Genomic DNA, 54,765 nt, shown 5'->3' with positions numbered 1-54,765 from the left:
TTCGCTTCGGAGCGTTGTGTCGTCAGCAGCAGAGAAGCGAGATTATGCAGGTCTTTTCGACTTGCGTCAAGCCCCCTCCAATTCACCGGCCTGAAACAGGCCGGCGTACTTCAAGCCGAAGAAGAAGATAAACGCATAGCAGGCCGCCGGCACGAGGAAAGAAATCTGCAGTCCGGCATGGTCGGCCATGAAGCCTTGTACGAAAGGCACGATGGCCCCGCCAACAATGGCCATGCACAGCACACCCGAGGCCTGGCCCGTGCGCGCGCCCAGGCCATGCAGGGCCATGCTGAAGATCGTCGGGAACATGATCGAGTTGAACAGGCCCACTGCCAGCAGTGCCCACATGGCCGCCGGCCCGCTGCCGAACACGGCGGCCGACACCAGCACCATCACACACAGGGCATTGAAGGCCAAAATCAGGCCGGGGCTCACGCGCCGCATGACGGCAAAGCCGACAAAGCGGCCGACCATCGCCCCACCCCAGTAGTAGCTGACGTAGTGGGCGGCGTCGGCCGGCGCCAGACCGGCAATGCGCGCGTCGCCCATATAGTTGACCAGGAAGCTGCCAATACTCACCTCCCCACCCACATACAGGAAGATGCCGAGCGCGCCCAGCACCAGGTGCCCGTGGCTGAGTAGCGGCTTGTCGGCCGCACCGGCCGCCGCGTCGGCGTGCACGATGGCCGGCAGACGCGCGGCGGCAAACAGCAGGGCCAGCACGAGCAGCGCCGCCGCCAGCATCAGATACGGTCCCTGCACCGCAGCCGCCTCGCTGGCCCGATCACCATCGCCGAGCGCAGCACCGGACAGGATCAGCAGGCCGCCGAGCGCGGGGCCGACCGTGGTGCCGAGCGAGTTGAAGGCCTGGGTCAGGGTCAGGCGGCTAGAAGCCGTGGCCGCATCGCCCAACACCGTCACATACGGATTGGCTGCCACCTGCAACACGGTGATTCCGGCCGCCAGCACGAAGAAGGCGAACAGAAACAAGCCATACCCGGTCTGGGCCGCCGGATAGAACAGTGCGCAGCCGCCGGCCGCCATCAGCAGCCCCGTCACGGCGCCGCGCTGATAACCGATGCGGCGAATCAGCGCGCCAGCCGGCAGCGACACCACGAAGTAGGCGCCAAAGAAGCAGAACTGCACGAGCATCGCCTGCACATAGCTGAGCGTGTAGACGGCCTTCAGATGGGGAATCAGCACATCGTTCAGCGAAGTCAGCAAGCCCCACATGAAGAACAGGATGGTGACAATCAACAGCGCCGAGCGCTGATTGGCGGGCGCTAGCGCCAGCGGCTGGGACGGCGAGGTCATGGAGTCTCCTTGGTGAAATCAGATGCGGCCCGGCGCCGCCAGCTGGTCGGCCAGCAGGGCCGACACGCCGAGAAAGGCCGGGAAGGGATGAATAATCAGATAGGTCGGAATCCGCGCCATATACGGGCGCAGGCGCCCCTTGCTTTCAAAGCGCGCGCGGAACGGCGAATGGAAGAACAGCTGTCCCAGACGCGGCACGATGCCGCCGCCGATATACATGCCGCCGGTGGCGCCCAGGGTCAGCGCCACATTCCCGGCCACGGTGCCGAGCATCGCGCAGAACACGTCGACACTGTGGACACAGGTGCTGTCGGTCCCGGCAATGGCGGCGCTGGTGATTTCGGCCGCCGGGCGGCGCATCCCGCTCAGGCAGCGGTGCAGGCTTTCCAGTCCGGCGCCGGACAGCAGCCGCTCGGCCGACACATGCCCGTATTCGGCTTCGAGCATGCGCACGACGCGCGCCTCGTCCTCTCCCACCGCGGAAAAGGTTGCGTGCCCGCCTTCGCTGGCCAGGGCGACCCAGCGATCACCGGCCGCCACCAGCCCGGCCACGCCGAGACCGGTGCCAGGCCCGATCAGACCAATCGGGCGGCCCGGCAGGCGGTTGCCCGGACCGACCTGGCAGCGGTCGGCATCGGCCAGGTGCGGCAGCGCCAGGGCCAGCGCGGCGAAGTCATTCACCACCAGCAGCGACTCGAGCCCGAGCGACTGCTTGAGCGCCGAGACCGAAAAGCTCCAGTGGTGATTGGTCATATTCACCTCGTCGCCGTCGATCGGGTTGGCGATCGCCAGCGCCGCATGGCGCACCACGCCGGCGTCGAGCCGTTGCACCGCTTCGCTGCCCAGATAACTGCGGATCGCTTCGCCGAGCGTGGCGTGGGCGGCGCAGGACAGCACGGCAATGGCCACGAACTGGCGCGGCGCCACCTCGAGCGCAAAGCGCGCATTGGTGCCGCCGATATCGGCCAGCAGGCGCGGATAGTCGGCCAGCGCGCTCATTGCAGATCCTTGCAGGCCAGCGCATCGACATCGCGCGCGGCACCGCCGACGATGGCGATATCGGCAAAGGCGGCGGCAAACGGCGCATCGGCGCTGACGGCGAACGGCACCAGCACCTGCCCGGTCTTCGCGCCCTGGGCGGCAAAGCAGGCCAGCGGCAGCTTGATCGTGCGCTTTTCGCGCAGCGGCAGGCGGCGGAACAGCGCGCTGGCGTCCAGCGTCGCAGCACAGCCCTTGCCACACTCCCAGTGCAGACTGACGGCGCCACGCGGCGCGGCCTGCACCACCACATCCAACAACAGCGCCGCATCAGCGCCGACCTGGGCCGGCAGCGGGCGCGGGCTGGCGGCGCGCGCTTCAATGCGGGCCGGACCATTCCAGGTGACCAGCTTGGCGTCCTGCTGACGATTGACCTGCGCCGTCTCCACTTTCACAGTCGGCAGCTGGATTACAGCGTTCAGGTCGTCGCCCAGCACCACGCGCCCGGCCTCGGCGGCGACGGCCAACGGGAAGCTGGCGCGGTCGGCCTGGCTGAACACCGGCAGCGCACGCGAGCTGCCGCAGGTCTGCTGATCGGCGTATTCGGGCAGGCGCGCCAGCCGGCCCTGGCTGTGCACGCTCAGACCGAAGCCGAGCGCGAACAGCGGATCGTAGCCCGGGTCGCCCGCATTGAGCGGCGTCTGGCAGGGGCTTTTCGGCCAGGAGAAGGACAAGCGCCCGCTGAAATCATAGGCCGGTTTGCCGTCGGCGCCACGGAACAGCAGATCCGCCACGCCGCCGCCCTCACTGCCGGGCAGCCAGGCGGCGACAAAAGCGTCCGACAGATTCAGCAGATCGTTGACAAACACCGGCCGGCCCGACAGGAAGACGGTGACCACCGGCTTGCCCTTCCCTGCCACGGCCTTGAGAACGGCCAGGTCTTCTGGATAGCGCGTGCTGTGGCGCAGCGAAGCGCCGGGGCCGATATCGCCATGGCCCTCGGCATACGGGGTTTCACCAATGACGGCGATCACCGCGTCAGCCTGCTTGAGGTCGGCCGCGCTCGGATGGGCGCGATAGCTGACCTGGGCCGCGCCCAATGTGGCCTGAATACCGGCCAGGATGGTATCGGCATTGGCAAAGTCGCTGTTGCGGTTGTCGGTGCCCTGCCAGGTCAGGGTCCAGCCGCCGGTCTGGTTGGCCAGACTGTCCGCGCTCTTGCCGACCACCAGCACCTTGCTCGTGCGCGCCAGCGGCAGCACCTGGCCCTGGTTCTTCAGCAGCACCAGCGAGGCGCGCACGGCTTCGCGCGCCAGCGCGCGCGCCTGCAGGGCCTCGGACTTGCCGGCATAGGGATTGTCGGAGGGCTTGGCGCCGAACAGGCCGGCGCGCAGCTTGACGCGCAGGATGCGAGTGACGGCATCATCGATGCGCGCCAGCGGAATCTCCCCGCGCTCGACCTGAGCCATGGTATTGGCAATGAAGGCCTTCCAGTCGTCCGGCACCATCACCATGTCGACGCCGGCATTGATGGCCAGCGCGCAGCTGTCGTTGCGGCAGCCGGGCAGCTGGCCGATCGCGTTCCAGTCCGAAATCACGAAGCCGTCAAAGCCCATTTTCTGCTTGAGCACACCGGTCAGCAGGACCTGGCTGCCGTGCATCTTGCCGTAGTCGATGCCGGCGGCGCGGTCATGCCAGCTATTGTAGGAAGCCATCACCGTCTGGGCGCCCGCGCGCAGGCCGTGGATGTAGCCGAGCCCGTGGATATTCAGCATCTGGGCGGCCGTGGCGCTGGTCACGCCCTGGTCCTTGCCCTGATCGGTGCCGCCGTCGCCCATGAAGTGCTTGATGCTGGCGACGACATTGCCCGCCTCCTGGAATTTGCCCTGGAAGCCCTCGACATAGGCGGCCGCATAGCTGGCCACCACTTGCGGGTCCTCGGAGAAGCCCTCGTAGGTGCGGCCCCAGCGGTCGTCACGCACGACCGCCACGGTCGGCGCAAACACCCAGCTGATACCGGTGGCGCGCACGGCGCGCGCGGTGGCGGCCGCGATGCGGCGCGCCAGGGCCGGATCATGCGCCGCACCGAGGCCGATATTGTGGGGGAACAGGGTGGCGCCGTAGACATTGCTATTGCCGTGAATCGCATCGATGCCCCAGATGACCGGCACCTTATGCGTCATGTCGGTCGCCATCGAGGCCGTGTAGAAGGCGTCGGCCAGGGCTGTCCATTCGGCCGCCGAGGCCTGCTTGTTCCCGTGCGGCCAGCTGCCGCCGCCATTGAGCACGGAGCCAATGTAGTAGCGCCGCACTTCCTCCGGGGTGATGCTCTTGATTTCGGCCTGGGTCATCTGGCCGATTTTCTGCGCCAGGCTCATCGAGGCGAGGATCTGGGCCACGCGCGCCTCCAGGGCGGCGTCGGTGACGATGGCGCTGCTCACGCGCGGCCAGTCGGTCAGCGGAGAAGCCGGGGCGGCGCAGGCGACACCGCTCGCGCACAGCAGGGCCAGTGCGAGGGACTTGAGTTTCATATTCATGTTGTTCAGGCAGGGGAAAAAAGCGCCGCCTTGCGGCGGCGCGAGCCACCCCGCCGACGCGGGGTGCGGGACCGGGGAAGTCCGAACCGTCAGAACTTGTAGTTCACGCCCAGCATGACCTGACGGCCATAGGTCGTGTAGCGCTCCGGTGCATAGGCGCCGCCCGAGAACGGATCGCCCTGGCGCGTCTGGTAGGGCGCGTCGTTCAGGTTGTTCACCTGGAGCAGCACCGACATATTCTTCAGCGCGCCGCTGTCGAAGGCGTAGCCGAGCTGGAGGTCGATCTGGTGCTCGGGCAGGATCTCGCTGAACGAACGGTCGGTGAACAGGCCGGTCACCTCGCCGCGGAAGGCCGAGCGGTAACGCTGGCTGACCCGCGCCGACACGCCGTACTTCTCGTAGTAGACGCTGACGTTCGACACCACCCCCGACAGGCCCGGCAGCGCCTGCGTGGTGCCCGGGCCATTCGGATGGATCGAGCTCTTGGTGTTGGAGATGCTGCCGCTGATGCCAAAGCCGTCGATGGCCGACCACAGCAGGCCCAGATTCAGGGCGCCCGAGAATTCCACGCCCTTGACGATACCGCCTTCGCCGTTGGCCGGCATATTCATCGTGCCGATGTTCGACAGCGGCTTGATCGCGCTATTGTTCGGGAAGCCCGAGAAGTCGAAGGCGAACTGCTTGTTGTAGATGTAGCTCTGCAGGTTCTTGTAGAACGCCGCCAGCGCCACGTAGCTGCCCTTGTCGATGTACTTCTCGAACGACAGGTCGAAGGCATTTGCGCGCCAGGGCTTGAGCTCGGGATTGCCGCCCTGCCCGTTCCACAGCAGCTTGGTGCCGTCCACGCCCGCCGAGGCGCCGGCCTTCAGGTCGTCCATGCGCGGCCGGGCGATCTGGCGGCCCGCGCCGAAGCGCAGGTAGCCGTCCTTGAACAGTTCGGCCGCCAGGTTCAGGCTCGGCAGCAGATCATTGTAGGACGTGCCGCGCTTGGCGTCGCCACTGCTGCTGCCGTTGTTGTTCAGGCCGACCGAGGACTGGTCCGAGTGCACATACTGCAGGCCCAGATTGCCGCGCACGGGCAGCGTGGCCACGGCGGTGTCGATCCCCAACTTGCCGTACAGGGTAGTGATCTTCTCCGTGATCGTGTAGTTGCGCTTCCACAGATTGTTATTCGGGTCCGGCTTCATCTCGTAGAAGCGGTTCAGCGTGCCCATGATGTCGTAGGCCAGCACCGAGGGAATGCCACCGAAGGACAGCGACGTCGGGCTCAGCAGCAACTCGGCCGGCACCGTCACCGGGGCGCGGTTGTTCTTCAGATTCCATTCGTTCTCGATACCGGTGCGGCGCTTTTCACGCTCGCTCAGGTTCAGGCCGGTTTCGACATGGGAGAACAGGCTGCTGTCGAGTTCGCGCTTGGCGCTCAGGCGCACCGCCTTGAGCGAGTCCTTGATCACCGGGCGCTGCATCAGGCCGTCATGGCCCCAGCCTTCCGGGTCGGTCAGCTTGACGATCTTGGCGTCGGCGTAGTTCAGGCCCGGCGTGAAGCTCGGCAGGCCGGCCCCGGTCGGAATGCTGAACTTGAAGGTGTCGAGCACCGAGCCATTGTTCGACAGGCCCGCATAGGTTTCCAGAATCTGCTCTTCGCGGTCGGCCTTGGAATAGGACAGATCGCCGACCAGGGTCCAGCCCTCGGTACGCAGGCGGTTGTTCCAGCCCATGGCGAACAGGCTGTCCTTGCGCGTATTGAAGTCGTTGCGCACGATCGGCTTCAGATTGTGCAGCACGCCGCCGGTCAGCAGGCGCGTGCCATTGATGGTCTCGATGCGCGGGTCGGTATAGAAGATGTCGCTCCACTGGTGCGAGTTCCACATCATGCCGCGCATCGTGCGCTCCTTGTCGAACTCCGAGTAGTAGAGGTCGACGGTGGAACGGAACTGCTTGTCCGGGCGGTATTCAAACACGGCCATCAGGCCATCGCGCTTCTGGCTGCTCGAGGTCGCGGTGACTTCCGCGCCCTTGAGGCCGACAACGTCCTTGTTGGCGTCGCCGAGCTTGTTGTCATTGCCCCACCACCAGCTCTTGTACTCGAGCTGCTGGCCCGGCGAATCGAGGTGGGCGAAGCCGACCGCCACGCCAACCGTATTATTGGCAAACTGGTCGATATACGACAGCGAGAAGCGCTTGCCGTTGCCCGACAGGCCGGCATTCAGGGCGCCATTCGAATTGTGCTCGGCCCGCGCATTGACGGCGATCGTGCGGCCGCGCAGATCGAGCGGCTTGACCGTCAGCAGGTCGACGGTACCGGCCAGGCCCTGGCCAACCAGGCCGGCCTCGGCGGTTTTGTAGACGGTCACGCCGCTGATCAGTTCAGACGGGTACTGGTCGTATTCGACGCTGCGGTTTTCGCCGGTGGAGACGACTTCGCGTCCATTCATCAAGGTGGTCGAGAAATCGGGCGGCAGGCCGCGGATCGAGATCACCTGGGCGCGCCCTTCGACGCGCTGGGCCGTCAGACCGGGCAGACGGGCAATCGATTCGGCGATCGAGACATCGGGCAGCTTGCCAATGTCCTCGGCCGTGATGGCCTCGACGATGGCGTCGGCGCCGCGCTTGAGCGCGATGGCGCTCTCGATACTGCCGCGGATGCCGGTCACGATCACCTTGGCCGGCTCCTCGTCGGCGCGCGCGGCCGGGGCCTGCTGGGCCTGGGCCTGGGCGCCAGCACTCAGCAGCAGAGCGGCGCAGGCGGCCGCGATCGGGGTGCTACGAAAGGCCGGGGGCGTGCTGGTCCGGCGCTGCTTGCATTGGGTACTCATTGCTGTCTCCATCTCTCCGTGGATTGTAAGGAATCCGCCATGCTCGCCATGACGGGCGTCCATTCAGGAATTTGGTAACGTTTCCATTTTTGGTTTCAATAGTGCGATGCTGGCTCCTTTTTGTCAATCGGTTGCGGCGACTCGTGGTAGAAAACGCACAGCTCAGCGGCCGTGCAGGAATTGCGCGTACCACTGGCCGCTCGCCTTGAGCACGCGCTGCTGGGTCTGAAAATCGACGTAGGCCAGCCCGAAGCGGCGCACATAGCCCTGGGCCCACTCGAAGTTGTCGAGCAGGCTCCAGGCGAAGAAGCCGCGCACATCGCAGCCGGCCGCGCGCGCGCGCAGCAGGGCCGCCAGATGACGCGCCAGATAGGCCTGGCGCTGCGGATCGTCGACCCGCCCATCGGGGCCGAGCCGGTCCTCGAAACTGGCGCCGTTTTCGGTAATGTAGATCGGGCCGGTCGGGTAGTCGCGCTGCAAACGCTGCAGCAGATCGACCATGCCGTCGGGCGAGACCTCCCAGCCGAAGGCGGTGCGCTCGACGCCCGCCTGTTCAACAATGCGCAGACCGAGCACGCCCTGGCCGGGCGCATCGGCCACCACTTCGGGGAAGTAGTAGTTCACGCCGAGGAAATCGGTCGGCGCGGCGATCAGATCGAGGTCGCCAGCGCGCACCTCGGGCGCGGCGGCGCCGACGGCCTGCCAGATGTCCTGCGGGTAGCCGCGCCCGTACAGCGGGTCGAGGAACCAGCGGTTGCGCAGGCCGTCGTGGCGCTGCGTGGCCGCCTGGTCGGCCGCGCTGTCCGTGGCGGCGCGCAGCGGGTGCAGGCTCAGGGCCAGGCCGACGCGCGCCTGCGGCACATTGCGGCGCAGCGCCTGCAGCGCCAGGCCATGCGACAGCAGCACATGGTGGCCCACCTGCAGGGCCAGGCGGAAGTCGCGCAGACCGGGTGCATGGATGCCTTCGTAGTGGCCGTGGATGACCGTGCACCAGGGCTCGTTGTGGGTGATCCAGTGCTGGACGCGGTCGCCCAGGCGGCGGCTGACGGCATCGGCGAATTCGGCAAACGCGGTGGCGGTGCTGCGCGCGCCCCAGCCGCCCTGCTCCTGCAGGAACTGCGGCAGATCCCAGTGGTAGAGCGTGGCCCAGGGCCTCATCCCGCGCGCCAGCATGCCGTCGACCAGGCGCTCATAGAAGTCCAGACCGGCCGTATTCAGGCGCCCGCGCGCGCTGAACACGCGCGGCCAGGCAATCGAAAAGCGGTAGGCGTTGACACCCAGCTGGCGCGCCAGATCGAGATCCTCGGGCCAGCGGTGGTAATGGTCGCAGGCCACGGCGCCGCTGCTGCCATCGCGGATGGTCCCCGGCTGGGCCGCGAACACATCCCAGATCGAGGGCACGCGCCCATCGGCCGTGACAGCCCCTTCGATCTGGTAGGACGAGGTCGCGCAGCCCCAGATGAAGTCGGCGGGGAAGTCGGCGCGGCGCGGCGTGGATGGGCTTGGCATGGGTCTCCTATCAGGCGATTCCACTCTGCGATGGAAAGGTTTCCAAATCATAGCCTAAAAAAAGCGTGCTGTGCACGCCTTTTTCAGCTGCTGCTGCGTTTTGTGCTGTGCGGGCGTGGCGCTTTTGCCACCGACGAGCGCCAGGTGACGCTGACGGGGAAGCTGCGCTCGACCGGGCGCTCGATGCCGTAGCAGAGCTTGAGCAGCACATTCAGGCCATTGCGCGTCATCTCGCGCCAGGGAATATGGACCGTGGTCAGGCGCGGCGCTGAAAACTCGGCCGAGGGCGTATCGTCGTAGCCGAGCACCGAGGCCTGCTCCGGCACCTGAATGCCGACCTCCTGAAAATACGACAGCGCGCCAACCGCCATTTCATCGTTGGCGCAGAACACGGCGCTGAAGCTGTAGCCGGAACCGACCAGGGCGCGCGCCGCCTTCCAGCCGCCTTCGGGCGAGAAGTCGCTTTCGGCCAGCCACAGCTTGCCGGTATCGATGCCCGAACGCGCCAGCTCCTCGAGAAAGCCGTTCAGACGTTCGACGTTGTCGGGCGCACTGGCCGGGCCGCCGATCACGGCGATGCGGCGGTGCCCTTCGCCCAGCAGCACGCGCGCGGCCTGGCGCCCGCCCTCGGCATGGTCGGCGATCAGGCACTGCTCGGGGATCACGGCATAGCGGTGATTGAGCACCACCAGGCGCGCCTTGGCCGCCAGCGCCGCCACTTCCGGTTCGCTCAGCGCGTTCGACAGCACCACCAGACCATCGCAGCCACGCTCGATCAGAAAGTCGATGCCTTCCAGCGCCTGGCTGCGCGCATCGCCCTCGCCCACGCCGAAGGCCACCACCATGTGCAGGCCGGCGTTGCGCAGCTCGGTGTCGATCACCTGCAGAATCGGGGTGTAGAAGGTCCCCTTCAGCATCGGGATGTACACGCCGATCATCTTGGTGCTGCCGGTCAGCAGGGAACGCGCGGCGTGCGAGGGCCGAAAGCCAAGCTGCTCGATGGCTTTGCGCACCTTCTCCTCGGTCGCCGGCGACACCGAGCCTTTGCCGCTGATGACACGCGAAGCGGTGCCAAGGCCCACGCCCGCCAGACGGGCCACATCCTTAATAGTCGTCACGAAATCCCCATTCAAATACTTGCCGACGCCGCGCCAGCATACTGCAAGCCGCCCTTCCCTTCCAGCCGTTCAGGGCAAGCGCACGCGCGCCACCACGGGCAGATGGTCGGACGGATAGCGCCCGCTGCGCTGATCGGTCAGGGCCGCATAGCTGAGCACCGCAATGCCGGCGCTGGCGAAAATATAGTCGATCCGCTCACGCAGCGGGTCGTCGATGTGAAATCCCTGGAAGGTGCCCTCGGGGCCATAGGGCGGGCTGGCCGACTGCAGGCGCGCGTCCTGCAGGGCGGCCTGCAGCAGGCGTACCTGGGGCGTGTCCGGGGTCGAGTTCAGGTCGCCCACGAACAGCACCGGCAGCTTGCCGGCGATGGCGCCGATCTTGCGCAGCATGAGCTGGGCCGACTCGTACTGGGCGACCCGGCCCTCATGATCGAAATGGGCATTGAATACGTAAAAGCGCTTGCCGCTGCGGCGGTCGCGCAGACGCGCCCAGCTCGCGATGCGGTTGCAGCAGCGCCCGTCCCAGCCGCGCGAGGGCCGCTCGGGCGTCTCGCTCAGCCAGAAATCGCCATGCTGCTCGAGCGCGAAACGGGCCAGGCGAAAGAAGATCGCCGCATGCTCGCCCTTGAACTGGCCGTCGTCGCGGCCGACACCCACGCGCCCGAAACCGCCCATGGCTTCCAGATCGCTGACCTGCTGCGGCAGCGCCTCCTGGGTGCCGAACACGTCGAAGCCATGGTAGCGCACCAGTTCGAGCACGGCCTCACGCCGCTGCGGCCAGGCGTTGGCGCCATCGGCCGCCGTGTCGAGGCGCAGATTATAGGTGGCGACGACAAAGCTGTCGCCCGCCTGCGCGGCAGCACTTAGCAGCCAGAGTGCCAGCAGCAGCAGGCGCTTCACGGTGCTTCCTGCCAGCGCAGGGTGGCCACGCTGCGCGCCGGCACGGTGAAGCCGAAGTCGCGCCCGCCCTCGCGCACGGCCAAGGCCTGGGCGCGGCTATCCACATTGACGACCACCAGCACCAGGCTGCCGTCCGGGTTGCGGAAGGCGACGCTGGCCTGTTCGAACGGTCCGCCGCTGCTGGCCACGCGGCGCGCGCCGGCCTGCAGGAAGCGGCTGGCGTGCGCCAGCGCATAGTATTCGGCATTGCGGGTGACGGCGCCGCTGCTGCTGTTGATCGTGACCACACCGCGGCAGTCGCCGCAGCCGCCCAGGTGGGGGCCATATTTTTCGTCGAGCGCCAGGTTCCACATCAGCACGCCGCGCGCCCAGTTGCGGCTGGCGCCGACCACCAGCTGGCGCGTATTCCACAGCAGCGCATCGGCCCAGTCGGGCGCCCATTCGCCACCCGAGCACTCGGTAAACAGCACCTCCTTGTCCGGATAGGCGTCGCGCACGCGCGCCTGCGCCTCGACCGCGCCCGCATAGCAGTGCCAGGCCACGCCCGTCACATAGCGCGCGGCGCGCGCATCGGCCAGCACGGTCAGCGGCGACTCGGGCTCGTTCCAGTTATGGTCCCAGTCGTAGATGCGCACGGCGGGCGAACGGGCCGCCAGCAGCGGACCGATATGCTCGCCGATCAGACGCGCGCGGTCGGGCGCATTGATGCGCATGCCCGGATAGTCCTGCGGCTCGAAGTGCGGCTCGTTCTGCACCGTGATGGCGCTAATCGGCACCCCTTCGGCGGCAAACGCATCGAGGTAGCGCACCAGGTAGCGCGCAAAGCTGTCGTAGTGCTCGGGCTTCAGGCTGCCCTTGATCAGGCTGTCGCTGGTCTTCATCCAGCCGGGCGCGCTCCAGGGCGAGGCCATCACCGTCAGACCGGGCTGAATGGCCAGGGCCTGCTTCATCACGGGCAGCACGTCGGCGCGGTTGGCGTCGATCGAGAAGCGGCTCAGCGTCGGATCACTGGCGCCGGCCGGCATATCGTCATAGCTGTAGTGCTGACGCGAGAAGTCGGAAGCGCCGATGGTCAGGCGCGTGAAGCGGAAGTTGGCGCCGTCCGGGCCGAACAGGTCGCGCAGCAGGGCCTCGCGCGCGGCTGGGGTCAGGCGATTCGTCATCAGCCAGGCGCTGGCATCGGTCAGGGCCGCGCCAAAGCCAATCATCTCCTGATAGCGCGTAGCCGGAGTGATCACCAGCGGCACCGTGCCCGGGCTCGGGCTCCCCGCGGCAGCCGGCGCCAGCAGCTGGCTGCGGTCGCCGCTGGTGACCCAGGCGGCCACCGTTGGCGGCGACGACGCCGCCGGCGGCGGCACATTGGTCGAAGCAGCGCAGCCGGCCAACAGGGCCAGCGCGGCAATCACGGCAGGTTTCATGCACTCTCCTTGGGAGCCGCGCAGCAGGCGGCGATGAATTCTTCGTGGCGCGGCATCACGTCGACGCACTTGCGGATCACGCCGGCCACATTGGCCAGCATGGCGCGGATCTCGTCCGGGCTGCGCTGATCGACCAGCGGGTGGCAGGCCTGCGGGCGCAGGCCCTGGCCGTGCATCACCTGCAGCCACGAGACCTCGGTGAACAGTTCCTCGCCGTCGCGCACGATGCGCCCGTGGCTGCGATACAGCGCGAGTTTGCGGCGCAGGCTGTCCGGCACCTCCATGCGGCGGCAGTAAGCCCAGAAGGGGCTGTCGCTGCGCTCGGTCTGGTGGTAATGCAGGATGATGAAGTCGCGGATGCGCTCATACTCGAACGCCGTCTGCGCATTGAAGGCATCGATGTCGACCTGGTCGAAGGCGCGCGTGGGGAAGAAGTGGAGCAGGCGCGTGATGCCACTCTGGATCAGGTGAATGCTGGTCGATTCAAGCGGCTCGAGGAAGCCGGCCGACAGGCCGATGGCCACGCAATTGCCCTGCCAGACGCGCGCGCGCCGGCCCGGACGGAAGCGGATCAGGCGCGGCGCGGCCAGGGCCTCGCCATCCAGATGGCGCAGCAGCACGGCGCGCGCTTCGTCCTCGTCCATGAAGCGGCTGGCAAACACATGGCCATTGCCGACCCGGTGCTGCAGCGGAATGCGCCACTGCCAGCCGGCCGTGTGCGCGGTCGAACGCGTGTAGGGCAGCAGCGGGCCGCTCGGCGCGCTGGGCACGGCCAGGGCGCTGTCGCACGGCAGCCAGTGGCTCCAGTCCTCAAACGGCACGTGCTGGGCCGCGCCCAGCAGCAGAGCGGCCATGCCGGAGCAGTCGATATACAGGTCGGCGGCCAGCGCGCGCCCGTCGTCCAGATCGACCCCGGCGATATGGCCGTCGGCATCGCGCACGCGTACCCGCGTGATGCGGCCTTCGATGCGCTCGACGCCGCGCGCATCGCTGAAGCTGCGCAGGAAGCGCGCATACAGGCTGGCATCGAAGTGGAAGGCGTAGGCGATATCGGCCAGCGGCGAATTCGGCATGTCGGCCGCGCCGCGCATGAATTTGTTGTGGCGCGGGGCCACGGTATTGATCGAGAATTCGGCCAGGTCCGGCGCGGTCCCGGCCAAGAACTGGCGCAGCCAGTACTGGTAGAAGCTGACCAAGCCCGTCGATTCCGGCCCGATCTTGCCGAAGCCGTGGATATAGCGGCTGCCGAGCGCGCGCCAGTCGACAAATTCGATCCCGAGCTTGAAGCTGCCCTGGGTCGCGCGCAGAAACGCATCCTCGTCGATGCCGAGCGCCGCATTGAAAGTGCGGATATGCGGGATGGTGGCCTCGCCGACGCCGATCGCGCCGATCTGCTCCGATTCCACCAGGCGGATGCGCGGGCCGGCCGGCAGCAGCGCGGCCAGTGCGGCAGCCGTCATCCAGCCGGCGGTGCCGCCGCCAACGATCAGAATATCGCGAATCGCCAGGTCGTCCATCTGCCCTCCTTACAAGCGCATACCGCTATCCGGGTCGAACAGCGACACCGCGTCCGCATCGATGCCCAGCGCGACCTCGCTGCCGGGTGCAACACTGCGGCCGTCGTGGACCAAGGCCGCCAGACGCCAGCTGGGCGCGGCCAGCCAGAGCACCTGGTGGTTGCCCATCGCCTCGACCAGTTCGACCGTCGCGTGCAGCGGCCCGGCGCCGACCTGCACGTGCTCGGGCCGCACGCCCAGCAGCACCGGCCCGGTACGCGGCGAGCCCGCAAACGCATAGTTGGAGAGATCGAGCTCCAGACCGGCGCAATGGAAGGCCTGGTCGGCGCCGAGCGTGCCGGCCACGCACTGCATCGGCGGGGCGCCCAGGAAGCCGGCCACAAACAGATTGGCCGGGCGCGCGTAGACCTCGGCGGGCGTGCCGATCTGCTGGATCTCGCCGGCGCGCATCAGCACCAGGCGCGTGCCCAGGGTCATGGCTTCGGCCTGGTCGTGGGTGACATACACGGTGGTGGTGCCCAGGCGCTGGTGCAGCAGCTTGATGTCGCGCCGCAGCTGGGTGCGCAGCTGCGCGTCCAGGTTCGACAGGGGTTCGTCCATCAGAAACAGGCCGGCGTCGCGCACCAGCGCGCGCCCGATCGCCACGCGCTGACGCTGCCCGCCCGATAACTGGGACGGGCGCCGTGCCAGCAGTGGCTCGAGTTCCAGCATGGCCGCCACCCGCGCCACCCGCGCCGCGATTTCGGCGCGCGCCATGCCGGCCATGCGCAGGCCAAACGAAAGATTGCCCGCCACGCTCATGGTCGGATACAGCGCATACGACTGGAACACCATGCCGATCCCACGCACACTCGGTTCCGCCTGCGTCATATCGACGCCGCCGATGCGGATGCTGCCGCCGCTGACCTCCTGCAGGCCGGCGATCGCATGCAGCAGGGTCGACTTGCCGCAGCCCGAGGGGCCGAGCAGGACCACGAATTCGCCGTCGTCGACCTGCAGCGACAGCTCGCGCAGCACGCGCTGGCCGTTCAGGGTGACGCTGAGTGAATCGATTGCGAGGTTTGCCATGAGATTCAGCCTTTGACGGCGCCGGCCGTGATGCCGCGCACAAACCAGCGGCCGGCGCACACATACAGGACCAGCGGGCCGAGCGCCGTGATGACGGTGGCCGCCATATTCACGTTGTGCAGGCGCTGGCCGGTGGTGGTGTTGACCAGGTTGTTCAGCTGGACCGTCATCGGCTGATGATCGGGACCGGCGAACACCAGGCCAAGCAGATAGTCGTTCCAGACGCCCGTGGCCTGCAGGATGGCGGCCACGGCCAGCATCGGCAGCGATAGCGGCAGCATCAGCTGGACGAAGATGCGCAGAAAGCCGCCGCCATCAATGCGCGCCGCATGGAACAGCTCACGCGGCACGGCCAGGTAGTAATTCCGGAAAAGCAGGGTCAGCATCGGCATGCTGAAAATCGTGTGCACGAGGACGATGCCGGGCAGGCTGCCGAACCAGCCGATCAGCGCCAGCGCATGCACGAGCGGATAGACCATCACCTGCAGCGGCACGAAGGCGCCCGCCATCAGCAGGGCAAACAGCAGATTGGCGCCGCGCACGCGCCAGAAGCTCAGCGCATAGCCGTTCAGGGCCCCCAGCAGCACCGGCAGCACGGTGGCCGGCAGCGTGATCGCCACGGAATTGAGCAGACCGGCGCGCAGGCCGCAGGCGGCATCGGCGCAGTCGCCCTGCCAGGCCAGACGCCAGGCCGCCAGGTCCGGCTGCTGCGGCAGCGCGAACAGGCCGCCGGCGCGGATCTCCTCGAGCGGCTTGAGCGAGGTGGCCAGCATCACATACAGCGGCGCGGCAAAGGCCAGCGCCGCCAGCGCCAGAAAGACCAGCAGCCCGATGCGGCCGATGCGCGCGTTCATGCGCGCTCCCGGCGCAGCAGCGCAAACGGCAGCAGCAGGGCCAGTACCGGCACCAGCAGCATCACCGCGCCGGCCGAGGCCAGGCCCAGATTGGCGCGTCCGAACAGGTGGTCCATGATGAATTTGGCCGGCACCTCGCTGGCCATGCCGGGACCGCCGCCGGTCATCGCCACCACCGGGTCGAACAGCTTGACCACGCCGGTGGCCAGAATCAGGAACGCACTGGCCACGGCCGGCCCGAGCTGGGGCAGCGCCACCGACAGATAAAAGCGCCAGGCCGGCACGCCATCGAGCCGCGCCGCCTTGCGCAGATCGGGATCGATCCCGCGCAGGCCGGCCAGCAGAATCGCCATCACCAGCCCGGACGACTGCCAGGTGGTGGCCAGCACCAGGGCCGGAATCACCATCGTTTCGTCGACCAGCCAATCGAGGCCGATGCCCATCTCGGGATTGAACATCCACTGCCAGACCAGGCCCGCGGCGACAAAGGACATCGCATACGGATACAGAAAGACCGTGCGCAGCAGGCCCTCGGCGCGCAGGTTCTGGTCGACCAGCACGGCCAGCAGAAAGCCCAGCAGCAGACAGGCGGCGATGAACAACACCCCATACAGGGCCAGGTGGTCGAGCGAGACCAGCCAGCGCTCATTGTCGAACAGGCGCTGGTACTGGAGGAAGCCGACGAACACGTCCGAGGGAAACGAGCGCGCCGATGTGAACGAGGTGCGCAGGGTCCACAGCACGGTGCCCAGATAGGCGCCCAAGGTCACCACGGCCAGCGGCAGCAGGGCGGCATGGGGCGCCAGCCGGCGCAGGCCGCGCATCAGTACCTCAGAGCGGCGGCGATCGCCTTCTGTACCTGGGCCACCGGCTGCTCGCGGTTCCAGTAGGCGGTCAGGGCGTCGGCCAGGGCGCCGTTCTGGTCGGGCGTCAGATAGACCTCGCCGATGCCGACATGGCGGCTGCGGTCCTTGAGCGCGGCCCAGCCCAGCTGGGCGCAGGCGTCGAGCGTGCTGACGTCGACATCGGGGCGCACCGGCAGCGAACCCTTGAGGCGGTTGAAGGCCAGCTGGGTGGCCGGGGCCACCATCACCTGCCCCAGCAACTGCTGGGCGCGCGCCATGTCGGCATTGCCGCGGCGCGGGAAGACGAAGGCGTCGCCCTGGATCAGATAGGGTGCGCGCGCGCCGAAGCCGGGCAGGCAGCCATAATCCTTGCCGGGACTGAGGCGGGCCGCGCCGAATTCGGCCTTGACCCAGTCGCCCATGATCTGCACCCCGGCGCGCCCGCTGATCAGCAGAGCGCTGGCGTCGTTCCAGTTGCGCCCCGGCGCGCCCCGGTCGACGTAGGTGGACAGGCGCTTGAAGGCCAGCAGCACCTGGAGGAAGGCGTCCGACTGGATCGCGCGCGGGTCGCGCTCGCGCAGCACTTTCAGGTACAGGTCCTTGCCGCCGACATTGGCCAGCACGGTCATGAAGACGATGTTCTCCTGCCAGCTCTGGCCGCCGTGAGCCAGGGCGATCAGGCCGGCCGCCTTCAGCTTGTCGAGCGCGGCGAACAGTTCGTCCATATTGGCCGGCTCGCGCGCGATGCCGGCCTTGCGGAAGGCCGCCTTCGAATACCAGATCCAGCCGGGGCTGTGAAAATCGACCGGCACCGCGTAGTAGTGGCCGTCCTGGCGGATCACATCGCGGATCGGTTCGGGCAGGGTCTGGTCCCAATGCTCGCGCGCGGCCAGGGCGTCGACATTTTCGAGCATGGCCGCGTCGATCATGTCGCGGAACTGGCGCGAGGTATTGAACTGGGCGGCGGCCGGCGCCTTGCGCCCGACGATGCGGTTGATGGCGACGGCGCGTGCCTGCTCGCTGCCGGCCACCGGGCTGTCCTGCCAGGTGCCGCCGGCGGCGCGGTAGGCATCGGCCATCACGCGCACTGCCGCCGATTCGCCGCCCGAGGTCCACCAGTGGATCACTTCGGCCGGCGGCAGCGGCGCCGCCGGCCCCGGCGCGGGCGCCAGGGCCATGCCGAGCGCGATCGCGCCGGCCAGGCGGTGAACAGTCAACATCGCGTCTCCTTTGAGCGTCGCGCCCTCAAAGGCGCCCGGGTAAAGTTCCTCGATTGGAAACGTTACCAAATTCTGAGGCCGACTATAGCATCGGCCGATTTGGCATGTCAACGCCTAGCGAAAACAGTCGCGCGCCAGCCACGCCAGCACGCGCGCAATCAGGGCCGGGCGCTGGTTATTGAAGCCATGGTCGTCGTCCAGCTCCTGGTAGTCGGCCTGGCCGCCGGCCGCGCGCACGGCCGCCGCCAGCGGCTGCAGCGCCGCCGGGCCCGACACGGCACTGTCACGCGTGGCCGCCACCAGCAGCAGCGGATGGCGCGCCAGGGCCGGCGCCTGCGCCTGGTAGTCATAGGCCTCGCGCTGGGTCCACAGTTCCTCCATCAGGGCCGCGCTGTCGGTGCGCAGCATGCCGCCCTCGGGCGCGGCGTACAGGGCATAGGCGGCCGCGCGGCTGGCCTTTTCGTCCGGATGATCGGCGAAACGCTTGCCGCTCAGGCCCGCGTTCCAGGCCGCCAGGCCGGCCGCACACACGGCCGGCGGCTGGCGCGCCGCCGTCTGCAGGGCCAGCCAGCCGCCGTAGCTGTGGCCGATCAGGGCGATGCGGGCCGGGTCGATCCCGTACTGGCGCGCGATCTCGGGCTGGCGCGCCCAGCGCAGCACGGCGTCGACATCCTGCAGGCCATTGGCGAAGGACATGCGCCCGGCCGAGCCCCACATGCCGCGCGGGTGGAAGAACAGCACGTTGTAGCCGGCCGCGCGCGCGGCCTGGCCGAGATCGAGATTGCGTTCATTGCCGGGCATCCCGTGCAGCAGCAGCACGAGCGGGCGCGGTCCGTCGGCGGCGGGCCGGTACAGCAGGCCGTTCATGCGCGCGCCCTCGCTGCTGAGGACCAGTTCAGCCATGCTGGCCGGACTGGCGGCCAGGGCGAAGACGAAGGCAGATACAGTGAGCATGGGGGACTCCGGCGACGGGGTCCCCCATTGTAAGGCGGGCTCAGGCGAGCGCCAAGCCGGCTCAGAAGCTGTTCAGGGCCTTATTGAAGCGCAGCAGCCACAGGCGGCTCGGACGCTCGCGGTCCTCGCCGCGCGCCACCCGGATGGTGTTGGCGGCGTCGCAGCCCAGGGCCGCGCTGGTGATGATGAGGCCATTCGCATCGACCGTGCAGGCGGTGACATCGGCGCCCTCGACCGCCACCCCGGCCGGGGTGAAGATCTTGGTCTTCAGGCCAAAGTCATTGTCGTTGGCCAGCGCCAGGGTGTTGGCATCGACCAGGGCCAGGCCCTCGGCCTTTTCGGCCAGCCAGCCAATCGCGTTCAGGTCGAGCAGCAGGGTCTTCTTCAGCGGCACGACCTTGCTCCAGTCGGCCCCGTTCACGGCCTGCGCGCCCATGCTGCTCTTTTCCAGATCCGAACTGGCCGGATTGAAGGCGGCCGCGCCGATGTCGGTGGCACTGGCCGTGTCGACCAGCATCAGCTTGTTGAACACCTTGCCGTTCGGCGCCGCGCCCTGCTCGATGACGATGAACTTGCCGTTGCCGAGCGCGACCATCTCGCCGAGCTTGGCATTGCCGGTGCGGCCGTCCTGGTAGTCGGCCGCATCGATCGGATAGGCGAACATGCGCGTGCTCTTGCCGCTGTTCGGATCGAACTCCATCCAGCGCGTGAAGCGGGCGAAGCGCTCGATGCGTTCGCTCTTGCCGCTCACGCTGTACAGCGCATTGCCGTCGGTCAGTGGGCTTTGCAGGAAGCCGTAGATCTTGTCGGCCACGCTGTCATAGGCCATGCCTTCCATGCCGCGGTTGGCGCGGCGCTTGAGGAAGATGTCGGGCAGACCGCTGCCCGGCGCATACCGGGCCTGCACCACGCCGGTGGCCACATCGAGCTTCAGCAGGAAGGGGCCGTATTCATCGGCCACCCACAGGGCATTGCGCTTCTTGTCGAAGGCGATGGCTTCGCTGTCCAGACCGGCGGCGCTGAAATTGGCGCGGCTGGCCGGGTCGTATTTCATGGTGTCGAACACCGGCACCTCGGCCGAGTTGCCGAGCTGGCCAATCGGCAGCGGCAGACCGGAGGCCGGAATCGTGGCCGTCATCCGCACCGGCATGCTGGAAGTCAGCACCGCGCCGTTCTTGCCGACGGTGATCACACCGATGGCCGGCGCGAAACTGGGCGCGGGAAAGATCTTGGCGCCGGTGGTGCCGCTGGCGCCAATCGCGGGCACGTTCGGTCCATCGCCGTTCGGGCCGCGGTCGGTCAGGCCGTAGAACTCCAGATCGCCATTGCTGTTGACACCCTTGAAGCTCAGGGCCGAGCCATAGGACGGCAGGAAGCCGAGCGGGAACTCGGCCTTGACGGCGGCATTGCTGCCCTCGTAGGGCACGTAGTAGCTGCTGGCGAACTGAATCTGGTAGCGCGTGACCGTGCCGGCCACGGCGCCCAGGGCGGTGTTCTGGCTGAAGCTCTCGGCCACCGGGGTGTTGAGCTTGGCAGCCAGCGTGTCCTGGAAATGCTCGCGCACCAGGGTGCGGCGGTCCTCGTCCAGACTGCGCGCGCCATAGGCGGCCCCTGCCGCCGTCAGCACGGGCGCCAGCGCGCTCTGGAAGGCGGCCGGGGTGGCCCCGAAGTCGAGGCTCTTGCCGGCCAGCGCGCTGTTGACCGCGGCCGTGATCTTGATGCCGTTCTGCGGGTCGCTGTCTTGATCGAGCAGCTGCAGCAACAGCAGGCGGTTGACCACGCGCGCATCCTTGTCGTCGCTGACGCCGGCCAGCTGCAGCGGCGTGATGCTGGTGGCGCAGGCCGCGCTGCCCAGACTGATGCCGCCGACCGAGAAGTTCACGGTACTGCCCTGCAGACAGGTGAATTCGCCTTTCGGGCCGGTACTGGCCGGGGCCGCCGAGCCCGCCTGGTAGCTCAGGCCTTCGACGGCGCCATCGAGGAAGACGCCATTGACCGGCTGCGGCACCGGCTGGCCTTGGTCAACGCTGCCGCAGGCAGCCAGGAAAACGGCCAGGCTCGCGCCCAGCGGAGTGAGTTTGGATGGGAACATGATTGCCTCAGGGTGCCTTGAAAACAGCGCACCTTAGCGGTCGCGCGTGACGCCCTGATGACAATCGGACCACCCCGGCCGCAGCCGGGGCGCGGGTGTTTACAGCCCGTCGAAGTTGGCCGGACGCTTGGCCAGGAAGGCGTGCATGCCTTCGCGCTGGGCCGGGGTGCCGAAGGCCGCGTGGAACAGGCGGCGCTCGTAGCGCACGCCTTCGGTCAGCGGGGTTTCGAAGGCGACGTTGACGGCGTCCTTGATCATCATCGCCACGCTGGTCGGCATGGCGGCGATGGTGGTGGCGGCGGCCAGACTTTCCTCGATCAGCTTGTCGGCCGGGACCACGCGCGACACCAGACCGGTGCGCTCGGCTTCGGTGGCGTCGATCATGCGCGCCGTCAGCAGCAGGTCCATGGCCTTGGCCTTGCCGATGGTGCGCGGCAGGCGCTGGGTGCCGCCCGCGCCCGGGGTCACGCCGACCTTGATTTCGGGCTGGCCGAACTTGGCCGACTCGGCCGCGATCAGGAAGTCGCACATCATCGCCAGTTCGCAGCCGCCGCCCAGGCAGAAGCCGGCCACGGCGCCGATCACGGGCTTACGCACGCTGAGGATATGCTCCCAGTTGCGCGTGATGTAGTTGCCCTTCCAGGTGTCCTGGTAGGTGTAGTCGGCCATGGCGGCGATGTCGGCGCCGGCGGCAAAGGCCTTCTCGCTGCCGGTCAGGACGATGCAGCCGATGCCATCGTCGGCATCGAACTTGCGCAGCGCGTCGCCGAGCTCGTTCATCATATTGTCGTTCAGGGCATTCAGGGCCTTCGGACGGTTCAGGCGGATCAGCGCAACGCGCGCGTGGACTTCAATGATCAGGTCTTGGTATTCCATGACAGCTCCTTGATGGCAATGGCAGGATTGTAGCTCAGCGCGGGGCCATGTCTTTCGGCAGCAACACCCAGACCTGGCCGGCCTGCTTCATCTTGCCGGCCTTGTCGGCCGCCTCGGGCCCGAAGCCGAAGAACACATCGACCCGGATCGCGCCCTTGATGGCCCCGCCCGTATCCTGGGCCATGGCCAGGCGGCGCAGCGGTTGGGTGCTGGCCGGTTCGGTGGTGGCCAGGAACACCGGCGCGCCCAGCGGCACATAGGACGGATCGACGGCCAGCGCGCGCCCGCCCGTCAGCGGCACGCCGAGCGAACCCTTGGGGCCGACCTTGGGATCGGGCAGCTTTTCCTCGCGGAAGAACACATACGCGGGGTTGGCGTTGAACAGCTCCTGGCGCCGCTCGGGATGGGCCGCGATCCAGGCCTTGATGCCCTGGGCCGAGGCCTGCTCGAGCGGCAGCTCGCCCTGCTCCACCAGCCAGCGGCCGATCGACTTGTAGGGGTGGCCGTTCTGGTCGGCATAGGAGACGCGCACCACCTCGCCATTGTCGAGCTGCACGCGGCCCGAGCCCTGCACTTCGAGGAAGAAGGCCTCGGTCGGATCGTCGACCCAGAGCAGTTCCTTGCCGGCCAGCGGGGCCTTGTCGATCTCGGCGCGCGAGCCATAGGGCACGAGCTTCTTGCCGACCAGGCGGCCGCGCAGGCGCAGCGACTTGAGTTCCGGATAGACGCTGGCCAGATCGACGGTGATCAGATCCTCGGGCACGCGGTACAGCGGCGTCTGGTAGGGGCCGCCCGGCTTGCGTGCGCCGCGCAGCATGGCTTCGTAATAGCCTGTGATCAGACCGGAATCGCTGCCGTCGGCCGCGCGCACGCGGTAGGGGGTAAACAGGCGCTCAAAATAGTCGCGCACGGCGGTGCCGTCGCGCCCATTGACGGTGGCGGCGGCCGCGCACGCGCGCTGCCATTCGGCGCGCCGCGCCAGGGCGCTGCACGAGGCCTGCCAGGCCGGCCAGGCCGCGCTCAGCTCGTCTTCTGTCCAGCCCGGCAACTGCCCGAAGTCGACCGCCGTCAGCAGCGGCACCGGCGCCGGTGCGGGCACCGGTGCGGGCGCGGGCGGCTGCACGGCCGGCGCGGGCGGCGGCGGGCTGACCCGCGGCGCGGGGCTCTGACAGGCAGCCAGCAGGCTGGCCACGGCCAGCACGGAAAGCGGTAAACTGCCGGATCTCTTCAGCAAAGGACGCATGATGTGGGTATTGATGATTGAAGCAGGCGTGGCCCTGTTCCTGCTGCTGTTTATTGTCTGGTGGACGATGTTCTCCGGCCCCAAGCGCGAGGACCAGGACCACGAGGAGCCGCCCAAGGAATAGGCGGCAGTTTAATGCAGGGTGCGCGGCAGGGACAGCACGAATTCCGGGATCTTGACCTCGAAGCGGTGCCCGTCTTCGGCCACGCAGAAATACTCGCCATACATCGAGCCCTGCGGCGTGGCCAGCTGGGTGCCGCTCGTGTATTCGAACTCCTCGCCCGGCTTGAGCAGCGGCTGATGCCCGACCACGCCAAGCCCGTGCACTTCCTGCACATGGTTGTTGGCGTCGGTGATCACCCAATGGCGTGAAATCAGCTGGGCCGGCACGTCTCCCGTGTTTTTGATGGTGATCGAATACGTGAACACATAGGTGGTGCGGCTCGGGTCAGATTGCTCCGGCAGATACTGGGTGCGCACGGTGATCTGGAAGTCATAAACGGCCATGGGGGCATCCTTATTGTCAAACGAGCCAAGCTGGCATGATACCGCGTTGGGCGCCGCGGCGCCCGCCGCAATCGAACGCGCGGGCCGGTACAATAGAGCATCTTTCACCTACCCACCCGCACGCCATGACGACTTTTCGCATCGCACCGAGCATCCTGTCCGCCGACTTCGCCCGCCTGGGCGAGGAAGTGCGCAACGTGATCGCGGCCGGCGCCGACATCATCCACTTTGACGTGATGGACAACCATTACGTTCCCAACCTGACGATCGGCCCGCTGGTCTGCCAGGCGATCCGCCCGCACGTGCAGGCGCCGATCGACGTGCACCTGATGGTCAAACCGGTCGACCGCATCATTCCCGATTTCGCCAAGGCCGGCGCCGACATCATCACCTTCCACCCGGAAGCCTCGGAGCACATCGACCGCACGCTGCAACTGATCAAGGACAATGGCTGCAAGGCCGGCCTGGTGTTCAACCCGGCCACGCCCCTGCACTACCTCGACCATGTGATGGACAAGCTCGACATGATTCTGATTATGTCGGTCAACCCCGGCTTCGGCGGCCAGTCCTTCATCGACGAGGCGCTGAAGAAAGTCGCGCTCGCGCGCCGGCGCATCCAGGATTCGGGCCGCGACATCCTGCTCGAAGTCGACGGCGGCATCAAGGTCGAGAACATCCGCGCCGTGGCCGAAGCCGGGGCTGACACCTTCGTGGCCGGCTCCGCCATTTTCGGCAAACCCGATTACCAGGAAGTGATCGCGGCCATGCGCGCCGAACTGGCCAAGGTCGGCCAATGAAGGCAGCGATCCGCGCCGCCATCATCGACCTCGACGGGACCATGCTCGACACCCTGCCCGACTTCGAGCTGGCCCTGAATGGCATGCGCGCGGAATGCGGGCTGGCCCCGATCGGCCTGGCCCAGATCGCCACCCTGGTCGGCAAGGGCAGCGAGCACCTGGTGCGCAGCGTGCTCGCGCTCGACTGGGACGCGGCCCGCATCGACACCCACTTCGCGGCGGCCATGGCGGCCTACCAGCGCCACTACCTGCGCATCAATGGCCAGCGCGCGACCCTCTATCCGGACGTGCTGGCCGGCCTGCAGGCCCTGCGCGAGCAAGGCCTGCGTCTGGCCTGCGTGACCAACAAGCCGATCGCCTTCACCCTGCCGCTGCTGGAAGCGAAAGGCCTGCGCTCCTATTTCGACGTGGTCTACGGCGGCGATTCGCTGGCGCGCAAGAAGCCCGACCCGCTGCCGCTGACGACGGTCTGCCGCGACTTCGATCTGGCGCCGGCCCAGGTGGTGGCGATCGGCGACTCGTCCAACGACGCCGAGGCGGCGCGCGCGGCTGGGTGCCCGGTGCTGACGGTCCCGTATGGCTACAACCACGGCCTGTCTGTGCAAGAAATAGATTCTGATGGTATAGTCTCCTCGTTGCTAGACGCAGCAACGCGTATAAGTCTGCACAACACAACCATCCACTAACGCATGTTTTTTACCAAAAAACACACGCATCACACCGGCGCCCTTGAGGCCTGGCTGTGGCGACGCTGGCAATCCTGGGCTAACTGACCCCCTGGTTGCTGCTGGCTGCGCGCGCATCTGGCAGGTTTTTTGGAAAACACCACCGCCTCCCCCATCCCACGGCGGTCCGGAGTGAACATGACTGAACTCGAATTCAAATCGCTGGCCGCAGAAGGCTATACCCGCATTCCCCTGATCGCGGAAGCCTTCGCCGATCTCGAAACCCCGCTCACCCTCTACCTGAAGCTGGCGCAGTCGCAGCACAATGGGCGCAACACCTTCCTGCTGGAGTCGGTGGTCGGGGGCGAGCGCTTCGGCCGCTTCTCCTTCATCGGCCTGCCTGCCAACACGGTGATCCGCAACCGCGGCCGCCACACCGAAGTCGTCAAGGACGGCGCCGTCATCGAGACGCACGAGGGCAATCCGCTCGACTTCCTGGCCGCCTACCAGGCGCGCTTCAAGGTGGCCGTGCGCCCCGGGATGCCGCGCTTTTGCGGCGGCCTGGCCGGCTACTTCGGCTACGACGTGGTGCGCCATATCGAAAAGACCGTGGCCGACAGCTGCCCGCCCGATGAACTGGGCCTGCCCGATCTGCAGCTGATGGTGACCGAAGAACTGGCCGTGATCGACAACCTGTCGGGCAAGCTGTATCTGATCGTCTACGCCGACCCGAGCCAGGCCGAGGCCTATTCGAAGGCGCGCCAGCGCCTGAAGGACCTGCGCATGATGCTGCGCCGCGGCGTGGACGCGCCCGTGACCTCGTCCTCGGTGCGCACCGAGACCACGCGCAGCTTCGCCAAGGAGGATTATCTGCGCGCCGTGGCCAAGGCCAAGGAGTACATCATGGCCGGCGACCTGATGCAGGTGCAGATCGGCCAGCGCCTGCGCAAGCCCTATGTCGACCACCCGCTGACCCTGTACCGCGCGCTGCGTTCGCTGAATCCCTCGCCCTACATGTACTACTACAATTTCGGCGAGATGCAGGTGGTCGGCTCCTCGCCCGAGATTTTGGTGCGCAACGAGACCCTGCCCGACGGCGGCCGCAAGGTCACGCTGCGTCCGATCGCCGGCACCCGCCCGCGCGGCAATACGCCCGAGCGCGACGCCGAACTGGCGCGCGAGCTGCTGGCCGATCCGAAGGAAATCGCCGAGCACGTGATGCTGATCGACCTGGCGCGCAATGACCTGGGCCGGATTTCCGAGATCGGCAGCGTGAAGGTGACCGACCGCCTCGTGATCGAAAAATACTCGCACGTCCAGCACATCGTCTCCAACGTCGAAGGCCGCCTGCAGGACGGCATGTCGAATCTCGATGTGCTGCGCGCCACCTTCCCGGCCGGGACCCTGACCGGCGCGCCCAAGGTGCGCGCGATGGAAATCATCGACGAACTCGAGCCGACCAAGCGCGGCGTGTACGGCGGCGCCTGCGGCTATCTGTCGTTCGGCGGCGAGATGGATCTGGCGATCGCGATCCGCACCGGCATCGTCCAGGACGGCATGCTGTACGTGCAGGCGGCGGCCGGCGTGGTGGCCGACTCCATCCCCGAGATGGAATGGCTGGAGACCGAGAACAAGGCGCGCGCCGTGCTGCGCGCGGCCGAACAAGTGCAAGACGGCCTGGATGGGGAGTTCTGACATGCTGCTGATGATCGATAACTACGACTCGTTCACCTACAACCTGGTGCAGTACTTCGGCGAACTTGGCCAGGACGTGCACACGGTGCGCAACGACGAGATCAGCCTGGCCGACATCGAGGCCATGGACCCGGCCCGCATCTGCATCTCGCCCGGCCCCAAGACCCCGCACGAAGCCGGGCTCTCGCTCGCGATTCTGGAGCACTTCAAGGGCAAGAAGCCGATCCTCGGCGTCTGCCTTGGCCACCAGGCCATCGGCGCGGCCTTCGGCGGCAAGGTGGTGCGCGCCAAGCAGGTCATGCACGGCAAGACCTCGCTGATCGCCCACACCGGCGAAGGCGTGTTCAAGGGTCTGCCCTCGCCGTTCACGGTGATCCGCTATCACTCGCTGGCGATCGAACGCAGCTCGCTGCCGCCCTGCCTCGAAGTGACCGCCTGGACCGACGACGGCGAAATCATGGGCGTGCGCCACAAAGACTATGACATCGAGGGTGTGCAGTTCCATCCCGAGTCGATCCTGTCCGAGCACGGCCACGCCCTGCTGAAGAACTTCCTCGAACGCTGAGAACTGCCATGACCGCCATTACGCCCCAAGAAGCGCTGCTGCGCTGTATCGAACACCGCGAGATCTTCCACGACGAGATGCTGCATCTGTTCCGCCAGATCATGCGCGGCGAGATGTCGCCCGTGATGATCGCCGCCCTGACCGTCGGCCTGCGCGTGAAGAAGGAAACCATCGGCGAGATCACGGCCGCGGCCCAGGTGATGCGCGAATTCTCGACCAAGGTGCCGATGGCCGACACCAGCCACCTGCTCGACATCGTCGGCACCGGCGGCGACGCGGCCCACACCTTCAATATCTCGACCACGGCGATGTTCGTGGCCGCCGCCGCCGGCGCGCGCGTGGCCAAGCATGGCGGGCGCTCGGTGTCCTCGTCCTCGGGCAGCGCCGATGCGCTCGAGTCGCTCGGCGCCGACATCAACCTCAAGCCCGAGCAGATCGCCCAGTCGATCGCCCAGACCGGGATCGGCTTCATGTTCGCGCCCAACCACCACGCCGCCATGAAGCACGCGGCCCCGGTGCGCAAGGAGCTCGGCGTGCGCACGATCTTCAATATTCTCGGCCCGCTGACCAATCCGGCCGGCGCCCCCAACATCCTGATGGGCGTGTTCCACCCCGACCTGGTCGGCATCCAGGTGCGCGTGCTGCAGCGCCTCGGCGCCCAGCATGCGGTGGTCGTCTACGGCAAGGACAATATGGACGAAGTCTCGCTCGGCGCCGCCACCATGGTCGGCGAACTGGTCGACGGCGAGATCCGCGAATACGAGATCCATCCCGAGGACTTCGGCATGCAGATGGTCGCCACCCGCAATCTGAAGGTGGCCGGCCCGGCCGAGTCGAAGGCCATGATGCTGGGCGCGCTCAACGGCGACCCCGGCCCGGCCACCGACATCGTCTGCCTGAACGCCGGCACCGCGCTGTACGCGGCCGGCGTGGCCACCAGCATCGCCGAAGGCATCGCCAAGGCGCGCGCCGCGATCAGCACCGGCGCCGCGATCCGCAAGATGGAGCAGTTCGTCGCCGTCACGCGCCAGCTCGGGGGCAACTGATGTTGGGGATCCATGATCTGGCGCTGTTCGTCGTCTCCGGCCTGCTGCTGAACATCATGCCCGGCCCCGACTCGCTGCTGATCATGACGCGCAGCGCCCAGCAGGGCTGGCGCGCCGGCGCCGCCGCCGTGCTGGGCATCAGCAGCGGCACCCTGGTCCACATCGGCGCGGCCGCCTTCGGCCTGTCGGCCGTGCTGGCGGCGTCGGCCACGGCCTTCAGCGTGGTCAAGCTGGTCGGCGCGGCCTACATCCTCTACCTGGCCTGGGGTCTGCTGCGCAGCCGCGACACGGGCGCGGGCGCGGCCCCGCAGGCGCTGGCGCCGCTGCCGCTGCGCCAGATCTTCGCCCAGGGCCTGCTGACCAATGTGCTCAATCCGAAGGTGGCGCTGTTCTTCCTCGCCTTCGTCCCCCAGTTCATCGATGCCGATGCGCCCAACAAGGCGCTGGCCTTCATCGCGCTGGGCACGATCTTCGATGTCAATGCCATGCTGTGGAGCCTGTTCCTGGCCGCCTTCACGGCGCGCGCCAGCGCCCAGCTCAAGCTGTCCACCCGTTTTACGCGCCTGCTCAATCGTCTGACCGGACTGCTGTTCGTCTGGCTCGGCGTGAAGCTGGCCCTGTCCGAGCAAGCCTGATATGTCCGATATTCTCAACAAGATCATGGCCGTCAAGGCCGAGGAAGTGGCGGCGGCGCGCAAGTACCGCAGCTTCGAGAGCCTGCGGCGCGACGTCGAAAGCGACCGTGAACTGCGCGCCGGCCTGCGCGGCTTTGGCGCCGCCCTGCGCGCCAAGGTCGAGGCCGGCGCTTCCGGCATCATCGCCGAAGTGAAGAAGGCCTCGCCCTCGAAAGGCGTGATCCGGCCCGACTTCGAGCCGGCCCGGATCGCCGAGAGCTACGCGCGCCACGGCGCCGCCTGCCTGTCGGTGCTGACCGACGTGCAGTTCTTCCAGGGCGCGCCCGCCTATCTGCAGGCCGCGCGCGCCGCCTGCGAGCTGCCGGTGCTGCGCAAGGACTTCATGATGGACCTGTACCAGGTATATGAAGCGCGGGCGATGGGGGCCGACTGCATCTTGCTGATCGTGGCCGCGCTCGATCACGGCCTGATGGCCGAACTCGAAGCCTGCGCGCACGAGCTCGGGATGGACGTGCTGGTGGAAGTGCACGATGGCGAAGAGCTGACGGCGGCGCTGAAGCTGCAGACCACCCTGGTCGGCATCAACAACCGCAATCTGCGCACCTTCGAGACCACGCTCGACACCACGATCGACCTGCTGCCGCGCATTCCGCGCGACCGCCTGGTGGTGACCGAATCGGCGATCGCCACGCGCGAGGACGTGGCGCGCATGCGCGGCCACGACGTCAACGCCTTCCTGGTCGGCGAAGCCTTCATGCGCGCCCCCGACCCCGGCGCCGAACTGGCCCGCCTGTTCGCCTGAAGAAAAATCGGGGTCAGACCCCATTTTTCTTTGCGGATAAATGGGGTCTGACCCCGATTTTTCTTGGCGTTACGGGCGCGCCAGGCCTTTGTGCTTGGGGTCGGCCGTCAGGCTGATATTGGGAATGCGCTCGCCCTGCAGGGTGACTTCGAACTGCATCAGCTCGTCGCGCCGGAAGGCGTGCACGGTCACCGTGTCGCCGACCGCGTAACGCGCCAGCAGCTCGGGCAAGGCGCCGGCGCGCAGGCCGTCCACGGCAATCACGATGTCGCCCGCCGACAGGCCGGCCTGGTGCGCCGCGCCGCCGCTGTGCACCTGGGTCAGGCGGGTGTCGCTGCCCTCGCGCACGCTGCTCACGTCGAGCGAGGGCTTGCTGCGCTTGCGCTCGTCCTTCAGGCTGACGCCGAACGGGGCGTACAGCTTGGCCAGCGGCAGATCGCTGGTGCCGCGCACCCATTTGTCGAACAGGGGCTTGAGCTTCAGGCCGCTGACTTCCTCGAACAGCTGCTCGACGTCCTGCTCGCTCACGCCCCGGGCGCCGCCCTGGTAAAAATCGCGCCCGTAGCGCTGCCACAGCGCGCGCATGATGTCGTCCAGGCTGCGCTTGCCCTTGGTCTGGGCGCGGATGTGCAGGTCGAAGGCCAGCGCCACCAGCGACCCTTTGGTGTAGTAGCTGACGATGGCATTCGGCGCGTTCTCGTCCTGGCGGTAGTACTTGGTCCAGGCGTCGAAACTCGATTCGGCCACGCTCTGGCGCGTGCGCCCGGCGCTGCGCAGCACGCCGCCGATGGTCTTGCCCAGCTCCTTCAGGTAGCGCGCTTCGTCGATCAGGCCGGCGCGCAGCAGCATCAGGTCGTCGTAGTAGCTGGTGAAGCCTTCGAATAGCCACAGCAGCGGCGTGTAGTTCTCGACCTGCAGATCGTAGGGCGCGAACACGGCGGGCTTGATGCGCTTGACGTTCCAGGTGTGGAAGTACTCGTGGCTGCACAGGCCGAGGTATTTCATGTAGCCGTCGGGCAGATCGGCGCCGCTGCCGGTGCGCTTGGTCGGCAGGTCGGCGCGCGCGCACACCAGCGCGGTCGAGGCGCGGTGTTCGAGCCCGCCGTAGCCGTCGCCGACGACCATGGTCATGAACACGTAGCGCTGCATCGGGGCCTGGCGGCTGCGCGGCTCGAAGAAGGCGATCTGGGTCTCGCAGATGCGTTTCAGGTCGGCCTGCAGGCGCGCCAGGTCGAGCTGCGGCGCCTGGCCGGTGAACACGATGTCGTGCGCGATGCCGTGCGCCTTGAACGTCGCCAGCTGAAAGTCGCCCATTTCGACCGGGTGGTCGATCAGTTCGTCGTAGTCGTCGGCCACATAGGTGCCGAAGCCGTAGCGCTTGGCGCCCTTCTCGCGCATGGCGGTGGCCACGCGCCAGGTCTTGGCGCTGGCATGCTGGGGACGGCGGATCTCGACTTCGTGCGGCTGCTGCTCCTGGCCGTGCACGCGCAGGAACACGCTGGTGCCGTTGAAGAAGCCGTGGGTCTGGTCGAGGTGGGCGGCGCGCACCGACAGGTCCCAGGCATACACTTCGTAGCGCAGCTCGAGCGGGCCGGCCACGGGCGCGGCCTGCCAGCTGTGCTTGTCGCGCTTGCGCAGGCGCACGGGCTTGCCGCCGCTGCTGGCCGCGATGCTGATGATATTGCGCGCGAACTCGCGGATCATGTAGCTGCCGGGGATCCAGGCGGGCAGCGCCAGCACCTGGCCGGCCGGGTCGGGCTGGGCCACATGCAGGGTGACGGTGAACAGGTGGCCGGCCAGGTCGGTCGGCTCAATCGTGTAGCGGATGGCGGGGGTCTTCATGCGTCGGTGTCGGGGAGGCGGTGGCCGCTAGTGTAAGGGATGTCGGGGTGTCGATGTCGGCGTGGATGCCGGGGTCGTCGACCGCCACGGCGCGCGTGTCGGCACTGGCGACCAGGGCGCGCGCGCCGCGGTCGCCCGCGAGCGCCAGCAGGGCCGTCAGGTGGTGGTGCTGGAAGCCGACCGGGTTGCCGCGCCGCCCTGCGTACTCGGGCACGGCGATGCTGGCGCCGGCGGCCAGGGCGGCGCTGAGCGCGCGCACCGTGTCAGGCCGCACCAGCGGCATGTCGGCCAGGGCGATCAGCCAGGACGCGGCATCGGCGCTGGCCCTTATGCCCTGCACCAGCGAGGCGGCCATGCCGTTGTCGGCCTGGGGACAGAGCACGATCTCGCAGCCGAGCGCGCGCAGGCGCGCCGCCAGATCGTCGTCGCTGCGCACCACGGCCAGCACGCGCGGCAGCACGGTCAGCAGGGTGCGCGCGCTGGCCGCGGCGACACACTCGCCGCCGGGCAGGGGCTGCAGCAGTTTATTGCGGGCGCCGCTCGGATCGAAGCGGCGCCCCCTGCCGGCGGCCAGGAGGATGCCGACCGGGGGCGCCGTCATGGCTCAGGCGCTGGCCAGATCGAAGGGCAGCTTGCGCAGGCGTTTGCCGGTCAGCTTGGCGATGGCATTGGCCACGGCCGGGGCGAGCGCGGGCAGGCCCGGTTCGCCCATGCCGGTCGGCGCCTCGGTCGAGGGCACGATGTGGACGGCGACCTGGGGCATGTCGTGCATGCGCGCCATGCTGTAGCTGTCGAAGTTGCGCTGCTCGACTTCGCCGTTCTTGAAGGTGATGGCGGCGCCGGGCAGGGTCGTGCCCAGGCCCATCAGGGCCGCGCCTTCGACCTGGGCGGCCACCGACAGCGGATTGACGGCCAGGTTGCAGTGCACGCCGGCGGTCACCTTGTGCACCTTGGGCGCGCCATTGACGAGCGAGACTTCGACCACGTAGGCGACCACGGAATTGAAGCTCTGGTGCACGGCCACGCCATACGCGCGGCCCTTGGGCAGGGCCTTCTTGCCGTAGCCGGACTTGGCCACGGCCAGGTCGAGCGCGGCCGTCACGCGCGGGTGCTTGTCGCCGATCAGCTGCTTGCGGTAGGCGACCGGGTCGACCCCGGCCAGCGCGGCCGCTTCGTCGAGCAGGGTCTCCATCACGAAGGCGGTGTGGGTCGAGCCGACCGAGCGCCACCACAGCACCGGCACATTCGCCTTGGCGTTGTGGACGCTGAGCTTGAGCGGCACCGCATACGGTTCGCCCATGCCTTCGACCATGGTGGCGTCGACGCCGTTCTTGACCATGAAGGCCTCGAACGGCGAGCCGGTGATGATCGACTGGCCGACGATCGTGTGATCCCAGGCCAGGATGCGGCCTTTGTCGTCCAGGCCGATCTCGGCGCGGTGCACGTGCGCCGGGCGGTAGTAGCCGCCGCGGATGTCGTCTTCGCGCGTCCAGATCACTTTCAGCGGGCCGCGCTGGCCGGCCGCCTGCCAGGCCTTGGCGATGTGGGCCGCCTCGACCAGGTAGTCGGAGGTCGGCACGGCGCGCCGGCCGAAGCCGCCGCCGGCCATCATCGTGTGCAGCGTGACCTGCTCGGGCTTCAGACCGAGCACGCCGGCCACGGCCATCTGGTCGAAGGTCTGGAACTGGGAGCCGGCCCACACCGTGCACTTGCCGTCGCCGGCTTCGATCACGCAGTTGAGCGGCTCCATCGGCGCGTGCGCGAGATACGGGAATTCGTAGACGGCCGAGATCTTCTTCGGCGCCGTGGCCAGTGCGCCGACATCGGCCGCATGGGCGATGGTGCCGGGCGTCTTGGCCAGGGCCTTGAACTGGGCCATCTGGGCGGCCGTGTCGACCTTCTCGACGGCGCTGGTGTCCCACTCGATGGCCAGGGCCTCGCGCCCCTGCTTGGCGGGCCAGAAGCCGTCGGCGATGATGGCCAGGCCGCGCGCGCCACGGTCGAGTGGCACTTCGATCACGTCGAGCACGCCGCGGATGGCCTTGGCGCGGCTGGCATCGAATTTGGCGACCTTGGCGCCGAACACGGGCGGACGGGCGATCACGACGACCTTGGTGCCGGCCGGCTTGAAGTCCATGCCGAACACCTGTTTGCCGGTCGATTTGTCGCGCGCGTCCAGGCGCGGCATCGGCTTGCCGATGAATTTGAAGTCCTTGGGCGACTTCAGGCTGACCTTCTCGGGCAGCTTCTGCTGCGTGGCGGCCTGCGCCAGCTGGCCGTAGCTGGCCTTGCGCCCGTCCGGACCCATGACCATGCCTTTGGCGCAGGTGCAGGCGTCGGCCTTGCAGTTCCACTGGGCGGCGGCGGCCGCCACCAGCATCTGACGCGCGCGCGCGCCGACTTCGCGGTACTGGGTGAACGAGTGGGCGATCGAGCCCGAGCCGCCGGTCATCTGCATGCCGAAGGCGGGGTCGAAATAGGCGGCGCCGGCCGGCGCCAGTTCGGCGCGCATCTGCTTCCAGTCGACCTCGAGTTCCTCGGCGATCGCCATGCTCAGGCCGGTGTGCACGCCCTGGCCGAATTCGAGCCGGTTGATGGCCACCGTGATGCTGTTATCGGGGCCGATGCGCAGGAAGGCATTCGGCTGGGACGGGGCCGGCGCGGCGCCCTGGGCGCGCGCCAGCGGCACGTAGAAGCTGATCACCAGGCCGGCGCCGGCCGCTTTCAGAAACGCGCGGCGCGACAGACCGCCGGTGGGCGCGGCCGGCTGGGGCAGCGCTTGCATCCATTCGCTTCGCATGGCGGCCTCCTCAGGCGAGAGTTTTGGCGGCGTCCTTGATGGCCGCGCGGATTCGCTGGTAGGTGCCGCAGCGGCAGATATTGCCGCTCATGGCGCCATCGATGTCGGCATCGGACGGATGCTTGTTCTTGCGCAGCAGGGCCGTGGCGCTCATGATCTGGCCGCTCTGGCAGTAGCCGCATTGCGGCACGTCGTGCTTGACCCAGGCGTCCTGCACGGCCTTGCCGACCTTGTCGGCTTCCATCGCTTCGATGGTGGTGATTTTCTGGCCCATCACCGCCGAGATCGGCGTGATGCAGGAGCGGATCGGCTCGCCGTTCAGATGGACGGTGCAGGCCCCGCACAGGGCGGCGCCGCAGCCGAACTTGGTGCCGGTCAGATTCAGATGGTCGCGCAGCGCCCACAGGACCGGGGTCGACGGATCGGCGTCGACCTGCATGTCCTTGCCATTGATGTTCAATGTGATCATGCCTTCTCCCCCTTGCTTGTCTGGTTGATTACTGCTTGATGGTGGCGAGCTTGGCTTCCAGATCCTTGGTGGAAATGGCGCCTGGAATACGGGACCCGTCCGCGAAGAAGATCGTCGGGGTGCCGTTGATACGCAGTTTCTGGCCGAACGCGAACACCTGGTCGTTCGGGGTCTCGCAGTTGGCGGCGGCGGCCGGCGCCATCTTCCCGCTGATCATCCAGTCGTCCCAGGCCTTGGCGCGGTCGGGCGCGCACCAGATGTTCTTCGACTTGACGCTCGAATCCTCGGACAGGATGTTGTAGAGGAAGGTGTAGACGGTGACGTTGTCGAGTTCCTTGAGCGTGGTCTGGCGGAAGCGCTTGCAATAGCCGCAGTTGGGGTCCTCGAAGATGGCGATCACGCGCTTGCCATTGCCCTTGACCATTTTGATGGCGTTCTCGAGCGGCAGGTCCTTGAAGCTGATCTTGTTGATTTCGTCGATGCGTTCGCGCGTGATGTTCTGCGAGGTCGTGGTGTCGAAGATATTGCCGACGAACAGATAGCGCGCCGACTTGTCGGTGTACAGGATTTCGCCCTGGGTGCGCACTTCATACAGGCCCGCATACGGCGTTTCGCGCACGGCCTCGACCTTGACGCCATTGCCCAGGCGCGGTTCGATGAGGCGCTTGATATTGGCCTCGGTCGGCGTTTCAGCATTTACACATGCCGCCAGCAGGCCGGCCGACAACAACAGCGCGATTTGACTCTTACCCATGCAATCTCCACTCAACAGACGGCGTCCCCGGGTCGGGGACGGCTCACTTGCCCAGCGCCTGCGTGATGAGCTTGCGCTTTACGAAGGGCAATTTATCCAGCAAGTTTAATCCGAAATTACGAATGACGCGCAGCGGCTCCAGATCGGTGCCGAACAGGCGCGCCAGACCGTCGGTGGCGAGCTGCATCAGCAGCACGTCTTCGTGGCGCGCGCGCGCATAGCGGGCCAGCACGCGCGGGTCGCCGATGTCGCGCTGCGGTTCGCGCGCGGCGACCGCGGCCAGCAGGTCCTGAACGTCGCCGAAGCCGAGGTTCATCCCATGGCCAGCCAGCGGGTGGACCTGGTGGGCGGCGTCGCCGATCAGGGCCACACGGGCGGCCGTCAGCGCGTGCGGACGGATCAGTTTCAGGGGGAAGGCCTGGACCGCATGCGGCTGCAGCGGGCTCAGGGTGCCGAGTTCGGCGCCGGCCAGGGTCTGCAGGCGGGCCGCGAGCGCGTCCAGCCCTTCGCGCAGCAGGGTGTCGGCCAGCGCGTCCGGGGCCGACCAGACCAGGGACACGCGCTGGCCCGGCAGCGGCAGCAGGGCGACGATGCCATCGGCGCCGAGGAACCACTGGTGCGCCACGCCGTGGTGCGGCTGGCTGCAGCTGAAATTGGCGACCACGCCGCGCTGGTGGTAGGCGCGGTAGTCGTAGCCGATGTCGCACTGGCCGCGCACCCAGGACTGGGCGCCGTCGGCGCCGACCAGCAGGGTGCAGCGCAGGCTGCGGCCGTCCTCGAGCTGCAGGCTGACGCCCTCGGCGTCGCTGGCCAGAGCGCTGGCGCGGCCGCTGATCTGCTGGACGTGGGGCGCAAAGCGCAGGGCCGCGTCCAGCGCCTGGGTCAGGTTCTGGTCCTCGACGATCCAGGCCAGGGTGCCGACATGGGCGCCATACGCATCAAAGCCGAGCAGGCCGGGGGTGGCGCCGTCGCCCGCCACACGCATCTGTTCGACCGGGGCGACGCGGCTGGCGTCGAGCGCATCCCAGACGCGCAGGCCAGACAGCAGGGTATGGGCCGTGTGATTGAGCGCGTAGACGCGCGTGTCCCAGTCAGCGACCGGGCTCGGGCGCGGATGGGGCGGCGCCAGCAGGGTGACCGTATGGCCGGCCTGGGCAAAACCGAGGGCGGCGGTCTTGGCAATGGCGCCGTTGCCGACTATGCAAACGGCGCTCGCAATCGTGGAGGTGCTCATGCGGGCATTATAGCCCTCGGCCCCGGGTGTTTGCTTTTTTTCAGATGCCTGCTATAATCATGCCTCTTGGCCTGGTAGCTCAGTTGGTAGAGCAGAGGATTGAAAATCCTTGTGTCGGTGGTTCGATTCCGCCCCGGGCCACCAAGAATAATAAAGACGCCAGGCCCCGTGCCTGGCGTTTTGCTTTGGAGCCCAGCCCATGTCGACCCTGCCCCCCTGCCCCCAATGCGCGTCCGCCCTCACCTATGAGGACGGGATGGGCCAATATATCTGCCCCGAATGCGGCCACGAATGGCCGGTGCAGGCCGCGGCCGCGGCCGAGGAAGCGGCCAAGGTCTGGCGCGACGCCTCCGGCAATGTGCTGCAGGACGGCGACACCGTGGTCGTCATCAAGGACCTCAAGCTCAAAGGCGGCGGCGGCGTCGTCAAGCAGGGCACCAAGGTGAAGAACATCCGCCTGGTCGAGGGCGACCACGACATCGACTGCAAGATCGACGGCTTCGGCGCGATGGGCCTGAAGACGGAATTCGTGAAAAAGGCCTGAGCCAGCCCGTCTGGCCAGTGCGGCGCCGGCTTGCTATAATCCGCCGCCTTGGCCTGGTAGCTCAGTTGGTAGAGCAGAGGATTGAAAATCCTTGTGTCGGTGGTTCGATTCCGCCCCGGGCCACCAGAATATGCAAACAGCCGCCCACGGGCGGCTGTTTGTTTTGGCGGGGGCGGCGCCGTTCAGGGCCGCGCGGGCAGCTTGCGCAGCCAGTGCACGACCAGGGCGGCCAGCTCGATGCGGCGGTCGGACCACGAATGGTCGGTCGGCACGCGCGTCACGGCCAGCTGGGCGCCGCCGCCGGCGCGCCGGATCGCGGCGGCCAGCTGGACCGAGTCCTGCTCGACGAAATCGGCCGAATACAGGATCAGGAAGCGCGCCGCCGTCAGTTTCGGGGCCACACTGTCGAAACTCCACTCGGCCGCGTGGGCGCTCAGTTCCTCGGTCATGCTCTCGCCGCTGACGCCGGCCAGGGCCTCGCGGTTGTCGTTCATCGCGGCCACCACGGCGGCGCGGTTCTGGCGCGCCAGCGCGCCGATCTTGCCCATGTCGCCGGCCGAAATGATGAAGCCGCCGAGCAGGGCCTTGTCCTCGGCCAGGGTCAGGCTGGTGACCCAGCCGCCCATGCTATGCCCGCCGATCACCAGGCGCGCCGGGTCGATGCCGTAGCGCGCCGCATTGGCCGGCTCGCGCACGAAGGCCAGGGCGGCGCGCGCGTCCTCGAGGTTCTGGGCGAAGCTGTAGGTGCCGGGGCTGCCCCAGGAGCCGCGGTAGTTCAGGGTCAGTACGTTCCAGCCGGCGCGGCGCACGGCCTGGGCCAGATCGAGATTCTTTTCATTGCCGGGCAGGCCGTGGAAGAACACCAGAGTCGGATGGGGGCCGGGGCCGCCGGCCACGTACAGCACGCCATTGACCTGCACGCCGCCGGTCGGAATGTGCACGACCTCCATGCGCGGCGGGTGTTTGGCGTCCAGCTTGGGATCGCTGATGATCTCGCGCGGCACCGGGGTGGCCGCCCAGGCGGCGCCGGCGGCCAGCAGGCCGAGGCTGAGGATCAGGCTGACGATACGCTGCGACATGCTTCCCCCTCTGAGAATAATGGTAAGGCGACTAAATTAACACATGCGCAGCATGGACAGGACGGCAAGCACAGGTCGCCGCTTTGGGCTAAGCTGACGGCCTTGTGATATTGATCCCCTTCCCCTCAAGGAGCGCGCATGAAAACCAAAGCCGCCATCGCCTGGAAAGCCGGTGCCCCGCTGACGATCGAGACCGTGGACCTGGCCGCTCCCAAGGCCGGCGAAGTGCTGGTCGAACTCAAGGCCACCGGCATCTGCCATACCGATTACTACACGCTGTCAGGGGCCGACCCCGAGGGCCTGTTCCCGGCCATTCTCGGGCATGAAGGCGCGGGCGTGGTGGTCGAGGTCGGCCCGGGCGTGAGCTCGCTGCGCAAGGACGACCATGTGATCCCGCTGTACACGCCCGAATGCCGCCAGTGCAAATTCTGCCTGTCGCGCAAAACCAATCTGTGCCAGGCGATCCGCGCCACCCAGGGCAAGGGCCTGATGCCCGACGCGACCACGCGCTTCTCGCTCAATGGCCAGCCGCTGTTCCACTACATGGGCACCTCGACCTTCTCGAACTACATCGTGGTGCCGGAGATCGCGCTGGCCAAGATCCGGCCCGATGCGCCGTTCGACAAGGTCTGCTACATCGGCTGCGGCGTGACCACCGGAGTGGGCGCCGTGGTGTTCTCGGCCAAGGTCGAGGCGGGAGCGACGGTGGCCGTGTTCGGCCTGGGCGGGATCGGCCTGAATGTGATCCAGGCGGCGCGCATGGTGGGCGCGGACAAGATCATCGGCATCGACATCAATCCGGCGCGCGAGGCGATCGGGCGCCAGTTCGGCATGACCGATTTTATCAATCCGCGCGCGGTCGAGAATGTGGTCGACCACATCATCCAGCTGACCGACGGCGGCGCCGACTACAGCTTCGAATGCATCGGCAATACGGACGTGATGCGCCAGGCGCTCGAATGCACGCACAAGGGCTGGGGCAAGTCCTTCATCATCGGCGTGGCCGGCGCCGGCCAGGAGATTTCGACGCGGCCGTTCCAGCTGGTCACGGGGCGCGAATGGCGCGGCAGCGCGTTCGGCGGCGCGCGCGGGCGCACCGACGTGCCGAAGATCGTCGACTGGTACATGGAAGGCAAACTGAATATCGATGATCTGATCACCCACCGCCTGACACTCGAGCAGATCAACGAGGGCTTCGATCTGATGAAGCGCGGCGAGTCGATCCGCTCGGTGGTGCTGTACTGAGGGCGCGCCCATGCTGGAACTTGTGAGCCAACACGCCTGCTTCGGCGGGCAGCAGCGCTTCTACCGCCATGCCTCGGCGGCGATCGGCCTGCCGATGCGTTTTTCCGTCTACCTGCCGCCGCAGGTGGCGCAGGGGCGGGTGCCGGCCCTGTTCTATCTGGCCGGCCTGACCTGCACCGAAGAGACCTTCATGATCAAGGCCGGCGCGCAGCGGGTGGCGGCCGCGCTCGGGCTGGCCCTGGTGGCGCCCGACACCAGCCCGCGCGGAGCCGGCGTGGCCGGCGAGGACGCCGACTGGGATCTGGGCACGGGCGCCGGCTTCTATCTGGATGCGACGGCGGCGCCGTGGGCCCCGCACTACCGCATGCACAGCTATCTGCTGGAGCTGCATGCGCTGCTGCTGGCCGAACTGCCGCTGCAGGCGGGCCGGATCGGCATCTGCGGGCATTCGATGGGCGGGCATGGGGCGCTGGTGCTGGCGTTGCGCCATCCGGAGCGCTTTGCTTCGCTGTCGGCATTCGCGCCGATCTGCGCGCCGCGCGCCTGCCCGTGGGGGGAGAAGGCCTTCTCCGCCTATCTGGGCGCGCGCTCGGCGGCCTGGGATGCGTACGACGCCAGCGCCCTGATGGCGCAGGCGCAAACGCCTTTCCCGGGCGGGATTCTGATCGATCAGGGGCTGGCCGACCCCTTCCTGCCCGTGCAGCTGCGGCCCGAGGATTTCGAGGCGGCCTGCGCCAAGGCGCAGCAGCCGCTGACGCTGCGCCGGCATGCGGGCTATGACCACGGCTACTACTTCATCGCCAGCTTTATCGAGGACCATCTGCGCTTTCACGCGGCGCAGCTGAGCCGCTAGGCGGGCGCGCGCAGCGGCGGCGTCAGTTGGGGCGCGGGTCAGTCGGCGCGCCCTCCCCTGCTCGGCGACCAGGCGACCCGGCGGCTGAGCGGCTGAGCACCTGAGCACCTGAGCACCTGAGCACCTGAGCGACTGAGCGGCCGGGCAACTGAGCGACTGAGCGGCTGAGCGTCTGGGCCGCCGAGCGGATGGGCGACTGGGCGGCTGATCGGCGTGCCAGCCGATCACTTGGGCGGGGGCGGCGCACGCCGCCGGCTTCAATACGGCTGGATGCTGCCGCGCGCGCACCAGGCGGCCACTTCGGCGGCCTGGGGCGGCTGGCAGCCCTGGCGCTGCACATTCAGCGAGGCGGTGGCGATTGCGTGGGTCAGCAGCGCGCCGGCGTCGGCGCTGTCGAGCGCGGCGGCGGCACTCAGGCCGCGCGCGTCGGCCTGGGCCAGCAGCTGGGCCAGCAGGCCAGCCAGGAAGCTGTCGCCAGCGCCGACCGTGTCGACCACCTGCAAGGGCGCCGTCTCGCGCGCACGCACGGCGCCGGCGCGGCGCAGCAGGCTGGCGCCGGCCGCGCCCTCGGTCAGGGCGATCAGCCGGGCCGGACTGTGGTCAAACAGGCGGCGCGCGCTGGCGGCGGCATCGGCGCCATCCAGGCCGAGCACGGCCAGGTCTTCGTCGCTGGCCTTGATGATGTCGGCATACGCGAGGGTGGCCAGCACGTGGGCGCGGTAGGCGTCCAGGTCGGGCATCACGCCCGGGCGCAGATTGACATCGATGACCACCAGGCGCCCGGCCGCGCGCTGGGCCGCCAGCCAGGGGTGGTAGATCGGGCCGTCGGCGGGCGCCAGCGCGAGGCAGCCGCTGCAGACGATGGCCAGGTCGGGCAGGGCCGCGCAGGCGGCCGTCAGGGCTGCGCTGCTGGTGGCGCGGTCGGCCACGCCTTCGCGGTAGAACGCATACGCCGGATGGCCGTGCGCATCGAGGCTGACGATGGCCAGCGCGGTCGGCGCCGCCACCGGCGTCGGCGCGCCGAGGGTGGCGCCGTCGGCCGTCAGCGCGGCCGCCAGCTGGCGCCCGAAGCGGTCGGCCGAGAGCGGATTCAGATAGGCCACGCCGAGCCCCTGGCGCGCCAGCGCGCGCGTCAGATTGAAGGGCGCGCCGCCCAGGCAAGGCTGGTAGGCGCCGGCCGCATCGGCGACCAGATCGATCAGGGCTTCACCGGCGGTGGCGATGCGGACAGGCGGGACAATGGTCATGGCGGGATTCAAGTGGAGGCGCGCTCGACCAGCTTGGTCGGCAGGCTTTGCGAGGCGGGCTGACGGCCCTGCATCAGCTGCAGCAGGCTGTCGACCAGGGCGGCGCCGGCCAGATCGAGTGGCTGGCGCACCGTGCTCAGGGGCGGGAAGCTGTGGGCGGCGGCGTCGATGTCGTCATAGCCGACCACGCTGACATCGCCCGGCACGCTCAGGCCGCGCTCCTTCAACAAGCCCATGGCCGAGATGGCGATCAGGTCGCTGGCGGCGAAGATCGCGTCGAAATTCTGGCCGTGGCGCGCCAGGTGTTCACTCAGCGCCTGCTGGGCCTCGCGCGGATTGAAGCCGCTCGGAATATACAGGGCCGGGTCGGCCTTGAGGCCGGCTTTGCGCAAGGCCTTCAGGTAGCCGGCATGGCGCCGTTCGGGTTCGGGCAGGGCCTTGTCGCCCATGAAGGCGATGCGCCGGCGCCCGCGCGCCAGCAGGTGCTCGGTGGCCAGCAGGCCGCCTTCGACATTGTCGCTGCCGATGCTGCAATAGGCCTGCTGGGCCAGCTGGGCGCCCCAGACCACGAAGTTCAGCCGGCGGCGCGCCAGTTCATTCAGCTGTTCATGCTGGCCCCACTGGCCGATCACGATGATGCCGCCGACCTTGCCCGAGCTGTGCAGATACGCGAGTTCGTCGAGCGCATGGGCTTCGACGCGCGACAGCAGCATGTCGTAGCCGCGGTCGGTCAGGGCGTCGGCCAGGCTGCCCAGCATGGCCAGGAAGAAGGGATCGGTCAGGTGCTGGCGCGACCCGGCCAGGTAGGGAATGACGACGCCGATCATGGTGTTGTCGCCCAGGCGCAGATTCTTGGCGCCCAGGTTGACCGTGTAATTGAGCGAGCGCGCCAGCTCCTGGATGCGCTTGCGCGTCTCCTCGTTGACCAGGGGGCTGTTGCTGAGGGCGCGCGACACGGTCGAGGTGGCCACGCCGGCGAGGCGGGCGATATCGGCCATCTGGACCTTCTGCAGTGCGGACGGGCTCTTGCTCATGAATTCAAAGGGAAAGGACGGACAGCCGCGATCATAACAATGTGCAAACGTTTGCGATAGCTGTGGCGAAATTTTCCCCATCACCGCAAAAATCGATTGCAAACGATTGCAGTATTGCGCAGAATAGCATCCACGTCAATTTCAACGCTGCACGAAATTGCTGACGTCCATAACATGCACGAGAACGATTGCAATCGTTTTCCAACGAGGAGACTACCGTGAGTTTTTCCCGCACTTTCCTGCGCCCGCATCCGCTCGCCGCAGCCACCGCCCTTGCCTTGCTGCACATGGGTTCCGTCCACGCCCAGCAGGCCAAGGCCGACGCTGAGGACACGCTCAAGCTCGACCAGGTGATCGTCACCGGCACCGCCACGGCGCGCAGCAAGATGACGCAGTCGAACTCGATTTCCTCGCTCAGCACCGAGCAGATGCAGCAGAACCAGCCGATGAACGCGGCCGACGTGCTGCGCGCGATTCCCGGCCTGCGCGCCGAATCGAGCGGTGGCGGCGGCAATGCCAACGTGACCGTGCGCGGCCTGCCGATTTCGGCCGGCGGTTCGCGCTATGTGCAGTTCCAGGAAGACGGGCTGCCGGTGCTGCTGTTCGGCGACGTGGCCTTCGCCACGCCCGACATGTTCCTGTCGACCGACAATACGATCGAGAAGCTCGAAGTGGTGCGCGGCGGCTCCGGCTCGACCCTGGCGACCAACTCGCCGGGCGGCATCATCAACTTCATCACGCGTGACGGCAGCGACAAAGGCGGCAGCCTCGGCCTGAGCACCGGCCTCGGCTTCGACGAGAAGCGCCTCGACTTCGACCTCGGCGGCCGCCTGGGCGAGAAGACGCGCTACTTCATCGGCGGCTTCAGCCAGCAGGGCGAAGGCCCGCGCCACAGCGGCAACAATGCCCTCGACGGCGGCGCGCTCAAGGCGAATATCACCCAGGAGCTCGAGAACGGCTATGTGCGCCTGAACTTCAAGCACCTCGACACCCAGTCGCCGCTGTTCATGCCGGCGCCGGTGCGCATCAGCAAGGGCCAGATCAGCGAGATCCCGGGCATCGACCCGCGCAAGGCCAGCTTCTACTCGCCCTACTGGGTCACCGACTACACGCTGTCGAAGAACAATACCCAGGTCGGCACCAATGTCAACGACGGCCTGCGCGTGAAGAGCAATGCCTTCGGCGTCGAAAGCGAACTGAACCTGGCGGACGGCTGGAAGCTCAGCGAGAAATTCCGTACCGCCAGCAACAGCGGCCGCTTCGTGTCCCTGTTCCCGGCCGACGACGTCGCCAATGTGAAAGCCGGCACCACCTATGCCAGCGGCCCCAACAAGGGCAAGGCCTATACCGGCCCGGCCTTCACGGCGACCGTGTTCAACACCTCGCTCGACGACATGGGCACGAGCACCAATGACGTCAAGCTGAGCAAGTCCTTCGCCCAGGCCGATGGCGCCAAGCTGAGCGTGACGGGCGGCCTGTTCCTCAATGTCCAGCACGTGGCCCTGACCTGGAACTTCAACCAGTACCTGCTGCAGGCCACCGACGACAAGCCGGCCCTGCTGGCCAACAGCGGCACCAACAGCTACGGCGCCGTGGCGCTCGGCACCGACGTCTGGGGCGGCTGCTGCACGCGCGCCATCGACGCCGAATACCGCACCACCTCGCCTTACGCCGCAATCGGCTGGGACCAGGGTCCGCTGTCGATCGACGCCAGCCTGCGCCGCGACCAGCAGAAGGCCAGCGGCAGCTACAACCAGGCCGTCGCCCAGAAATTCCAGCCGGGTAATGCCCAGGCCATCAACTACACGCTCAGCCACACGTCCTACTCGGTCGGCGTCAACTACCAGATCGACAGCAAACTGGCCGTGTTCGCCCGCGTCAGCGACGGCGTCGCCTTCAATGCCGACCGCATCATGTTCGATCCGGCGGCCAAGCCGCTCGACGGCCGCGGCGTGGTCCCGCTCAACGAAGTCAAGCAGATCGAAGGCGGCGTGAAGATGCGCAGCGGCGGCCTGAGCTCCTTCGTCACCCTGTTCCAGGCCAAGACCGACGAGTCGAACTACGACGCCACCACCCAGAAGAGCAGCGCCAACCGCTACGACGCCAAGGGTGTCGAGGTCGAACTCGGCTACCGTCTGGGCGCCTTCAAAGTCAATGGCGGCTTCACCTACACCGACGCCAAGGTCCTCAACAACGGCACCACCCCGAACCGCCAGGCCAAGATGGTCTACCAGTTCAGCCCCAGCTATGTGATGGGCGAGCTGCAGTTCGGCGCCACCGTGGTCGGCACCAGCAGCGCCAAGGACGCCCAGGGCACGCCTTACGAGGCCACCCTGCCCGCCTACGCGGTGGTGAACCTGTTCGCCAACTACGCGTTGAACCAGGACTGGACCCTGAGCGCCGGCGTCTACAACGTGGGCGACAAGATCGGCTACACCGAGAGCAACGACGGCCGCGGCGCCGCCCGCGCCATCAATGGCCGCTCGGCTCGCCTGGGTCTGAAGTACAAGTTCTGAGCGCGCACACCGAACCACAGGCCGGACTCCCCTCCGGCATTCCCTTGGCCCGCCTTCACCGGCGGGTTTTTTTTATTAGAAATGGGGTCTGACCCCATTTTTCCGGGGCGGGCCACACTGCCGCGGCCAAACAAGAACGGCGCGCTGGCGCCGGGTACGGGGCGGCACGCGCCGACGCCGATCCGGAACAGCGCGCACCGGTCCTCCACTTTCAGCCGCGTAGATCAAACATGCTCGTTTTCGCACCCGCGCGCTCAGCCCAGGCGCACAGATCCTGAACGCCGCCGGGGCGCCTGGTTCGCTCGCGCTTCCTGTATCAAACGTGCTCGTTTGGGGGACGCGCGCCGGAACTTGAATGCGCCCGCACGCTCTAATCCTTTATCGACGCCACCTTCAGGAGCAGCGAGCATGTTTGATACACGAAGCGTGAACATCACATGGCAGTCGCTGGAGGCCCTCGAGGCTTATCTTCAGCGCAAGGGCAACCGGCAGCCGGTCGAGCGCGTGGTCGAGCAGGCCATCCGCTTCTGGCTCGACTTTCAGGGCGACAGCCTGCGCGGCTACCAGTGGAAGAGCCTGTTTCTGCCGGAAGGGACGCAGCTGCGGGTCTGCTATGCGGGCCGCTATCATGTGGCCCAGGTCGAGGGCGACGACATCATCTACGCGGGGCGCCCGCTGTCGCCGCGCCAGTTCGTCATCGCCGTGATGCACTGTGTGCGCAATGCCTGGCGCGAGGTCTGGCTGCGCTGTCCGGGTGACGCGCGCTGGCATCTGGCCGATACGCGCCGCCGCATCCTGCGCCGCTATCCGCGCTTGACGCTGCCGCAGGCCACGTCCCATCCGGACGACGCGGCGCCCGCCAAACTGGAGGCGCCGCCGCGCTACTCGGGCAAGCCTTCGCGGCGGGCGCGCATGGCGCCCGTGCAGCGCGCCATGCGCCAGATCGACGCCGTGGCCGAGGCGCGCGCCGGCATCAACCGCCATCCCTATTTAAAGCGCAATGATCTCGTGCGCGACGACCAGCCCGACCTGCATGCTGTCCCCAGCGGCGCACGGCGTCCAGTGCCGGGTCGCCCCGGGCCGCCGGACCGGCGCACGCGCCAGCCGGGCGATCCGCCCGCGCCCGACCGCCGTCAGCGGCGCGGCTACGCGTGCGCGCGCATCTGAGCGGCCGGCGCTCAGGCCAGGGTGAACACGCGCGTGGTGCCGGCCTCGCTGGCCACGATCGCGCCCTGCTTGGCGCGCAGGTCGGCCTGCAGTTCGATGAAGTCGGCGCCGGCCTCCCAGCGCAGGCGCAGGCTGTGCGCCGCGTCCGTCGGCACGCTCGTGAAGCGGCCCTGGAAGGCCGGATGGCTGTTGCGCAGGCGGATCAGCTCGAGCAGGCGCGCCACCACCGGCCGTTCGAGTTCGGCCAGCACTTCCGCGTGCGTGTAGTAGTGGCGGTTGATGTCGCGTCCGACCTTGCTGCGGGCCAGCAGGTCCATGTCATTGTGCCCGGCCAGCAGGCCGACGTAATACACCTGCGGCACGCCTGGCACGAAGAACTGGATCGCGCGCGCCAGCAGATAGGCGCTGTCGTGCCGGCCCAGCGCATCGTAGAAGGTGCAGTTGACCTGGTACAGGTCGAGATTCGAGGCCGCCGCGCCGGTCGCCTGGCGGCTCTGCCCCTGCGAATTGCGGTGGATGCGCTCGACCAGTTCATCGAGCTCCTCGGGCGGCACCAGGCCGGGCTGGCCGGCGCGGTCGCCGGCGTCGGCGCCGATGTCGATGATGCCGATGCCGTCGTGCGTGTCGAGCACGGTGATGGCATTTTCCGGACGCTGGGCGATCCAGGCCTGCAGCGCATCGGCGCGCCCGAATTCGAGCGCGTGCAGCACCAGCGGCGGCAGCGCGAAGTCGTACACCCAGTCGACCTGGCGCGCCACTTCGATCTGGCGCTTGTAGTAGGCGTGGATCTCGACCAGCACCTCGAGCCCGAGCGCGCGCGCCTGCTCGGCGAAGCGGGCGATGAAGGCGAAGGTCTCGGGCATCATGAAGCAGCTGGCGCCGGCCTGCTTGATCGCATATCCGACCGCATCCAGGCGCACCATGCGCACGCCGCTGGCCGCCAGCTGCTCGAGAATCCCGCTCAGATAAGCCTGCCCGGCCGGGTGGGCGACGTCGATGTCGATCTGCTGGCCGGTGAAGGTGGTCCACAACAGCTTGCGGCTGCCATCGGCCATCGTGTAGACGGTGAACGGCAGGCCGGGGCGCGGCCGGTAGATGGCCAGCAGGTCCTGCTCGCGCGCGCCGCTCGGGAACACCGCGTCCATCGTCAGGAACAGGCCCGCATACGGCGAAGCGGCGCCGCGCTGCTGGTAGTCGAGGAACTGCGGCGACGCGCTCGACATGTGGTTGACGATCACGTCGGCCATCAGTTCGTAATCGGCCGCCAGCGCGCGCACCTCGTCCCAGCCGCCCAGGCGCGCATCGACGCGCGTGTGGTCGATCGGGTCGAAGCCGGCATCGGCGCCGTCGATCGTGTGATAAAACGGCAGCAGGTGCACGCCGCCGAACACGCCCGCCAGCGGCCCATTGAGCAGCGCGCGCAGTGCGTTCAGGGTCTGGCCGCCGAAGCGGTCGACATAGGTGATCAGTTGTACTTGGTTTTGCATGGTCGGGGTTCAGGCGGAAGGGGTGGCGTCCTCGGCCGGCACCTGCACGCGCAGGCAGGCCAGGGCGGCGCAGAGCAGCAACACGCCGGCCAGCGCCAGCACATTGCGCGCGTCGCCGCCGAGCAGGCGCTGGTACATCAGCGGCAGGGTCAGGCCCTGGATCAGCATCGGAATCACGATGAACATATTGAAGATGCCCATGTAGACGCCGGTGCGCGCGGTCGGAATCGAGCGCGCCAGCATCACATACGGATTGCCCATCATGCTGGCCCAGCCCAGGCCGATGCCGAGCATCGGCACGAACAGCCAGGCCTGGCTCTTCACATGGGGGATGCACAGCATGCCGATGCCGGCCAGCGTCAGGCACAGCGCGTGCATGCGCCCGGCCCCGAAGCGGCGCGTGAACGGCACCATCGCAAACGCCGCCACGCAGGCCACGGCATTGTAGAAACCGCCCACCTGGCCATTGACCAGCACCGCGTCATGGAAGGCGCTGCTGTGCGGATCGCTACTGCCGAACAGATTGCGCGCAATCGCATACACGACGAACTGCCAGTAGCACATCATCGCGTACCACTGGAACAGCTTCATCCAGGCCAGCTGGCGCATCGGCCGCGGCATCTCGCGCAGCGCATCCCAGATCTCGCCCAGCGTCGCGCCCAGCCCGCGCGGACGGGCCGCCAGCGCGGCGCGCTCGGCGCTGCTTAGCGGCAGCTCGGGCACGCGCCAGATCGACCACACGATCGTCGAGGCCGACAACAGGGCGCCGATCACAAACGCCACCTGGGTGATCTGCGGGATGTGGTTGCCGCCCACGGCGTCCTTGTCCATCCCCAGCCACACCATCAGCGAGGGCGCCAGATACGACAAGGTCTGGGCCAGGCCGGTGAACGCGCTCTGGGTCAGATAGCCCATCGGATGCTGGGCCGGCGGCAGGCGGTCGCTGACATACGCGCGGTAGGGCTCCATCGTGATGTTATTGGCCGCGTCGAGTATCCACAGCAGGCTGGCCGCCATCCACAGCGCGGCGCTGTAGGGCATCGCGAACAGGGCCAGCGAACACAGGATCGCGCCCGTCAGAAAATACGGCGTGCGCCGCCCCCAGCGCGACACGGTGCGGTCGCTCAGCGCCCCCACCAGCGGCTGCACCAGCAGGCCGGTCACGGGGCCGGCCAGGGCCAGCAGCGGCAGCGCGGCCTCGTCGGCCCCGAGGTAGCTGTAAATCGGGCTCATATTGCTCTGCTGTAGGCCGAAGCTGAACTGCAGGCCGAAAAAGCCGACGTTCATCTGCACGATCTGGCCCCAGCTCAGGGCCGGCGGCGGGGCCGGGCGGGTGTCTCTCATGGTCTTGTCCTTGGGCGCGGCGGCGCGGGTGAACGCTACTATAGGTCCAATTGCAATCGATTGCAAACGCTTTTTCACGCGCCAGCCCGGCGCCGCCCTTGCACCAAGTTGGCGCACCATGCTGGTGCAACAGAACCCGCTTGGGGCCGTGAACAAAATAATCACTGCCCGTAAATTCAAGCACTTAGACCGATGCACCAACTTGGAACGCTTTTTGCTTCAAATTGGACACCGATTTTTCACATGCACTTTTGCAGGGAGTTTTTTAGCATGGATGGCATCTTGCACGCGGCCAATGCGCTGTTTATTCTTCTCGGGGCGATCATGATTCTGGCGATGCACGCCGGCTTCGCCTTCCTCGAACTGGGCACGGTGCGCAAAAAGAACCAGGTCAATGCCCTGGTCAAAATCCTGGCCGACCTGGCCGTCTCCACCATCGTCTACTACTTCATCGGCTACAGCATCGCCTACGGGGTCGGCTTCTGGGCCGATGCCGCCACCCTGGCCCAGAAGAACGGCTTTGAACTGGTCAAATTCTTCTTCCTGCTGACCTTTGCGGCCGCCATCCCCGCCATCATCTCGGGCGGCATCGCCGAACGCGCGCGCTTTCATCCGCAGCTGCTGGCCACGGCCCTGCTGGTCGGCTTCGTCTACCCCCTGTTCGAAGGCATCGCCTGGAACCAGCGCTTCGGCCTGCAGGCCTGGCTGGCGGCCAGCTTCGGCGCCGAATTCCACGACTTCGCCGGCTCCGTCGTGGTCCACGCCGTCGGCGGCTGGATCGCGCTGCCGGCGGTGCTGCTGCTGGGCGCACGGCGCGGGCGCTACTCGAAGTCGGGCGCCATCGCCGCCCACCCGCCTTCGTCGATCCCCTTCCTCGCGCTCGGCGCCTGGATCCTCACGGTCGGCTGGTTCGGCTTCAATGTGATGAGCGCCCAGACGCTCGACAAGATGAATGGCCTGGTCGCCATGAACTCGCTGATGGCCATGGCCGGCGGCACCCTGGTCGCCCTGCTCCTGGGCCGCAATGACCCGGGCTTCGCCTACAACGGCCCGCTGGCCGGCCTGGTGGCCGTCTGCGCCGGCTCCGACCTCATGCACCCGCTCGGCGCCCTGCTGACCGGCGCCATCGCCGGCGCCATCTTCGTCTCCATGTTCACGCTCGTGCAGAACCGCTGGAAGATCGACGATGTGCTCGGCGTATGGCCGCTGCACGGCCTGTGCGGCACCTGGGGCGGGGTCGCCGCCGGCATCTTCGGCGCCAAGGCCCTGGGCGGCATCGGCGGCGTCGCCCTGCTGCCCCAGCTGATCGGCACCGCCCTCGGCGTGCTGATCGCCGTGGCCGGCGGCCTGCTCGTGTATGGCCTGATCGCGCGCACCATCGGCCTGCGCCTCGACCCCGAACAGGAATACCAGGGCGCCGACCTGTCGCTCCACCACATCACCTCGACGCCCGAGCGCGAAACCAGCTGGTAGCCTGTGCTACCCTCTGGGCCTTGTCCACCTTCCGAGGGATCTCATGCTCCGCTATGTGCTTGGCCTGCTGCTGGCCGCCGCGGCCGCTGTCAGCAGCGCCGCCCCCTACCCCACCCCGGCCGAGGCCGACGCCGTGCTGCGCGACTTCCGCTTCGCCAGCGGCGCCCAGCTGGCCGCCCTGCGCATCCACTACCGCACCCTGGGCACGCCGCAGCGCGACGCCGGCGGCGTGGTGCGCAATGCCGTCCTGATCACGCACGGCACCGGCGGCAGCAGCGCCCAGTTCCTGCGCCCCGAATTTGCCGGCGAACTGTTCGCGCCCGGCGGCGCCCTCGACGCCAGCCGCTACTACATCATCCTCACCGACGGCATCGGCCACGGCGCCTCGTCCAAGCCGAGCGACGGCCTGCGCATGGCCTTCCCGGCCTATGGCTACACCGATATGGTCGAGGCCCAGTACCGCCTGCTGACCGAGCAGCTGGGCGTCAACCACCTGCGCCTGGTGATGGGCACCTCGATGGGCGGCATGCAGACCTGGGTCTGGGGCGAGCGCCATCCCGACTTCATGGACGCCCTGATGCCCCTGGCCAGCCTGCCGACCCAGATCGCCGGCCGCAACCGCGCCTGGCGCCGCACGGCGATCGACGCCATCCGCCGCGACCCCAGCTGGCAGCAGGGCGCCTACACCCAGCAGCCGCACGGCCTGCGCACCGCCGTCAGCATGCTGTATCTGATGGGGAGTAATCCGGTGCTGCGCCAGCAGCAGGCGCCCACCCTGGCCAGCGCCGACCAGGCCTTCGACGCCTACGTCGACGAGGCCCTGAAGACCACCGACGCGAACGACCTCGTGTACCAGCTGGAAGCCTCGCGCGACTACGATCCCGGCCCCCAGCTCGCACGCATCCGCGCGCCGCTGCTGGCCGTGAACACGGCCGATGACCTGATCAATCCGCCCGAGCTGGGCATCCTCGAACGCGAGATCCAGCGCCTGCCGCACGGGCGCGCGATTGTGCTGCCGCTGAGCCCCGCCACGCGCGGCCACGGCAGCCACACCATCGCCGCCCTCTGGCAGCAGCCGCTGCGCCAGCTGCTGGCCGACAGCCCTTACAGGTAACGCGCGAGCAGGGCCCGGTCGAGGTCCGCATCGAGCTCGATGCGCACCTCATGCCCGCTGCCCGGCGCCACCTGGACCTCGGCGCCGTCGCGGTCGCGCATGCGCGTGATCGTGATGTCGCGGTTGCCGCGCGGGTGCACGACCTCGAGCCGGTCGCCGACGGCGAAACGGTTCTTCACCGCCACCCGCGCCCAGCCATCCTCGACCGACAGCACATCGCCCACATACTGGCTGCGCTCGGCCTCGGAGGCGCCGCGCATATAGTTCTGGTAGTCCTGGGTATGGTGACGCTGATAGAAGCCGTCCGTATAGCCGCGGTTGGCCAGGCCCTGCAGCTGGCTGAGCAGGCCGATGTCGAACGGCCGCCCGGCCACCGCATCGTCGATCGCCTGGCGGTAGGCCTGGGCCGTGCGCGCCACGTAGTACAGGCTCTTGGTGCGCCCCTCGACCTTGAGCGAATCGACCCCGATCGCCACTAGCCGCGCCACATGCTCGATCGCGCGCAGGTCCTTCGAATTCATGATGTAGGTGCCGTGTTCATCCTCGAGGATCGGCATCAGCTGGCCCGGGCGCTCGGCCTCCTCGATCAGCCACGGACGGTCGGCCAGCGGATGGCGCGGCTGCTGGTGCAGCGACGAAAACGGCGCCTGCGCCTCGGCCTCGGCCAGGGCCTGCTGGAAGTTCAGCGCGATCGGCTGCCAGTCGCCGCTGGCCTCCTCCTGCGCATCCATGACCTTGTAGTCCCAGCGGCAGGAATTGGTGCAGGTGCCCTGGTTCGAATCGCGGTGATTGAAGTAGCCCGACAGCAGACAGCGCCCCGAATAGGCGATGCACAAGGCCCCGTGCACGAACACCTCGAGCTCCATGTCCGGGCATTCCTGGCGAATCTCGGCGATTTCATCGAGCGAGAGTTCGCGCGACAGGATCACCCGCGTCAGCCCCAGCTTCTGCCAGAACTTCACATCGGCCCAGTTGACCGCATTGGCCTGCACCGACAGGTGCACGGGCACCTCGGGCCAGCGCTCGCGCACCAGCATGATCAGGCCCGGATCGGCCATGATCAGGGCGTCCGGGCGCAGCGCGATGACCGGCTCCATATCGCGCAAGTAGGTCTTCAGCTTGGCATTGTGGGCGAAGATATTACTGGCCACGAAAAACTGCTTGCCGCGCGCATGCGCGCCCTCGATCCCGGCGCGCAGCGCGTCCAGGGTGGAGAAATCATTATTTCGCACGCGCAGAGAATAGCGCGGCTGGCCCGCATAGACGGCATCGGCGCCGAAGTCGAAAGCGGCATGCATCTTGGCCAGCGAACCGGCCGGCAGCAGGAGTTCAGGAGCGCGCAACATAGGAGGCAGACAGACAGGCAAAGCCCGTATTTTACCGCGCCGCCAGCTCCGCCAGCCGCGTTTCATACAAGGCCGCCAGCACATCCGACTGGGTCAGCATGCCGACAAAGCGCTGTTCGGCGTCGACCACCGGCAGATGGTGCAGGCCGGCGTTGGCCATCAGCGGCACCAGGGACGCGATCGGCGCATCCGCGCGCACCGTCTTGACCTGGGTGTGCATGATCTGGCCGACCACCTCCGGCTGTTCGCTGTGCCGGGCCGCGCGCGGACGCAGGAAGGCGCGCAGGCGCGCGCCCAGCGATGCCACCTGATCGACCTGGGCATGCTGGAGAAAGTCGCTCAGGGTAAGGATGCCGATCACGCGGCGCGCCCGATTCAGCACCGGCAGCGCATGCAAGTGGTGGCGCCGCATCAAGTCCCAGGCCTGTTGCAGCGGGGTGGCGAATTCGAGCGACACCACATCGAGCGACATCACATCCTCGCAATAAATGACACCGAAGCGGCGCTGATAAGCGGCCGCCTCGGTCTGCAGGATGATCGCCTCGAGGTCGTCGAGGCTGACGTCGAGCACCTGGCCATAGCGCTGCAGCACCCCTTCCAGATCCTGGGCCGAGAAGCCCAGGCGCGCGGTCGGGGCGCGGTCGCCGGTGCCATGGGTCTGGGTCTGGGCCAGCTGCTGCAGGTGCGGATAGCGGCGCCCGCTCAGATTGTTGTAGAGCAGCGCCGCCAACACCAGCAAGGCCGAGTTCAGGCCGACCGGCCAGAGCGCGAAGCCAAAGCCCGCCTGGTGCACGGCGGCCCCGCCCAGCACGGCCGTCAGAGCCACCGAGCCGCCGGGCGGATGCAGGCAGCGCAGGGCGAACATGGCGGCAATGGCGAGCGCGCCCGCGAGCGGCGCCGCCAGCAGCGGCTGCGGCAGCAGCTGCCAGACGGCGACCCCGACCAGGGCCGAGACCACATTCCCGGCCAGCACCGGCCACGGCTGGGCGAGCGGACTGGCGGGCAGACAGAACACGATGACGGCCGAGGCCCCGATCGGGGCGGCCAGATACAGGGCAGCCGGCGCGGCGCCATAGGTCAGAAAGCTGAGCAGAGCCGCAAAGCCAAGCCCGAGCAAAGCCCCGAGCACAGCACGCAGGCGTTCCGGCAACGGCACCGCAGGCGGCGGCGGAAGAAAATGACGCATCCCAAGATTATGCCCCAAAGAAAAAATGGGGTCAGACCCCATTTGTTTGGGCGGAAAAAT

At 67.7% G+C, this 54,765-nt stretch carries 46 protein-coding genes and 2 tRNA genes; 17 read left to right on the top strand and 31 right to left on the bottom strand.

What is annotated here, in order from left to right; genetic code table 11:
• Window positions 1-66: 66 nt before the first annotated feature.
• From LZ005_RS20740 to LZ005_RS20660, 17 genes are all read right to left on the bottom strand, one after another.
• On the bottom strand, window positions 67-1,314 hold the full coding sequence (locus tag LZ005_RS20740; RefSeq protein ID WP_237810419.1) for a sugar MFS transporter: 1,248 nt from the start codon (window positions 1,312-1,314) through the stop codon (window positions 67-69).
• An 18-nt stretch (window positions 1,315-1,332) separates the two neighbouring features.
• Entirely contained in the window at window positions 1,333-2,313 is a 981-nt protein-coding gene (locus LZ005_RS20735; protein WP_237810418.1) for a glucokinase, read from the bottom strand.
• Window positions 2,310-4,823: a glycoside hydrolase family 3 protein gene (locus tag LZ005_RS20730; RefSeq protein ID WP_237810417.1), complete on the bottom strand. Its 2,514-nt coding sequence runs from the start codon at window positions 4,821-4,823 to the stop codon at window positions 2,310-2,312. The genes LZ005_RS20735 and LZ005_RS20730 overlap by 4 nt, the downstream gene beginning before the upstream one ends.
• Before the next feature lie 95 nt (window positions 4,824-4,918).
• On the bottom strand, window positions 4,919-7,645 hold the full coding sequence (locus LZ005_RS20725) for a TonB-dependent receptor (protein ID WP_237810416.1): 2,727 nt from the start codon (window positions 7,643-7,645) through the stop codon (window positions 4,919-4,921).
• A 162-nt stretch (window positions 7,646-7,807) separates the two neighbouring features.
• Window positions 7,808-9,154, bottom strand: coding sequence for a GH1 family beta-glucosidase (locus LZ005_RS20720; RefSeq protein WP_237810415.1), 1,347 nt, complete (start codon window positions 9,152-9,154; stop codon window positions 7,808-7,810).
• An 83-nt stretch (window positions 9,155-9,237) separates the two neighbouring features.
• Entirely contained in the window at window positions 9,238-10,272 is a 1,035-nt protein-coding gene (locus LZ005_RS20715) for a LacI family DNA-binding transcriptional regulator (RefSeq protein WP_237810414.1), read from the bottom strand.
• 69 nt (window positions 10,273-10,341) lie between these two features.
• Window positions 10,342-11,172, bottom strand: a complete 831-nt coding sequence (locus LZ005_RS20710; protein WP_237810413.1) for an endonuclease/exonuclease/phosphatase family protein — start codon at window positions 11,170-11,172, stop codon at window positions 10,342-10,344.
• Window positions 11,169-12,590: a glycoside hydrolase family 30 beta sandwich domain-containing protein gene (locus LZ005_RS20705; RefSeq protein WP_237810412.1), complete on the bottom strand. Its 1,422-nt coding sequence runs from the start codon at window positions 12,588-12,590 to the stop codon at window positions 11,169-11,171. Before LZ005_RS20705 ends, LZ005_RS20710 begins: the two co-directional genes overlap by 4 nt.
• On the bottom strand, window positions 12,587-14,107 hold the full coding sequence (locus LZ005_RS20700) for a tryptophan halogenase family protein (RefSeq protein ID WP_237810411.1): 1,521 nt from the start codon (window positions 14,105-14,107) through the stop codon (window positions 12,587-12,589). Before LZ005_RS20700 ends, LZ005_RS20705 begins: the two co-directional genes overlap by 4 nt.
• A 9-nt stretch (window positions 14,108-14,116) precedes the next feature.
• Complete coding sequence (locus tag LZ005_RS20695) at window positions 14,117-15,175, bottom strand: ABC transporter ATP-binding protein (protein ID WP_237810410.1); 1,059 nt, start codon at window positions 15,173-15,175, stop codon at window positions 14,117-14,119.
• A gap of 5 nt (window positions 15,176-15,180) precedes the next feature.
• A complete protein-coding gene (locus tag LZ005_RS20690) occupies window positions 15,181-16,029 on the bottom strand; it encodes a carbohydrate ABC transporter permease (RefSeq protein ID WP_237810409.1) in 849 nt (282 codons plus the stop codon).
• A complete protein-coding gene (locus tag LZ005_RS20685) occupies window positions 16,026-16,853 on the bottom strand; it encodes a carbohydrate ABC transporter permease (protein ID WP_237810408.1) in 828 nt (275 codons plus the stop codon). Before LZ005_RS20685 ends, LZ005_RS20690 begins: the two co-directional genes overlap by 4 nt.
• The gene (locus tag LZ005_RS20680; protein WP_237810407.1) at window positions 16,853-18,094 is read right to left on the bottom strand and encodes an ABC transporter substrate-binding protein; all 1,242 of its coding nucleotides are present in this window, start codon (window positions 18,092-18,094) and stop codon (window positions 16,853-16,855) included. The genes LZ005_RS20685 and LZ005_RS20680 overlap by 1 nt, the downstream gene beginning before the upstream one ends.
• Window positions 18,095-18,208: 114 nt before the next feature.
• Window positions 18,209-19,048, bottom strand: a complete 840-nt coding sequence (locus LZ005_RS20675; RefSeq protein WP_237810406.1) for a S9 family peptidase — start codon at window positions 19,046-19,048, stop codon at window positions 18,209-18,211.
• 61 nt (window positions 19,049-19,109) lie between these two features.
• Entirely contained in the window at window positions 19,110-21,140 is a 2,031-nt protein-coding gene (locus LZ005_RS20670; protein ID WP_237810405.1) for an esterase-like activity of phytase family protein, read from the bottom strand.
• Window positions 21,141-21,239: 99 nt separating this feature from the next.
• On the bottom strand, window positions 21,240-22,016 hold the full coding sequence (locus tag LZ005_RS20665) for an enoyl-CoA hydratase (RefSeq protein WP_237810404.1): 777 nt from the start codon (window positions 22,014-22,016) through the stop codon (window positions 21,240-21,242).
• Between the two features lie 34 nt (window positions 22,017-22,050).
• Entirely contained in the window at window positions 22,051-23,259 is a 1,209-nt protein-coding gene (locus LZ005_RS20660) for a murein transglycosylase A (RefSeq protein WP_237810403.1), read from the bottom strand.
• Here LZ005_RS20660 and LZ005_RS21710 point away from each other — a divergent pair.
• Window positions 23,258-23,383: a hypothetical protein gene (locus LZ005_RS21710; protein WP_269106892.1), complete on the top strand. Its 126-nt coding sequence runs from the start codon at window positions 23,258-23,260 to the stop codon at window positions 23,381-23,383. The two genes, LZ005_RS20660 and LZ005_RS21710, sit on opposite strands and share 2 nt — an antisense overlap.
• A gap of 8 nt (window positions 23,384-23,391) precedes the next feature.
• Here the strand turns inward: LZ005_RS21710 and apaG are convergent, their stop codons facing one another.
• Window positions 23,392-23,766 carry a Co2+/Mg2+ efflux protein ApaG gene (gene apaG, locus LZ005_RS20655; RefSeq protein WP_237810402.1) on the bottom strand — a complete coding sequence of 125 codons (375 nt, stop codon included), beginning with the start codon at window positions 23,764-23,766 and terminating at the stop codon, window positions 23,392-23,394.
• Between the two features lie 125 nt (window positions 23,767-23,891).
• Here apaG and rpe point away from each other — a divergent pair, with 125 nt between their 5' ends.
• The 7 genes from rpe to trpC all read left to right on the top strand — a co-directional run bounded on the left by rpe (window position 23,892) and on the right by trpC (window position 29,971).
• Window positions 23,892-24,563, top strand: a complete 672-nt coding sequence (rpe, locus tag LZ005_RS20650; protein ID WP_237810401.1) for a ribulose-phosphate 3-epimerase — start codon at window positions 23,892-23,894, stop codon at window positions 24,561-24,563.
• Window positions 24,560-25,249 (top strand): phosphoglycolate phosphatase, encoded by a 690-nt coding sequence (locus tag LZ005_RS20645; RefSeq protein WP_237810400.1) that lies wholly within the window; start codon window positions 24,560-24,562, stop codon window positions 25,247-25,249. The genes rpe and LZ005_RS20645 overlap by 4 nt, the downstream gene beginning before the upstream one ends.
• A gap of 177 nt (window positions 25,250-25,426) precedes the next feature.
• Window positions 25,427-26,923, top strand: coding sequence for an anthranilate synthase component I (gene trpE, locus LZ005_RS20640; protein WP_237810399.1), 1,497 nt, complete (start codon window positions 25,427-25,429; stop codon window positions 26,921-26,923).
• A 1-nt stretch (window position 26,924) separates the two neighbouring features.
• Window positions 26,925-27,488 carry an aminodeoxychorismate/anthranilate synthase component II gene (locus LZ005_RS20635; protein WP_237810398.1) on the top strand — a complete coding sequence of 188 codons (564 nt, stop codon included), beginning with the start codon at window positions 26,925-26,927 and terminating at the stop codon, window positions 27,486-27,488.
• Between the two features lie 8 nt (window positions 27,489-27,496).
• Window positions 27,497-28,534, top strand: a complete 1,038-nt coding sequence (gene trpD / locus LZ005_RS20630; RefSeq protein WP_237810397.1) for an anthranilate phosphoribosyltransferase — start codon at window positions 27,497-27,499, stop codon at window positions 28,532-28,534.
• A complete protein-coding gene (locus LZ005_RS20625) occupies window positions 28,534-29,169 on the top strand; it encodes a LysE family translocator (RefSeq protein WP_237810396.1) in 636 nt (211 codons plus the stop codon). Before trpD ends, LZ005_RS20625 begins: the two co-directional genes overlap by 1 nt.
• Window position 29,170: 1 nt before the next feature.
• Window positions 29,171-29,971: an indole-3-glycerol phosphate synthase TrpC gene (gene trpC, locus LZ005_RS20620; protein ID WP_237810395.1), complete on the top strand. Its 801-nt coding sequence runs from the start codon at window positions 29,171-29,173 to the stop codon at window positions 29,969-29,971.
• A gap of 69 nt (window positions 29,972-30,040) precedes the next feature.
• On the opposite strand, the gene LZ005_RS20615 is transcribed toward trpC, so the two are convergent.
• From LZ005_RS20615 to LZ005_RS20590, 6 genes are read right to left on the bottom strand one after another with little or no spacing between them, the layout of a single operon-like run.
• On the bottom strand, window positions 30,041-31,813 hold the full coding sequence (locus LZ005_RS20615) for a M61 family metallopeptidase (protein WP_237810394.1): 1,773 nt from the start codon (window positions 31,811-31,813) through the stop codon (window positions 30,041-30,043).
• Complete coding sequence (locus LZ005_RS20610; protein WP_237810393.1) at window positions 31,782-32,414, bottom strand: NTP transferase domain-containing protein; 633 nt, start codon at window positions 32,412-32,414, stop codon at window positions 31,782-31,784. The genes LZ005_RS20615 and LZ005_RS20610 overlap by 32 nt, the downstream gene beginning before the upstream one ends.
• 3 nt (window positions 32,415-32,417) lie before the next feature.
• Complete coding sequence (locus LZ005_RS20605) at window positions 32,418-34,613, bottom strand: xanthine dehydrogenase family protein molybdopterin-binding subunit (protein WP_237810392.1); 2,196 nt, start codon at window positions 34,611-34,613, stop codon at window positions 32,418-32,420.
• 10 nt (window positions 34,614-34,623) lie between these two features.
• Window positions 34,624-35,082, bottom strand: coding sequence for a (2Fe-2S)-binding protein (locus LZ005_RS20600; RefSeq protein ID WP_237810391.1), 459 nt, complete (start codon window positions 35,080-35,082; stop codon window positions 34,624-34,626).
• A gap of 28 nt (window positions 35,083-35,110) precedes the next feature.
• Window positions 35,111-35,836 carry a DsbC family protein gene (locus LZ005_RS20595; RefSeq protein WP_237810390.1) on the bottom strand — a complete coding sequence of 242 codons (726 nt, stop codon included), beginning with the start codon at window positions 35,834-35,836 and terminating at the stop codon, window positions 35,111-35,113.
• Between the two features lie 43 nt (window positions 35,837-35,879).
• A complete protein-coding gene (locus LZ005_RS20590; protein ID WP_237810389.1) occupies window positions 35,880-37,070 on the bottom strand; it encodes an FAD-dependent monooxygenase in 1,191 nt (396 codons plus the stop codon).
• A gap of 68 nt (window positions 37,071-37,138) precedes the next feature.
• On the opposite strand from LZ005_RS20590, the gene LZ005_RS20585 reads away from it, so the two are divergent.
• The 3 genes from LZ005_RS20585 (at window position 37,139) to LZ005_RS20575 (ending at window position 37,740) form a co-directional block, all read left to right on the top strand.
• Window positions 37,139-37,214, top strand: a tRNA-Phe gene (locus LZ005_RS20585).
• Between the two features lie 55 nt (window positions 37,215-37,269).
• Window positions 37,270-37,614 carry a zinc ribbon domain-containing protein YjdM gene (locus LZ005_RS20580; RefSeq protein ID WP_237810388.1) on the top strand — a complete coding sequence of 115 codons (345 nt, stop codon included), beginning with the start codon at window positions 37,270-37,272 and terminating at the stop codon, window positions 37,612-37,614.
• Window positions 37,615-37,664: 50 nt separating this feature from the next.
• Window positions 37,665-37,740: transfer RNA gene (locus LZ005_RS20575), tRNA-Phe, on the top strand.
• Between the two features lie 56 nt (window positions 37,741-37,796).
• Here the strand turns inward: LZ005_RS20575 and LZ005_RS20570 are convergent.
• Entirely contained in the window at window positions 37,797-38,693 is an 897-nt protein-coding gene (locus tag LZ005_RS20570; protein ID WP_237810387.1) for a S9 family peptidase, read from the bottom strand.
• Between the two features lie 138 nt (window positions 38,694-38,831).
• Between LZ005_RS20570 and LZ005_RS20565 the strand changes: the two genes are divergently transcribed.
• Both LZ005_RS20565 and fghA read left to right on the top strand, forming a co-directional pair.
• Window positions 38,832-39,938, top strand: coding sequence for an S-(hydroxymethyl)glutathione dehydrogenase/class III alcohol dehydrogenase (locus tag LZ005_RS20565; RefSeq protein ID WP_237810386.1), 1,107 nt, complete (start codon window positions 38,832-38,834; stop codon window positions 39,936-39,938).
• Window positions 39,939-39,948: 10 nt separating this feature from the next.
• Complete coding sequence (gene fghA, locus LZ005_RS20560) at window positions 39,949-40,791, top strand: S-formylglutathione hydrolase (RefSeq protein WP_237810385.1); 843 nt, start codon at window positions 39,949-39,951, stop codon at window positions 40,789-40,791.
• Between the two features lie 257 nt (window positions 40,792-41,048).
• On the opposite strand, the gene LZ005_RS20555 is transcribed toward fghA, so the two are convergent.
• Complete coding sequence (locus LZ005_RS20555) at window positions 41,049-42,038, bottom strand: PfkB family carbohydrate kinase (RefSeq protein WP_237810384.1); 990 nt, start codon at window positions 42,036-42,038, stop codon at window positions 41,049-41,051.
• Between the two features lie 8 nt (window positions 42,039-42,046).
• A complete protein-coding gene (locus LZ005_RS20550; protein ID WP_237810383.1) occupies window positions 42,047-43,072 on the bottom strand; it encodes a LacI family DNA-binding transcriptional regulator in 1,026 nt (341 codons plus the stop codon).
• A 218-nt stretch (window positions 43,073-43,290) separates the two neighbouring features.
• Between LZ005_RS20550 and LZ005_RS20545 the strand changes: the two genes are divergently transcribed.
• Window positions 43,291-45,588 carry a TonB-dependent receptor domain-containing protein gene (locus LZ005_RS20545; RefSeq protein WP_237810382.1) on the top strand — a complete coding sequence of 766 codons (2,298 nt, stop codon included), beginning with the start codon at window positions 43,291-43,293 and terminating at the stop codon, window positions 45,586-45,588.
• A 408-nt stretch (window positions 45,589-45,996) separates the two neighbouring features.
• The gene (locus LZ005_RS20540; protein ID WP_237810381.1) at window positions 45,997-46,755 is read left to right on the top strand and encodes a hypothetical protein; all 759 of its coding nucleotides are present in this window, start codon (window positions 45,997-45,999) and stop codon (window positions 46,753-46,755) included.
• An 11-nt stretch (window positions 46,756-46,766) separates the two neighbouring features.
• Here the strand turns inward: LZ005_RS20540 and gtfA are convergent, their stop codons facing one another.
• Together gtfA and LZ005_RS20530 are read right to left on the bottom strand one after the other, a co-directional pair.
• On the bottom strand, window positions 46,767-48,242 hold the full coding sequence (gene gtfA / locus LZ005_RS20535) for a sucrose phosphorylase (RefSeq protein ID WP_237810380.1): 1,476 nt from the start codon (window positions 48,240-48,242) through the stop codon (window positions 46,767-46,769).
• Window positions 48,243-48,251: 9 nt separating this feature from the next.
• Window positions 48,252-49,586 carry an MFS transporter gene (locus tag LZ005_RS20530; protein WP_237810379.1) on the bottom strand — a complete coding sequence of 445 codons (1,335 nt, stop codon included), beginning with the start codon at window positions 49,584-49,586 and terminating at the stop codon, window positions 48,252-48,254.
• Window positions 49,587-49,856: 270 nt separating this feature from the next.
• Here LZ005_RS20530 and LZ005_RS20525 point away from each other — a divergent pair, with 270 nt between their 5' ends.
• Together LZ005_RS20525 and LZ005_RS20520 are read left to right on the top strand one after the other, a co-directional pair.
• Window positions 49,857-51,059, top strand: coding sequence for an ammonium transporter (locus tag LZ005_RS20525; RefSeq protein ID WP_237810378.1), 1,203 nt, complete (start codon window positions 49,857-49,859; stop codon window positions 51,057-51,059).
• A gap of 43 nt (window positions 51,060-51,102) precedes the next feature.
• Window positions 51,103-52,173 (top strand): alpha/beta fold hydrolase, encoded by a 1,071-nt coding sequence (locus tag LZ005_RS20520; protein ID WP_237810377.1) that lies wholly within the window; start codon window positions 51,103-51,105, stop codon window positions 52,171-52,173.
• Here the strand turns inward: LZ005_RS20520 and yegQ are convergent.
• Window positions 52,164-53,519 carry a tRNA 5-hydroxyuridine modification protein YegQ gene (gene yegQ / locus LZ005_RS20515; protein ID WP_373889441.1) on the bottom strand — a complete coding sequence of 452 codons (1,356 nt, stop codon included), beginning with the start codon at window positions 53,517-53,519 and terminating at the stop codon, window positions 52,164-52,166. The genes LZ005_RS20520 and yegQ overlap by 10 nt on opposite strands.
• A gap of 31 nt (window positions 53,520-53,550) precedes the next feature.
• A complete protein-coding gene (locus LZ005_RS20510) occupies window positions 53,551-54,705 on the bottom strand; it encodes an HPP family protein (RefSeq protein WP_237810376.1) in 1,155 nt (384 codons plus the stop codon).
• Window positions 54,706-54,765: the final 60 nt, after the last annotated feature.

Origin of the sequence: Massilia sp. TS11 (assembly GCF_022012445.1) — a bacterium.
In the GTDB taxonomy this organism is placed as follows: domain Bacteria; phylum Pseudomonadota; class Gammaproteobacteria; order Burkholderiales; family Burkholderiaceae_D; genus Telluria.
Note: the sequence above shows the minus strand (reverse complement) of the source record. Positions and strands in the feature narration are given on the sequence as shown.

Coding starts and splice junctions, on each gene's coding strand:
- LZ005_RS20740 (WP_237810419.1), bottom strand. CDS start 1,314: ATGACCTCGCCGTCCCAGCCGCTGGCGCTAGCGCCCGCCAATCAGCGC.
- LZ005_RS20735 (WP_237810418.1), bottom strand. CDS start 2,313: ATGAGCGCGCTGGCCGACTATCCGCGCCTGCTGGCCGATATCGGCGGC.
- LZ005_RS20730 (WP_237810417.1), bottom strand. CDS start 4,823: ATGAAACTCAAGTCCCTCGCACTGGCCCTGCTGTGCGCGAGCGGTGTC.
- LZ005_RS20725 (WP_237810416.1), bottom strand. CDS start 7,645: ATGAGTACCCAATGCAAGCAGCGCCGGACCAGCACGCCCCCGGCCTTT.
- LZ005_RS20720 (WP_237810415.1), bottom strand. CDS start 9,154: ATGCCAAGCCCATCCACGCCGCGCCGCGCCGACTTCCCCGCCGACTTC.
- LZ005_RS20705 (WP_237810412.1), bottom strand. CDS start 12,590: ATGAAACCTGCCGTGATTGCCGCGCTGGCCCTGTTGGCCGGCTGCGCT.
- LZ005_RS20700 (WP_237810411.1), bottom strand. CDS start 14,107: ATGGACGACCTGGCGATTCGCGATATTCTGATCGTTGGCGGCGGCACC.
- LZ005_RS20695 (WP_237810410.1), bottom strand. CDS start 15,175: ATGGCAAACCTCGCAATCGATTCACTCAGCGTCACCCTGAACGGCCAG.
- LZ005_RS20690 (WP_237810409.1), bottom strand. CDS start 16,029: ATGAACGCGCGCATCGGCCGCATCGGGCTGCTGGTCTTTCTGGCGCTG.
- LZ005_RS20685 (WP_237810408.1), bottom strand. CDS start 16,853: ATGCGCGGCCTGCGCCGGCTGGCGCCCCATGCCGCCCTGCTGCCGCTG.
- LZ005_RS20680 (WP_237810407.1), bottom strand. CDS start 18,094: ATGTTGACTGTTCACCGCCTGGCCGGCGCGATCGCGCTCGGCATGGCC.
- LZ005_RS20675 (WP_237810406.1), bottom strand. CDS start 19,048: ATGCTCACTGTATCTGCCTTCGTCTTCGCCCTGGCCGCCAGTCCGGCC.
- LZ005_RS20670 (WP_237810405.1), bottom strand. CDS start 21,140: ATGTTCCCATCCAAACTCACTCCGCTGGGCGCGAGCCTGGCCGTTTTC.
- LZ005_RS20665 (WP_237810404.1), bottom strand. CDS start 22,016: ATGGAATACCAAGACCTGATCATTGAAGTCCACGCGCGCGTTGCGCTG.
- LZ005_RS21710 (WP_269106892.1), top strand. CDS start 23,258: ATGATGTGGGTATTGATGATTGAAGCAGGCGTGGCCCTGTTCCTGCTG.
- LZ005_RS20660 (WP_237810403.1), bottom strand. CDS start 23,259: ATGCGTCCTTTGCTGAAGAGATCCGGCAGTTTACCGCTTTCCGTGCTG.
- apaG (WP_237810402.1), bottom strand. CDS start 23,766: ATGGCCGTTTATGACTTCCAGATCACCGTGCGCACCCAGTATCTGCCG.
- rpe (WP_237810401.1), top strand. CDS start 23,892: ATGACGACTTTTCGCATCGCACCGAGCATCCTGTCCGCCGACTTCGCC.
- LZ005_RS20645 (WP_237810400.1), top strand. CDS start 24,560: ATGAAGGCAGCGATCCGCGCCGCCATCATCGACCTCGACGGGACCATG.
- trpE (WP_237810399.1), top strand. CDS start 25,427: ATGACTGAACTCGAATTCAAATCGCTGGCCGCAGAAGGCTATACCCGC.
- LZ005_RS20635 (WP_237810398.1), top strand. CDS start 26,925: ATGCTGCTGATGATCGATAACTACGACTCGTTCACCTACAACCTGGTG.
- trpD (WP_237810397.1), top strand. CDS start 27,497: ATGACCGCCATTACGCCCCAAGAAGCGCTGCTGCGCTGTATCGAACAC.
- LZ005_RS20625 (WP_237810396.1), top strand. CDS start 28,534: ATGTTGGGGATCCATGATCTGGCGCTGTTCGTCGTCTCCGGCCTGCTG.
- trpC (WP_237810395.1), top strand. CDS start 29,171: ATGTCCGATATTCTCAACAAGATCATGGCCGTCAAGGCCGAGGAAGTG.
- LZ005_RS20615 (WP_237810394.1), bottom strand. CDS start 31,813: ATGAAGACCCCCGCCATCCGCTACACGATTGAGCCGACCGACCTGGCC.
- LZ005_RS20610 (WP_237810393.1), bottom strand. CDS start 32,414: ATGACGGCGCCCCCGGTCGGCATCCTCCTGGCCGCCGGCAGGGGGCGC.
- LZ005_RS20605 (WP_237810392.1), bottom strand. CDS start 34,613: ATGCGAAGCGAATGGATGCAAGCGCTGCCCCAGCCGGCCGCGCCCACC.
- LZ005_RS20600 (WP_237810391.1), bottom strand. CDS start 35,082: ATGATCACATTGAACATCAATGGCAAGGACATGCAGGTCGACGCCGAT.
- LZ005_RS20595 (WP_237810390.1), bottom strand. CDS start 35,836: ATGGGTAAGAGTCAAATCGCGCTGTTGTTGTCGGCCGGCCTGCTGGCG.
- LZ005_RS20590 (WP_237810389.1), bottom strand. CDS start 37,070: ATGAGCACCTCCACGATTGCGAGCGCCGTTTGCATAGTCGGCAACGGC.
- LZ005_RS20580 (WP_237810388.1), top strand. CDS start 37,270: ATGTCGACCCTGCCCCCCTGCCCCCAATGCGCGTCCGCCCTCACCTAT.
- LZ005_RS20570 (WP_237810387.1), bottom strand. CDS start 38,693: ATGTCGCAGCGTATCGTCAGCCTGATCCTCAGCCTCGGCCTGCTGGCC.
- LZ005_RS20565 (WP_237810386.1), top strand. CDS start 38,832: ATGAAAACCAAAGCCGCCATCGCCTGGAAAGCCGGTGCCCCGCTGACG.
- fghA (WP_237810385.1), top strand. CDS start 39,949: ATGCTGGAACTTGTGAGCCAACACGCCTGCTTCGGCGGGCAGCAGCGC.
- LZ005_RS20555 (WP_237810384.1), bottom strand. CDS start 42,038: ATGACCATTGTCCCGCCTGTCCGCATCGCCACCGCCGGTGAAGCCCTG.
- LZ005_RS20550 (WP_237810383.1), bottom strand. CDS start 43,072: ATGAGCAAGAGCCCGTCCGCACTGCAGAAGGTCCAGATGGCCGATATC.
- LZ005_RS20540 (WP_237810381.1), top strand. CDS start 45,997: ATGTTTGATACACGAAGCGTGAACATCACATGGCAGTCGCTGGAGGCC.
- gtfA (WP_237810380.1), bottom strand. CDS start 48,242: ATGCAAAACCAAGTACAACTGATCACCTATGTCGACCGCTTCGGCGGC.
- LZ005_RS20530 (WP_237810379.1), bottom strand. CDS start 49,586: ATGAGAGACACCCGCCCGGCCCCGCCGCCGGCCCTGAGCTGGGGCCAG.
- LZ005_RS20525 (WP_237810378.1), top strand. CDS start 49,857: ATGGATGGCATCTTGCACGCGGCCAATGCGCTGTTTATTCTTCTCGGG.
- LZ005_RS20520 (WP_237810377.1), top strand. CDS start 51,103: ATGCTCCGCTATGTGCTTGGCCTGCTGCTGGCCGCCGCGGCCGCTGTC.
- yegQ (WP_373889441.1), bottom strand. CDS start 53,519: ATGTTGCGCGCTCCTGAACTCCTGCTGCCGGCCGGTTCGCTGGCCAAG.
- LZ005_RS20510 (WP_237810376.1), bottom strand. CDS start 54,705: ATGCGTCATTTTCTTCCGCCGCCGCCTGCGGTGCCGTTGCCGGAACGC.